Source organism: Mycobacterium triplex (assembly GCF_000689255.1).
Taxonomy (GTDB): Bacteria; Actinomycetota; Actinomycetes; order Mycobacteriales; family Mycobacteriaceae; genus Mycobacterium; species Mycobacterium triplex.
In genome coordinates this window covers 3,731,988-3,789,658 of the sequence record NZ_HG964446.1, presented here as the reverse complement: position 1 = coordinate 3,789,658, position 57,671 = coordinate 3,731,988, and the positions used below count along the sequence as shown (strand labels likewise).

The 57,671-nt window shown below is 66.4% G+C and carries 54 protein-coding genes and 1 pseudogene (2 of these 55 cut by a window edge); 31 read left to right on the top strand and 24 right to left on the bottom strand.

Translation table 11 applies throughout. The annotated features are described in order from the left end of the window. The 3 genes in view from BN973_RS17585 to BN973_RS17575 are tightly spaced (at most 4 nt apart) and all read right to left on the bottom strand, a layout consistent with a single transcriptional unit that may run on beyond the window. A protein-coding gene (locus tag BN973_RS17585) for an MlaD family protein (RefSeq protein WP_036469729.1) crosses the window boundary here: on the bottom strand, window positions 1-836 show its 5' portion. 733 nt of this gene lie to the left of the window's left edge; 836 of the gene's 1,569 nt are visible here — the first part of the coding sequence; it begins with the start codon at window positions 834-836; the stop codon falls past the left edge of the window. A gap of 4 nt (window positions 837-840) precedes the next feature. Then, window positions 841-1,704 (bottom strand): ABC transporter permease, encoded by an 864-nt coding sequence (locus BN973_RS17580; protein WP_036469728.1) that lies wholly within the window; start codon window positions 1,702-1,704, stop codon window positions 841-843. A gap of 1 nt (window position 1,705) precedes the next feature. Beyond that, window positions 1,706-2,545 carry an MlaE family ABC transporter permease gene (locus tag BN973_RS17575; RefSeq protein ID WP_036469727.1) on the bottom strand — a complete coding sequence of 280 codons (840 nt, stop codon included), beginning with the start codon at window positions 2,543-2,545 and terminating at the stop codon, window positions 1,706-1,708. Between the two features lie 302 nt (window positions 2,546-2,847). Between BN973_RS17575 and BN973_RS17570 the strand changes: the two genes are divergently transcribed. The 5 genes from BN973_RS17570 to BN973_RS17550 all read left to right on the top strand — a co-directional run bounded on the left by BN973_RS17570 (window position 2,848) and on the right by BN973_RS17550 (window position 6,673). Beyond that, complete coding sequence (locus BN973_RS17570) at window positions 2,848-3,450, top strand: TetR/AcrR family transcriptional regulator (RefSeq protein ID WP_036469726.1); 603 nt, start codon at window positions 2,848-2,850, stop codon at window positions 3,448-3,450. Between the two features lie 95 nt (window positions 3,451-3,545). After that, window positions 3,546-3,827 carry a phosphoribosyl-ATP diphosphatase gene (locus BN973_RS17565; protein WP_036469725.1) on the top strand — a complete coding sequence of 94 codons (282 nt, stop codon included), beginning with the start codon at window positions 3,546-3,548 and terminating at the stop codon, window positions 3,825-3,827. Between the two features lie 2 nt (window positions 3,828-3,829). Then, window positions 3,830-4,687 carry an ATP phosphoribosyltransferase gene (gene hisG, locus BN973_RS17560; RefSeq protein WP_036469724.1) on the top strand — a complete coding sequence of 286 codons (858 nt, stop codon included), beginning with the start codon at window positions 3,830-3,832 and terminating at the stop codon, window positions 4,685-4,687. Window positions 4,688-4,793: 106 nt separating this feature from the next. Further along, window positions 4,794-5,306, top strand: coding sequence for a membrane protein (locus BN973_RS17555; protein ID WP_036472625.1), 513 nt, complete (start codon window positions 4,794-4,796; stop codon window positions 5,304-5,306). Beyond that, window positions 5,303-6,673, top strand: coding sequence for an FAD-containing oxidoreductase (locus tag BN973_RS17550; protein ID WP_036469723.1), 1,371 nt, complete (start codon window positions 5,303-5,305; stop codon window positions 6,671-6,673). The genes BN973_RS17555 and BN973_RS17550 overlap by 4 nt, the downstream gene beginning before the upstream one ends. A 10-nt stretch (window positions 6,674-6,683) precedes the next feature. Here BN973_RS17550 and BN973_RS17545 read toward each other — a convergent pair whose 3' ends face one another. Beyond that, a complete protein-coding gene (locus BN973_RS17545; protein WP_036469721.1) occupies window positions 6,684-7,562 on the bottom strand; it encodes a RecB family exonuclease in 879 nt (292 codons plus the stop codon). Window positions 7,563-7,635: 73 nt separating this feature from the next. Here BN973_RS17545 and trmI point away from each other — a divergent pair, with 73 nt between their 5' ends. Further along, entirely contained in the window at window positions 7,636-8,478 is an 843-nt protein-coding gene (gene trmI / locus BN973_RS17540; RefSeq protein ID WP_036469718.1) for a tRNA (adenine(58)-N(1))-methyltransferase TrmI, read from the top strand. A 6-nt stretch (window positions 8,479-8,484) separates the two neighbouring features. Here trmI and BN973_RS17535 read toward each other — a convergent pair whose 3' ends face one another. Next, window positions 8,485-8,790, bottom strand: a complete 306-nt coding sequence (locus BN973_RS17535; RefSeq protein WP_036469715.1) for a DUF503 domain-containing protein — start codon at window positions 8,788-8,790, stop codon at window positions 8,485-8,487. Further along, complete coding sequence (gene lppK, locus BN973_RS17530; RefSeq protein ID WP_036469714.1) at window positions 8,790-9,395, bottom strand: lipoprotein LppK; 606 nt, start codon at window positions 9,393-9,395, stop codon at window positions 8,790-8,792. Before lppK ends, BN973_RS17535 begins: the two co-directional genes overlap by 1 nt. A 312-nt stretch (window positions 9,396-9,707) precedes the next feature. Between lppK and arc the strand changes: the two genes are divergently transcribed. After that, window positions 9,708-11,537, top strand: coding sequence for a proteasome ATPase (gene arc / locus BN973_RS17525; RefSeq protein ID WP_036469712.1), 1,830 nt, complete (start codon window positions 9,708-9,710; stop codon window positions 11,535-11,537). 99 nt (window positions 11,538-11,636) lie between these two features. Here arc and BN973_RS17520 read toward each other — a convergent pair whose 3' ends face one another. Next, window positions 11,637-12,224, bottom strand: a complete 588-nt coding sequence (locus tag BN973_RS17520; protein ID WP_139830107.1) for a hypothetical protein — start codon at window positions 12,222-12,224, stop codon at window positions 11,637-11,639. 22 nt (window positions 12,225-12,246) lie between these two features. Beyond that, complete coding sequence (locus tag BN973_RS17515) at window positions 12,247-13,413, bottom strand: hypothetical protein (RefSeq protein ID WP_036469708.1); 1,167 nt, start codon at window positions 13,411-13,413, stop codon at window positions 12,247-12,249. Between the two features lie 150 nt (window positions 13,414-13,563). On the opposite strand from BN973_RS17515, the gene dop reads away from it, so the two are divergent. The 11 genes from dop to BN973_RS17460 all read left to right on the top strand — a co-directional run bounded on the left by dop (window position 13,564) and on the right by BN973_RS17460 (window position 25,353). Further along, complete coding sequence (gene dop / locus BN973_RS17510; RefSeq protein ID WP_036469706.1) at window positions 13,564-15,072, top strand: pup deamidase/depupylase; 1,509 nt, start codon at window positions 13,564-13,566, stop codon at window positions 15,070-15,072. A gap of 102 nt (window positions 15,073-15,174) precedes the next feature. Continuing rightward, window positions 15,175-15,369: a ubiquitin-like protein Pup gene (locus BN973_RS17505; RefSeq protein WP_036469705.1), complete on the top strand. Its 195-nt coding sequence runs from the start codon at window positions 15,175-15,177 to the stop codon at window positions 15,367-15,369. After that, window positions 15,366-16,244: a proteasome subunit beta gene (prcB, locus tag BN973_RS17500; protein ID WP_036469703.1), complete on the top strand. Its 879-nt coding sequence runs from the start codon at window positions 15,366-15,368 to the stop codon at window positions 16,242-16,244. The genes BN973_RS17505 and prcB overlap by 4 nt, the downstream gene beginning before the upstream one ends. Next, on the top strand, window positions 16,241-16,996 hold the full coding sequence (gene prcA, locus BN973_RS17495; protein ID WP_036469700.1) for a proteasome subunit alpha: 756 nt from the start codon (window positions 16,241-16,243) through the stop codon (window positions 16,994-16,996). The genes prcB and prcA overlap by 4 nt, the downstream gene beginning before the upstream one ends. A gap of 65 nt (window positions 16,997-17,061) precedes the next feature. Beyond that, on the top strand, window positions 17,062-18,420 hold the full coding sequence (gene pafA, locus BN973_RS17490) for a Pup--protein ligase (protein WP_108924125.1): 1,359 nt from the start codon (window positions 17,062-17,064) through the stop codon (window positions 18,418-18,420). A gap of 52 nt (window positions 18,421-18,472) precedes the next feature. Continuing rightward, window positions 18,473-19,462, top strand: coding sequence for a helix-turn-helix transcriptional regulator (locus tag BN973_RS17485; protein WP_036469697.1), 990 nt, complete (start codon window positions 18,473-18,475; stop codon window positions 19,460-19,462). Further along, entirely contained in the window at window positions 19,459-20,430 is a 972-nt protein-coding gene (locus BN973_RS17480; protein WP_036469695.1) for a helix-turn-helix transcriptional regulator, read from the top strand. Before BN973_RS17485 ends, BN973_RS17480 begins: the two co-directional genes overlap by 4 nt. 73 nt (window positions 20,431-20,503) lie before the next feature. Further along, on the top strand, window positions 20,504-20,770 hold the full coding sequence (gene tatA, locus BN973_RS17475; RefSeq protein ID WP_036469693.1) for a Sec-independent protein translocase subunit TatA: 267 nt from the start codon (window positions 20,504-20,506) through the stop codon (window positions 20,768-20,770). Between the two features lie 43 nt (window positions 20,771-20,813). Next, window positions 20,814-21,770, top strand: coding sequence for a twin-arginine translocase subunit TatC (tatC, locus tag BN973_RS17470; RefSeq protein WP_407067552.1), 957 nt, complete (start codon window positions 20,814-20,816; stop codon window positions 21,768-21,770). Beyond that, on the top strand, window positions 21,771-24,551 hold the full coding sequence (locus BN973_RS17465; RefSeq protein ID WP_036469688.1) for a DEAD/DEAH box helicase: 2,781 nt from the start codon (window positions 21,771-21,773) through the stop codon (window positions 24,549-24,551). Window positions 24,552-24,606: 55 nt separating this feature from the next. Next, the gene (locus BN973_RS17460; RefSeq protein ID WP_036469686.1) at window positions 24,607-25,353 is read left to right on the top strand and encodes a DUF4333 domain-containing protein; all 747 of its coding nucleotides are present in this window, start codon (window positions 24,607-24,609) and stop codon (window positions 25,351-25,353) included. Between the two features lies 1 nt (window position 25,354). Here BN973_RS17460 and BN973_RS17455 read toward each other — a convergent pair whose 3' ends face one another. Next, window positions 25,355-26,311, bottom strand: a complete 957-nt coding sequence (locus tag BN973_RS17455) for a 5'-3' exonuclease (protein WP_036469684.1) — start codon at window positions 26,309-26,311, stop codon at window positions 25,355-25,357. A gap of 103 nt (window positions 26,312-26,414) precedes the next feature. Between BN973_RS17455 and BN973_RS17450 the strand changes: the two genes are divergently transcribed. Beyond that, window positions 26,415-27,542 carry a M24 family metallopeptidase gene (locus BN973_RS17450; RefSeq protein WP_036469681.1) on the top strand — a complete coding sequence of 376 codons (1,128 nt, stop codon included), beginning with the start codon at window positions 26,415-26,417 and terminating at the stop codon, window positions 27,540-27,542. On the opposite strand, the gene BN973_RS17445 is transcribed toward BN973_RS17450, so the two are convergent. The 6 genes from BN973_RS17445 to BN973_RS17410 all read right to left on the bottom strand — a co-directional run bounded on the left by BN973_RS17445 (window position 27,539) and on the right by BN973_RS17410 (window position 34,536). Next, window positions 27,539-27,844, bottom strand: a complete 306-nt coding sequence (locus BN973_RS17445; protein WP_036469678.1) for a DUF2563 family protein — start codon at window positions 27,842-27,844, stop codon at window positions 27,539-27,541. The two genes, BN973_RS17450 and BN973_RS17445, sit on opposite strands and share 4 nt — an antisense overlap. 14 nt (window positions 27,845-27,858) lie before the next feature. Then, entirely contained in the window at window positions 27,859-28,524 is a 666-nt protein-coding gene (locus tag BN973_RS31750) for a DUF5631 domain-containing protein (protein WP_084163437.1), read from the bottom strand. A 2,039-nt stretch (window positions 28,525-30,563) separates the two neighbouring features. Then, the gene (locus BN973_RS31095; protein WP_139830103.1) at window positions 30,564-30,809 is read right to left on the bottom strand and encodes a hypothetical protein; all 246 of its coding nucleotides are present in this window, start codon (window positions 30,807-30,809) and stop codon (window positions 30,564-30,566) included. A 427-nt stretch (window positions 30,810-31,236) separates the two neighbouring features. Continuing rightward, window positions 31,237-32,163 (bottom strand): hypothetical protein, encoded by a 927-nt coding sequence (locus BN973_RS17420; RefSeq protein WP_036469674.1) that lies wholly within the window; start codon window positions 32,161-32,163, stop codon window positions 31,237-31,239. A 470-nt stretch (window positions 32,164-32,633) separates the two neighbouring features. Beyond that, window positions 32,634-32,942, bottom strand: coding sequence for a hypothetical protein (locus BN973_RS17415; RefSeq protein ID WP_036469673.1), 309 nt, complete (start codon window positions 32,940-32,942; stop codon window positions 32,634-32,636). Window positions 32,943-32,961: 19 nt separating this feature from the next. Continuing rightward, on the bottom strand, window positions 32,962-34,536 hold the full coding sequence (locus BN973_RS17410) for a putative alpha/beta hydrolase (RefSeq protein WP_139830102.1): 1,575 nt from the start codon (window positions 34,534-34,536) through the stop codon (window positions 32,962-32,964). A 292-nt stretch (window positions 34,537-34,828) separates the two neighbouring features. Between BN973_RS17410 and BN973_RS31405 the strand changes: the two genes are divergently transcribed. The 3 genes from BN973_RS31405 to BN973_RS17390 all read left to right on the top strand — a co-directional run bounded on the left by BN973_RS31405 (window position 34,829) and on the right by BN973_RS17390 (window position 38,734). Next, window positions 34,829-35,092 (top strand): hypothetical protein, encoded by a 264-nt coding sequence (locus BN973_RS31405; RefSeq protein ID WP_036472620.1) that lies wholly within the window; start codon window positions 34,829-34,831, stop codon window positions 35,090-35,092. Window positions 35,093-35,468: 376 nt separating this feature from the next. Next, window positions 35,469-38,201: a TNT domain-containing protein gene (locus BN973_RS30605; protein ID WP_036469670.1), complete on the top strand. Its 2,733-nt coding sequence runs from the start codon at window positions 35,469-35,471 to the stop codon at window positions 38,199-38,201. Then, the gene (locus BN973_RS17390; RefSeq protein ID WP_084163436.1) at window positions 38,198-38,734 is read left to right on the top strand and encodes a TNT antitoxin family protein; all 537 of its coding nucleotides are present in this window, start codon (window positions 38,198-38,200) and stop codon (window positions 38,732-38,734) included. The genes BN973_RS30605 and BN973_RS17390 overlap by 4 nt, the downstream gene beginning before the upstream one ends. Window positions 38,735-38,757: 23 nt before the next feature. Here BN973_RS17390 and BN973_RS17385 read toward each other — a convergent pair whose 3' ends face one another. Beyond that, entirely contained in the window at window positions 38,758-39,171 is a 414-nt protein-coding gene (locus tag BN973_RS17385; RefSeq protein ID WP_036469669.1) for a F420-dependent biliverdin reductase, read from the bottom strand. Window positions 39,172-39,206: 35 nt separating this feature from the next. Between BN973_RS17385 and BN973_RS17380 the strand changes: the two genes are divergently transcribed. The 4 genes from BN973_RS17380 to BN973_RS17365 are packed head-to-tail and all read left to right on the top strand — an operon-like array spanning window position 39,207 to window position 42,590. Continuing rightward, window positions 39,207-39,956, top strand: a complete 750-nt coding sequence (locus BN973_RS17380) for an SDR family NAD(P)-dependent oxidoreductase (protein ID WP_036472615.1) — start codon at window positions 39,207-39,209, stop codon at window positions 39,954-39,956. Beyond that, complete coding sequence (locus tag BN973_RS17375) at window positions 39,953-41,113, top strand: bifunctional cobalt-precorrin-7 (C(5))-methyltransferase/cobalt-precorrin-6B (C(15))-methyltransferase (protein WP_036469668.1); 1,161 nt, start codon at window positions 39,953-39,955, stop codon at window positions 41,111-41,113. The genes BN973_RS17380 and BN973_RS17375 overlap by 4 nt, the downstream gene beginning before the upstream one ends. Beyond that, window positions 41,110-41,865: a precorrin-4 C(11)-methyltransferase gene (gene cobM / locus BN973_RS17370; RefSeq protein ID WP_036472612.1), complete on the top strand. Its 756-nt coding sequence runs from the start codon at window positions 41,110-41,112 to the stop codon at window positions 41,863-41,865. The genes BN973_RS17375 and cobM overlap by 4 nt, the downstream gene beginning before the upstream one ends. Then, a complete protein-coding gene (locus BN973_RS17365; protein ID WP_036469666.1) occupies window positions 41,865-42,590 on the top strand; it encodes a cobalt-precorrin-6A reductase in 726 nt (241 codons plus the stop codon). Before cobM ends, BN973_RS17365 begins: the two co-directional genes overlap by 1 nt. On the opposite strand, the gene sigC is transcribed toward BN973_RS17365, so the two are convergent. Next, window positions 42,587-43,141 carry an RNA polymerase sigma factor SigC gene (gene sigC / locus BN973_RS31745; protein WP_232232213.1) on the bottom strand — a complete coding sequence of 185 codons (555 nt, stop codon included), beginning with the start codon at window positions 43,139-43,141 and terminating at the stop codon, window positions 42,587-42,589. The genes BN973_RS17365 and sigC overlap by 4 nt on opposite strands. Before the next feature lie 150 nt (window positions 43,142-43,291). Continuing rightward, window positions 43,292-43,939, bottom strand: a pseudogene (locus BN973_RS31740) (DUF2275 domain-containing protein); the annotation flags it as partial. Window positions 43,940-44,053: 114 nt separating this feature from the next. Between BN973_RS31740 and BN973_RS17355 the strand changes: the two are divergent. Next, window positions 44,054-45,616, top strand: coding sequence for a PPE domain-containing protein (locus BN973_RS17355; protein WP_036469664.1), 1,563 nt, complete (start codon window positions 44,054-44,056; stop codon window positions 45,614-45,616). Here the strand turns inward: BN973_RS17355 and BN973_RS17350 are convergent, their stop codons facing one another. The 3 genes from BN973_RS17350 to cobG are packed head-to-tail and all read right to left on the bottom strand — an operon-like array spanning window position 45,617 to window position 48,828. Then, window positions 45,617-47,095: a precorrin-2 C(20)-methyltransferase gene (locus tag BN973_RS17350; protein WP_036469662.1), complete on the bottom strand. Its 1,479-nt coding sequence runs from the start codon at window positions 47,093-47,095 to the stop codon at window positions 45,617-45,619. It abuts the gene before it with no gap. Then, window positions 47,092-47,718 (bottom strand): precorrin-8X methylmutase, encoded by a 627-nt coding sequence (locus tag BN973_RS17345; protein WP_036469660.1) that lies wholly within the window; start codon window positions 47,716-47,718, stop codon window positions 47,092-47,094. Before BN973_RS17345 ends, BN973_RS17350 begins: the two co-directional genes overlap by 4 nt. 9 nt (window positions 47,719-47,727) lie before the next feature. Continuing rightward, window positions 47,728-48,828: a precorrin-3B synthase gene (cobG, locus tag BN973_RS17340; protein WP_036472609.1), complete on the bottom strand. Its 1,101-nt coding sequence runs from the start codon at window positions 48,826-48,828 to the stop codon at window positions 47,728-47,730. 123 nt (window positions 48,829-48,951) lie between these two features. On the opposite strand from cobG, the gene BN973_RS17335 reads away from it, so the two are divergent. The 4 genes from BN973_RS17335 (at window position 48,952) to cobN (ending at window position 55,227) form a co-directional block, all read left to right on the top strand. Further along, the gene (locus BN973_RS17335) at window positions 48,952-50,409 is read left to right on the top strand and encodes a flavin-containing monooxygenase (RefSeq protein WP_036469658.1); all 1,458 of its coding nucleotides are present in this window, start codon (window positions 48,952-48,954) and stop codon (window positions 50,407-50,409) included. Window positions 50,410-50,579: 170 nt separating this feature from the next. Then, a complete protein-coding gene (locus BN973_RS17330) occupies window positions 50,580-51,227 on the top strand; it encodes an alpha/beta hydrolase (protein WP_036469656.1) in 648 nt (215 codons plus the stop codon). A gap of 83 nt (window positions 51,228-51,310) precedes the next feature. After that, window positions 51,311-51,595 (top strand): hypothetical protein, encoded by a 285-nt coding sequence (locus BN973_RS30600; RefSeq protein ID WP_084163435.1) that lies wholly within the window; start codon window positions 51,311-51,313, stop codon window positions 51,593-51,595. Between the two features lie 32 nt (window positions 51,596-51,627). Continuing rightward, on the top strand, window positions 51,628-55,227 hold the full coding sequence (gene cobN / locus BN973_RS17325) for a cobaltochelatase subunit CobN (RefSeq protein ID WP_036469655.1): 3,600 nt from the start codon (window positions 51,628-51,630) through the stop codon (window positions 55,225-55,227). Here cobN and BN973_RS17320 read toward each other — a convergent pair. The 3 genes in view from BN973_RS17320 to BN973_RS17310 are tightly spaced (at most 14 nt apart) and all read right to left on the bottom strand, a layout consistent with a single transcriptional unit that may run on beyond the window. Continuing rightward, entirely contained in the window at window positions 55,224-56,027 is an 804-nt protein-coding gene (locus BN973_RS17320; protein WP_036469654.1) for an SDR family NAD(P)-dependent oxidoreductase, read from the bottom strand. The two genes, cobN and BN973_RS17320, sit on opposite strands and share 4 nt — an antisense overlap. Before the next feature lie 14 nt (window positions 56,028-56,041). Next, entirely contained in the window at window positions 56,042-56,701 is a 660-nt protein-coding gene (locus BN973_RS17315) for a TetR/AcrR family transcriptional regulator (RefSeq protein WP_036469653.1), read from the bottom strand. Continuing rightward, window positions 56,685-57,671: the 3' portion of a sulfotransferase family protein gene (locus BN973_RS17310; RefSeq protein WP_036469651.1), read on the bottom strand. 159 nt of this gene lie beyond the right edge of the window; 987 of the gene's 1,146 nt are visible here — the last part of the coding sequence; the start codon falls outside the window, past its right edge; its stop codon occupies window positions 56,685-56,687. The genes BN973_RS17315 and BN973_RS17310 overlap by 17 nt, the downstream gene beginning before the upstream one ends.

Genomic DNA, 57,671 nt, shown 5'->3' with positions numbered 1-57,671 from the left:
TCGAACGACTCATGCACCGTACCGACGGTGTCTTCGGCGCCGGAGAGCAGCGAGGTCAACTGCCCGCGCGTCTCGGCAAAGGTCCGCATCGGCTCGACCGCCTGGTGCAGGGCGTCGAGAAGATCGGGTGCCGTCTGGGCCAGTCCACCGGCCGCGTCGACCAGTGCGGACACCGTCGACGGCCCGGCGTCGGTGCCGACAATCGAATTGAGTTGGTCCAGAAGGCGATTCAGTTGCGCCCCGGCTTTGAGCAAGGGCACCCGGCGGTGGTCGGTGGCCGCACCCAGCGCGGCCAGGATCCCGACGGACCGGTCGTCGCGGCCGCGGCCGGCGGCGGCCAGCAGGTCGCGCAACTTGCTGATCGTGGTCTGAAACAGCACAGTCGGAAGCCCGGTGTCTTCGGGGATGTGCGCGCCCGGGCGGATCGCCCCGCCCGGGTGTTCCTGTTTGCGGGCACCCACCAGCTGCACCGAGGACACCGCGAAAACGTTGCTGGGCACCACGCGAGCGGTGACCGCGGCCGGAATCGACTTGGCGTACTCGGGTTTGAGATCGATGTGTACGTAGTTGGGTTTGCCGTTGGACGCGGGAACGACGTCGTCGACCATCCCGACGAGCACGCCGTGATACTTGACGTCGGACTTCTGGGGCAGCCCGTCGCCGACGTTCACCAGGTCGGCGACCACCCGAACGTAGTCGTTGAGCCGGCCGGTGGACTTGAGCAGCATCGCGACGGTCAGCAGGGCCGCGACCACCACCACCGCCACACCGGTGGCAAGCAACTGCCGATCCGTTGGCCCGCGGCCGTCCAGCTCAAAGGAATTCGCCTGACCCATCTGCCTAACCACCGAACCTCGCGCCGGCGTCTACCCCCCACAGCGCCATGGTGAGCAGCATGTTCACCATGATCACGACGGTGATGCTGGCCCGCATGCCATGCCCGGCGGCCACCCCGACACCCTCGGGCCCGCCGGTCGCGTAATAGCCGTAGTAGCACTGAATCGTCGACGCGATCCACACGAAGATGACGGCCTTGATCAACGAGTAGACGATGTCCTGGCCGGCCAGCATCAGCGTGAAGTAATGCAGGTAGGAGCCGGTCGAGCCGCCGCTGCTGATCCCCACCACGGCCTCGGTGGTCAGATAGCCGATCGCCAGGCACGCCACATACAGCGGGACGATGGCCGCCACCGAGGCGATGAGCCGGGTCGTCACCAGATACGGAATCGGGCGGATGGCGATCGACTCCAATGCGTCGATTTCCTCGGCGATCCGCATCGACCCCAGCTGAGCGGTGAAGCGGCAGCCGCCTTGCATGGCGAATGCCAGCGACGCCATCAGCGGCGCCAGCTCGCGAGTGTTGACCAACGAGGAGATGAAACCGGTGGCCGGCCCGAGGCCCAGCAGGTCGAGGAAGTTGTAACCCTCGATGCCGACCAGTGCGCCCACGGTCATCCCGAGCACAACCGCCACACCGGCGGTTCCGCCACCCACCACGATCGAGCCGTTGCCCCAGGTGATGTTGGACAGCAGTCGCAAAAATTCGCCGCGGTAGTGGCGCAGCGCGAGCGGCACCGCCACCAGCGCCCGGATGAAGAAGACCAGCAGGTGGCCAAGCCGAAGGATCGGTACGGTGCCCCTGCGATACAGCCGGGCCGCCGGGACGGTCAGCGCTGCCAACGGCCGATAGGCAGAAACCGCCATGTCACAGCCCCGTCCTGGGCACCAACATGATGTAAAGCTGGCTGATCGCGACGTTGACGATCATCAGCAGCAGGATCGCTTCGACGACGGCCGCGTTCACCGAATTCGCGACGCCGGTCGGGCCGCCGACGGTGGCCAGGCCCTTCTGGGCCGAGACGACGGCCACGATGGCGCCGAAGATGACCGCCTTCACCAACGCCAGGATCATGTCGTCGGTCGTCGCGAACGAGGCGAAGGTCGACACGAAGCTGCCGGGCGCCCCGTTCTGGAAGTACACGTTGAACATGTAGCTGGCGAAAAATCCGACGAAGCACACGACGCCGGTGAGCGCGACGCCGATCATGATCGCCGCGGCGAAACGCGGCACCACCAGCCGGCGGATCACCGAGACGCCCATCACCTCCATCGCGTCGGTTTCTTCGCGCATGGTTCGCGAACCCAGATCGGCGGTGATCGCCGACCCGACGGCCGAGGCCATCAGAACGGCGGCCACCAGCGACGCGCCCTGACGGATGACCGCGAGCCCACTGGCCGCGCCGGCCAGCGAGGTGGCGCCCACCTGCCCGGCCAGCAGGGCGAACTGAATGGACAGGGTGACGCTGATGGGCAGCGAAACCAGGATCGTCGGCAACACGGCGGTGCCGGCCATAAACGCGCCCTGGCGAACAAATTCCTGCCACTGAAATCGGCCGGTCACCAGGTCGAAAAAGAAATATTGAATGGTGCGCACACCAAGGACGAACTGTTCGCCGACGGTCGTCAGCGACGCAAGCGGATGACGTTTGACGTATCCGGCAGACCAGTTCTGGATGGCGAGGACGCCGTCTTCCCGGGTCGTCATCTCGGCGCACCCGGCAGTCTATCCAGCAAACCCAGGCTAGCGATCATCGCGCACCAGTCACTGCCTCCATTGGCGCTCCCCCGACCAATAAGTGCACGAGCGCAGAACGCGGGGAGCAAGGTGGCGCACAACGCATCTGCATAAAGGTACTGCCACCAGGCTCTGTGAACTGCGGTTCTCGGTGTGTGCTGAGTCACACTAGCCTTCTTGATAGGGACTTTCAATAGTGTAGAGTCACTCACCTGAGATCGTCACCGGATGGCACATACGCGTTGGAATGTCGGCTCGACGAAGGTAATGGCATGTCCTCAGCAAACACCGGATCGCTACGGGACCGGCGCCGTGCCGAGTTGCTCACGCAGATTCAGCACACCGCTTTCGAGCTGTTCGCCGAACGAGGATTCGATGCCGTCACGACCGAGGACATTGCCGCGGCCGCCGGAATCTCGATCAGTACTTATTTCCGGCACGCGCCGACCAAAGAGGGCCTGCTGGTCGATCCCGTCCGGGACGCGATCGGCGAAATCGTCGGTTCGTACGGCGCGCGACCGCCAGACGAGTCGGCGGTTGAGGCATTGATTCGGGTATTCGTCACGCGTGCCCGCGACGCCGATGAACTCGACAATTTGGATACCTGGCGTCACGCCATCGCCACCGCGCCCCATTTGTTGAGTAAAACGGCGCTGGTCAGCGAGGCCGATCACGACACATTCCTCGAGCAGGTCGCTTGCCGTCTGGGTGTCGATGCGACGGCCGACGTCCGCCCCGCGTTGCTGGTTCACACGAGTTTGGCCACAGTCAAATTCGTCCTCGACCGGTGGCTGACCTCCGACACCGTCGCGAGCCCACCGTTCAGTGTCCAATTGGAAGACGCGCTGCGCACCACGCTGTCCGGGTTCGATTAGCGGGTGCTGCGCACTGCGAAACAGCCTGTGGCGCTTGGGGATTGCCGGTAGCCGTCGTCACCGACAGAAACCGAGGTGACTTTGCTCGCTGCGTCGTGAAACAATCGCTGGCCGTGAAGACATTCGAGGATCTGTTCGCCGAACTCGGCGAGCGTGCCCGCACCCGACCGGCCGGCAGCGCCACGGTCGCCGCGCTCGACGGCGGGATTCATGGGCTGGGCAAGAAGATCCTGGAAGAGGCCGGCGAGGTATGGCTGGCCGCCGAGCACGAATCCGACGAGGCATTGGCCGAGGAGATCAGTCAGTTGCTGTACTGGGCGCAGGTGCTGATGATCGCGCGCGGACTGTCCCTCGACGACGTCTATCGGAAGCTGTGAGCATGTTGCGAGTTGCGGTTCCCAACAAGGGCACGCTGAGCGAGCCGGCCAGCGAGATCCTTTCGGAGGCGGGCTACCGGCGGCGCACCGATTCCAAAGATCTCACCGTCATCGATCGTGCCAACAACGTCGAGTTCTTCTTCTTGCGGCCCAAAGACATTGCCATCTACGTCGGTTCGGGGCAGCTCGATTTCGGCATCACCGGCCGAGACCTGGTGCTCGACTCGGATGCGCCGGTACGCGAATGTCTGGCGCTGGGTTTCGGGTCGTCCAGCTTCCGCTATGCGGGGCCGGCCGGGCTGGACTGGACGACGGCCGATCTGGTCGGCAAGCGGATCGCCACCGCCTACCCGAATCTGGTGCGAAAGGATCTGGCGGACAAAGGAATCGAGGCGACGGTCATCAGACTCGACGGCGCCGTGGAGATTTCGGTGCAACTCGGGGTGGCCGACGCGATCGCCGACGTGGTCGGATCCGGCCGCACGCTGAGCCTGCACGACCTGGTGGCCTTCGGTGAGCCACTGTGTGATTCGGAGGCGGTGCTGATCGAGCGCGCCGGCCCGGACGGCCAGGGCACCGCGGGTGCGGCACGCGATCAACTGGTTGCCCGAATTCAGGGAGTGGTGTTCGGGCAGCAGTATCTGATGCTCGACTACGACTGCCCACGCGCGGTACTGGACAAGGCCACGTCGATCACGCCGGGGCTGGAGTCGCCGACCATCGCCCCGCTGGCCGACCCGGACTGGGTCGCGATCCGCGCGCTGGTGCCGCGTCGGGGCGTCAACGAGATCATGGACGAGCTCGCGGCCATCGGCGCCAAGGCGATTCTGGCTTCCGATATCAGGTTCTGCCGATTCTGAACTCACCGGCTTGGCCCCGGCTGTGTTAGCGTCCGGCTAGGGGAGGGGCCCGCAAGGCCGTCCCCTCTTTATGGTTGCCGCGCTGTTCATTCCCAGGAGGCCCGCCGTGACGCATGTCCTTGTTCTCTTGCTGGCTTTGCTGATTGGGGTGGTCGCGGGGCTGCGCTCCCTGACGGCTCCCGCCGTCGTCGCATGGGGCGCATACCTCGGTTGGATCGACTTGCACGGCACGTGGGCGTCGTGGATGGGCAACATCATCACCGTTGTCATCTTCAGCGTTCTGGCCGTCGGCGAACTCGTCAACGACAAGCTGCCCAAGACGCCGGCGCGCACGGCGCCTCCGGTGTTTGCGGCCCGGCTCATCATGGGCGGGCTTGCGGGCGCGGTGCTCGGCGCGTGGCCGCACTGGACCTTTTCGGCGCTCGGCGCCGGTATCGTCGGCGCGGTGCTCGGAACCCTCGGCGGCTATCAGGCGCGCAAGCGGCTGGTGGCGCTCAGCGGCGGGCGGGACCTGCCGATCGCGCTGCTCGAGGATGCCGTCGCGGTCTTGGGCGGGTTCGCCATTGCGGCACTGACGGGTCACGTGCTGACCGAATATCTGCTGTCGGCCGTTAAGTGAGCGAACATTTCGACGCGATCATCGTCGGCGCCGGCCAGGCCGGACCCTCGCTTGCGGGACGGCTGACCGCCGTCGGGCAGCGCGTCGCGGTCGTCGAGCGCAAACTCCTCGGCGGCACCTGCGTCAACACCGGGTGCATCCCGACCAAGACGCTGGTCGCCAGCGCGCACGTTGCCCAGCTGGCCCGTCGCAGCGGCGAATACGGTGTCGCGACCGGGTGGATCAGCGTGGATATGGCGAAAGTCAAGGCGCGCAAGGACGCCATCGTGCTCGCCGAACGCAAGGGTGTCGAGGACTGGCTGGACGGCATGGACGGCTGCACCGTGATTCGCGGACATACCCGTTTCATCGATCCGCACACCCTGCGCGTCGACGACCGGGAACTGCACGCCGACCGGATCTTCCTCAACGTCGGTGGCCGCGCGATCGTGCCCGACATCCCGGGCCTCGACGAGGTCGACTACCTGACCCACGTGTCCATCCTCGAACTCGACACGCTACCAACACATCTCGTCACCATCGGCGGCAGCTACATCGCGCTGGAGTTCGCCCAGATGTTCCGCCGCTTCGGGGCGGCAGTCACGGTCGTGGAGCGGGGCCCCAGGTTGGCCTCACGCGAAGACGAGGATGTCTCGGCCGCCATCAAGGAAATACTGGAAGCCGAAGGCATCGAAATCATCCTCAATGCTAACGATGTGCGGATCCGTAAGACCGACAACGGATTCGAACTAACGCCCAGCGCGGGTGCCGACCCCGTCGCAGGCAGCCATCTACTGGTGGCGGCGGGACGGCGACCCAACACCGACGATCTGGGACTCGAGGCCGCCGGTGTGCAGACCGACGCTCGTGGCTTCATCGTCGTCGACGATGCGCTCAAGACCAGTGTCGACCATATCTGGGCGATGGGCGACTGCAACGGCAAGGGCGCCTTCACCCACACCTCCTACAACGACTACGAGATCGTGGCCGCCAACCTGCTCGACGACGACCCGCGCCGGGTCAGCGACCGGATCACCACCTACGCGCTCTACATCGATCCGCCGCTGGGCCGCGCCGGGATGACGGTCGGCGAGGTCCGCAAGTCGGGGCGCAAGGCGCTGATCGGCCGGCGGCCGATGACCAGGGTCGGCAGGGCCGTGGAAAAGGGTGAGACACAAGGCTTTATGCAAGTCGTTGTCGACGCCGAGACGCAGCAGATCCTCGGTGCCACCATCCTCGGCGTCGGCGGCGACGAGGCGATTCACGCGATCCTGGACGTCATGTCGGCCAAGGCGCCCTACACCACGCTGTCGCGCACGATGCACATCCATCCCACCGTCAGCGAACTCATTCCGACGATCCTGCAGGAGATGTCGCCGCTCGACTAGCCGGTGGCGATCATGCCGCCGGTTCGTCCGAACGCGAAATAGCTTGCGCCCGAACATTATCCGGCCAACCGGGATAGGGCGGCGGGGTGCCGCCGAAAACCGGGCAGTACTCGTGGTGTGGGCACCAGTCGCACAACCGTGACTTGCTGGGGCGGAAATCGCCCGTCTGCCCGGCGGATTGGATGGCGCGCCAGATCGCCATCAGGGTTTTCTCGAAGCGCAGCAGCTCGTCGAGCTCGGGCGAGTAGTCCAGCACCTGGCCGTCGGCGAGGTAGATGAGGCGCAGCCGGGTGGGTGGCACGCCGCGGGTACGCAGCAGCGCCACCGCGTAGAACTTCATCTGGAACATCGCCTTGAATTCGGCCAGTGCTCGCGCGGCCGGCGGCGCCATGCCGGTCTTATAGTCGACCACCCGCAGCTCGCCGGTGGCGGCGACGTCGATCCGGTCGATGTACCCGCGCAGCAGCGTGCCGTCGGCGAGTTCCACCTCCACCCGCTGCTCGCAGCACTGCGGGTCGAATCGGGTCGGGTCTTCCAGCCGGTAGTAGCCGGACAGCAGCGCGCGAGCTTCCTCGAGCACCTGGGCCCGCTGGTCGGTGTCCAGCTCGCCGAATCGGTCGGGTTCGGCGGCAATCACCTGCTCCCACGCGGGCTCCACCAGCGAGATCGCGGTCTCGGGGCTTCGCGATGCCGCGGGCAGGCTGTAGAGCTGCTCGAGCGCGGCGTGCACCACCGACCCGCGGATCTGCGCCGTCGAAGGCGGCTCGGGCAGCCGGTCGATCGCCCGGAACCGGTACAGCAACGGGCACTGCTTGAAGTCCGCCGCTCGCGACGGTGACAGCGCCGGTCTGGAAGCCGCCCGCGCCTGGTCTTGCGGCTGGTCGGTCATATTCGCAGCCTAGGACGCGGTACCGACAACCCCGCGCATCGCCGGCGGCGAGTCGGCTGGCACGCTGAACGGCGTGTCCAACACCGGTCCATTCGTCGTCGGCGAGCGCGTTCAGCTCACCGACGCCAAGGGCCGTCACTACACCGTGGAACTCGCCGAAGGTGCGGAGTTCCACACCCACCGCGGCGCGATCGGCCACGACGCGATCATCGGGCTGGAACAGGGCAGCGTCGTCAAATCCAGCAACGGCAACCCCTACCTGGTGCTGCGCCCGCTGCTGGTGGACTACATCATGTCGATGCCGCGCGGGCCCCAGGTCATCTATCCCAAGGACGCCGCGCAGATCGTGCACGAGGGCGACATCTTCCCGGGTGCCCGCGTGCTGGAGGCCGGCGCCGGCTCCGGCGCGCTGACCTGTTCGCTGCTGCGCGCGGTGGGGCCCGACGGGCGGGTGGTCTCCTACGAGGTGCGCGCGGATCACGCCGAACACGCCCGGCGCAACGTGGACGTGTTTTTCTCCGGCGCGCCCGCGAACTGGGAGCTGATCATCGGCGATGTCGCCGATTCCGCGCTGCCCGACGCGTCTTTCGACCGGGCCGTGCTGGACATGCTCTCGCCGTGGGAGGTGCTGGACGCCGTGGCGCGGCTCGTCGTCGCCGGCGGGGTGCTGATGATCTACGTGGCCACGGTCACCCAGCTGTCGAAGGTGGTCGAGGCGCTGCGGGCCCAGGAGTGCTGGACCGAACCGCGCGCCTGGGAGACCATGCAGCGCGGTTGGCATGTCGTCGGCCTGGCGGTGCGACCGCAGCACGCGATGCGCGGGCACACGGCGTTCCTGGTGGCGTCGCGACGGCTCGCGCCGGGCACGGTGGCCCCGATGCCGTTGGGTCGCAAGCGGGCGGGCAGGGACGGCTAGGCGCGGCTAGTCATCGTCGCTGCGCACCAGCGAGCGTCGCACCGACAGCAGCTCGAACTCCGGATGCGCGGCGACCAGACGTTCGGCCGCGTCCAGGACTTCCACCGCATGCGCACGGTCACCGGACACCACGGCCACCCCGATACCGGCTCGCCGATACAGCTCCTGCGAACCGGTCTCGGCGGCCGACACGCTGAACTTGCGGCGCAGTTCGGCGACGACGGGACGGATCACCGAGCGCTTCTCCTTGAGCGATCGCACCCCAAGCTCCGGGCCGAGCAGCACGTCGAACTCGAGCCAGGCGATCCACATCAGCCGGGCGGCGGTGGCGGAGCGGGAGGCGGTTGTACGGGTTCCGGTGGCGGGGGCAGCGGAAGCGTCGGGCTGGGTGGCGGCGGCGCCGGCGAGTTGCCCAGTGCCAACAGCGTTTCCGCTGTTCGCCGGGAAAGCTGCCAGCCGCCCTGGAACGGCGCGAACTCCATCGGGAAGGTGAACGAGCCGCCCGGCCCCTTGGCGGTGTTGACGCTGACCGTGCTCACCACGTTGGCCGGATTCTTGTCCGACCACGCGATGTTGTTCGCCACGAACGTGATCGGCAGATAGCCGTTGTCGCGCAGCGCGTTGATGAACTTGTCCAGCGTGGCCGCGCTCTCCGGCGTCGCGCCTTCGACGAGTGCCACCTTGTTGATGCCCGGCACATTCGGGTCGACAAGCCGGTTCAGCACCTCGACCAACGCCTCGGGCACGGGCAGCGGCGCGGTCGGGGGAGCCGCGACGATCAACGGACTGGACGTCGGCGCCGGCACCGCCGAACTAGGCGACGGCAGCACCTTGGGTTCGCTGTGCGAGCATGCCGCAAGCCCGAAGGCCGCCACGGCGGTGGCGGTGCTCAGTGCTACGGACAGGTGACGGTGCATCCGGAGATTTCGGCCGAACTATTCGGCCACGCCTGATTCTTGGAGCCCGGTGGTTGCTGCGGTGCGGCCAACTGGTGCAATGGAAGTCACAGTTGGAAACATTGCGTTGATGACCGCGACCACGGCATGGCCTGTGGTGAGGGGTTTTGCGGTCAAGGGGTGTCCTCTCGGTGGTCCCAAATCGACGCCGAGGTTACCAGCGGGAGTAAAGACGCGACTTTTGATGGCTTTTGAGTTCACGCATGAACGGCCAATCGCCGGTAGCGTTGTAAGGATCCACCGCATTTATTCGGGGCGGGAAAGGAGCGCAACATGGGTGACTCAGAGCGTTCTGAAGCATTCGGTATCGATCACGAAACCGGCATGTCCAGCAGCGATGCTGCCGAGCTGGAACAGTTACGCCGCGAGGCGGCGGCACTGCGCGAGCAGCTCGAGCAGGCCGCCGGATCGCAGGGCGCCACGCGCTCGGCGCGCGACGTTCACCAACTCGAAGCCCGCATCGACTCTCTGGCCGCCCGCAATTCCAAATTAATGGAAACTCTTAAAGAGGCCCGGCAGCAACTGCTGGCGCTGCGGGAAGAAGTCGACCGGCTCGGCCAACCGCCCAGCGGCTACGGCGTTTTGCTGTCGTCGCATGAGGACGAAACGGTCGACGTGTTTACCTCGGGCCGCAAGATGCGATTGACATGCTCGCCCAACATCGACGTGTCAGCGCTGCGCAAGGGTCAGACGGTCCGGCTCAACGAAGCCCTGACCGTCGTCGAGGCGGGGACGTACGAATCCGTCGGCGAAATCTCGACTTTGCGCGAGGTGCTCAACGACGGACACCGCGCACTGGTCGTGGGGCACGCCGACGAGGAACGGATCGTCTGGCTGGCCGAGCCGCTGGTGGCAGAGGACCTGCCGGACGGAGTTCCCGACGCTCTCAACGATGACACCAGGCCGCGCAAGTTGCGGCCTGGCGATTCTTTGCTGGTCGACACCAAAGCCGGCTACGCGTTCGAGCGCATCCCCAAGGCCGAGGTCGAGGACCTGGTGCTCGAAGAGGTGCCCGACGTCAGCTATCAGGACATCGGGGGCCTGACCCGCCAGATCGAGCAGATCCGCGACGCCGTCGAGCTGCCGTTCCTGCACAAGGAGCTGTACCGGGAGTACGCGTTGCGTCCGCCCAAGGGTGTGCTGCTCTACGGTCCGCCCGGTTGCGGCAAGACCTTGATCGCCAAGGCGGTCGCCAACTCGCTGGCCAAGAAGATGGCCGAGGTGCGCGGCGACGACGCCCGGGAGGCCAAGTCGTACTTCCTCAACATCAAGGGCCCCGAGCTGCTGAACAAGTTCGTCGGTGAGACCGAGCGTCACATCCGGCTGATCTTCCAGCGGGCCCGCGAGAAGGCGTCAGAGGGAACGCCGGTGATCGTGTTCTTCGACGAGATGGACTCGATCTTCCGCACCCGCGGTACCGGCGTGTCGTCGGACGTCGAGACCACGGTGGTCCCGCAGCTGCTGAGCGAGATCGACGGTGTCGAGGGTCTGGAGAACGTCATCGTGATCGGTGCCTCCAACCGCGAGGACATGATCGACCCCGCCATCCTGCGGCCCGGCCGTCTCGACGTGAAGATCAAGATCGAACGGCCCGATGCCGAAGCGGCACAAGACATCTTCTCGAAGTATCTGGTCGAGACGCTGCCGGTACACGCCGACGATCTCGCCGAGTTCGAAGGCGACCGGTCGGCCTGCATTCGCGCGATGATCGAGAAGGTCGTCGAGCGGATGTACGCCGAGATCGACGACAACCGGTTCCTGGAGGTCACCTACGCCAACGGTGACAAGGAAGTCATGTACTTCAAGGACTTCAACTCCGGGGCGATGATCCAGAACGTTGTCGACCGGGCGAAGAAGAACGCGATCAAATCGGTGCTGGAGACCGGTCAACCCGGTCTGCGAATCCAGCACCTACTCGACTCGATCGTCGACGAGTTCGCCGAGAACGAGGACCTGCCCAACACGACCAACCCCGACGACTGGGCGCGGATCTCGGGCAAGAAGGGCGAGCGGATCGTGTACATCCGCACCCTGGTCACCGGCAAGTCGTCGAGCGCATCGCGCGCCATCGACACCGAGTCGAACCTCGGCCAGTACCTGTAATGCCCGTAGGGGCCCCCGCCCGCGCCGACACATAAACCATGTACACGACGGGCCGTGCGGCGTCGCAAGGGTTTAAGTCTCGACGCGATGCGGTGCGGCTCAGTCGAATTCGAACGAGTAGCTGTTCGTCAGGTCGTCCTGCGTCACGCGGGCGGGACGCGTCGTCGTGTCCACCCGCAACGTTTCGGTGAGCACCCGCGGCGCATAGCTCCAGCCCTCGGGTAGCTTCAGCCGGTCGCCGAGGGCGGCCAGGTCGGCCCGCGACAGGTCGGGGTCGGCGACCTGGCTCCAGGTCTGCATGACCCAGCGGTTGCCGTCGGGATCGGTCAGCTCGTAGATCTCTTCGCCGGCATTGAAGACGAAGACGGTGTTGCGGGTGACTTCGTTGACGGTGTACGGCGCCGGGTTCATCGACGACAGCGCCACGGTGGCCTGCTTGATCATCTCGATCCCGCCGAATGTCATCCGCTCCTGCGGACCGTCGGCCTGCTTTTCGATCGCGTTCATCAGCCAATAGCGCGGGCCGTTGAGCAAGGCCGCCGCCGCGCCGTGTTCGGCGGCGATGGCCGCGGCGTCGAGCTTGGACCACAGCTCGGCCGGACAGTCGTTGAGCGGAAAGCTGTTGTAGACGGTGGCTTGCGGGCCGGCTTCGCCGACCTCGACGAGAAGTACTTCGCCGTAACGCATTCCGGACAGGTCGGGCACTTGCCTACTCGCTTTCTATCGTTGCGACGTTGCCGAGATAGCGATTTCGTGCGGCCAGGGCGGTGTGCAGGTCGTCGATCAGCGGGTCGAGGAACATCCCCCGGTACTCGTCGTCGTCGACGGCTCGGGCGCTGATGTACATGAACGTCAGCGCGCCCAGGAACAGGCACATGTGGATCAGCGAGTCGGGGGCCGGGAACGTGAAGCCCAAAATCGTCGAGGTGGTGGCGGTGTTGTGCGCCCATTCCTTGAGCAGCGGTGGTGTCAGGATGATCATGCCGAGGATGAAGTACATCGTGGCGCCGACGGCGGCCACCACCAGGATCTCGATCAGTTGCGAGGTCGCCAGCAGGAACACCACGTTGAGGCGTTCGGCGCGCTTCAACGGTGAGCCGGTCGAGGGATCATGCATCGCGGCGAACGGCGTGCCCGCGAGGTTGTCGCTGCCTTCCGGCAGCGAGGCCGTCGACTTCAGCAGCGGCCGCACCCGTTCCACCGTCTTGGAGACGACGAAGGTCCCCGCAATGCCGAGCAGAAAGAAGATGGCCACCGAGAGTCGCTCCCCGTCGATGTTCGCGGCCATCAGCCAGACGTAAGTGTTGAAGAACACCAACGCGGTCAGCAGCACGATCGGCAGGGCCCGCACCGCCAGCGTGCCGACCGTCGACAAATGCTCCAGCGTCATGCGCACCGCCCAGGCGAGCACCGACCCGACACCGGAGCCGGTCAACAGCAGCAGCACGGCCAGGATGACGGCGTCGCGGGTCAGTTGGACGGGGCCGGATTCGACGAGTCCGCAGCAGACCGCGAAGGCCAGCGCCGCGGTCGCGACGCTCGCGCGGGTGCGCCCGCTCGAGATCCGCGACACCAGCCAACCCGCCAGCGCGCCGAGTGGGAGCGCGGCGGCGAGCAACGCCAGGATCACCCATTGGTGGGTGGTCGGGTTTCCGTTGATGAAGACCTCGTTGCCGTCGCTGACGAAATAGACGCCGAGCAGGCAAGCTTCCACAGCCGCCCAGGCGGTCAACATCGGGGCGCACCGCGGCCAGAGCCGTCGCCATCGGCCCCGCGTCGTCAGCACCGACGGCAGGCCGCGCTCCAGGAACCACCTTTCGGCCGCGGCCGTCGCTGCCCGCTGGCTTTTCGGCGTGCGGCGCAGAGTTAGGTCCACACCGGCACACCCTAATGGCGTAGCAGCTTCGCCGCGGTGTGTTCATCAGGTGGTCGCGGCTGCCCGCTCGACGACTCGGGGCCCGCCTCGGTAGGCCCGCGCAACGCCCCGGCGCAGGGAGCACATCGTTGCCCGGCCTACGCTTAACGGATGCAACGAATTATCGGGACGGAGGTCGAGTACGGCATTTCGTCGCCGTCGGACCCAACTGCCAACCCGATCCTCACTTCGACTCAGGCGGTACTGGCCTACGCGGCCGCCGCCGGCATTCAGCGCGCCAAGCGCACCCGCTGGGACTACGAGGTGGAGTCGCCGCTGCGCGACGCCCGCGGTTTCGACCTGAGCCGCTCGGCCGGGCCGCCGCCGGTGGTCGACGCCGACGAGGTCGGCGCGGCCAACATGATCCTGACCAACGGGGCGCGGCTCTACGTCGACCACGCGCACCCGGAGTACTCCGCGCCCGAGTGCACCGACCCGATGGACGCGGTGATCTGGGACAAGGCCGGTGAGCGGGTGATGGAGGCCGCCGCCCGCCACGTGGCCAGCGTGCCCGGAGCCGCCAAGCTGCAGCTCTACAAGAACAACGTCGACGGCAAGGGCGCGTCGTACGGATCGCACGAGAACTACCTGATGAGCCGGCAGACGCCGTTTTCGTCGATCATCTCCGGCCTGACGCCGTTTCTGGTGTCTAGGCAGGTGGTCACCGGCTCCGGCCGCGTCGGCATCGGCCCCTCCGGTGACGAGCCGGGCTTCCAGCTGTCCCAGCGCTCGGACTACATCGAGGTCGAAGTCGGGCTGGAGACCACGCTGAAGCGCGGCATCATCAACACCCGGGACGAGCCGCACGCCGACGCCGACCGGTACCGCCGGCTGCACGTGATCATCGGCGACGCCAACCTCGCCGAGACGTCGACCTACCTGAAGCTGGGCACCACGGCGCTGGTGCTGGATCTGATCGAAGAAGGCCCGCAACACGGCATCGACCTCAGCGATCTGGCGCTGGCCCGGCCGGTGCACGCGGTGCACGCGATCAGCCGTGACCCGTCGCTGCGGGTGGCGGTGGCCATGGCGGACGGCCGGGAACTGACCGCGCTTGCGCTGCAACGGATCTACCTCGATCGGGTGGCCAAGCTGGTCGACGGTCGCGATCCGGACCCGCGGGCAGCGCACGTTGTCGAAACGTGGGCGCACGTGCTGGACCAGCTGGAGCGCGACCCGATGGAATGCGCGGAGCTGCTGGACTGGCCGGCCAAGCTGCGACTGCTCGACGGTTTCCGGCAGCGGGAGAACCTGAGCTGGTCGGCGCCGCGACTGCACCTCGTGGACCTGCAATATTCCGATGTCCGGCTGGACAAGGGCCTGTACAACCGGCTGGTCGCGCGCGGCTCGATGAAGCGTCTGGTCAGCGAACACGAGGTACTGGAGGCTGTCGACAACCCGCCGACGGACACCCGCGCGTACTTCCGCGGCGAATGCCTGCGCCGGTTCGGAGCCGACATCGCCGCGGCCAGTTGGGACTCGGTGATTTTCGATCTCGGTGGCGATTCGCTGGTGCGCATCCCGACGCTGGAGCCGCTACGCGGCAGCAAGGCGCACGTCGGAGCCCTGCTGGACTCCGTGGACAGTGCCGTCGAACTGGTGGAACAACTCACCAGCTAAGGCTTGTTAGCCAAAGAACGTCGGGTTTGACCGGTAGGGTAGAGATACCAGCGGGCGGCTTAAGCGGCCAGTAAGCCAGCCCAGACATAGCAGGAGGCGGCGATGGCGCAGGAGCAGACCAAACGTGGCGGTGGCGGTGGCGACGAAGATGACGTCGTTGGCACCACGGCCACGGGCCAAGAGCGTCGCGAGAAACTGACCGAGGAAACCGACGATCTGCTCGACGAGATTGACGACGTCCTGGAGGAAAACGCCGAGGACTTCGTCCGTGCGTACGTCCAAAAGGGCGGACAGTGACCTGGCCGTTTCCCGATCGCCTGTCCACTAACTCGGCTCTACCCGGACTTTCTGCTGTAAATACGTCCTCTTTCGCCGACCTGTTGCGCCGTCAGGCGCCGGAATTACTCCCGGCGGGGCTGGGTGGCGGCGGTGGGCGATCCGGTGGTGACGCCGGGCTGCCGCACGGCACCACGATCGTCGCCCTGAAATACCCCGGCGGTGTCCTGATCGCCGGTGACCGGCGTTCGACGCAGGGCAACATGATCGCCGGCCGCGACGTCAAGAAGGTCTACATCACCGACGACTACACCGCGACCGGCATCGCCGGCACCGCCGCGGTCGCCGTCGAATTCGCCCGCCTCTACGCCGTGGAACTCGAGCACTACGAGAAGCTGGAAGGCGTACCGCTGACGTTCGCCGGCAAGGTGAACCGGCTCGCGATCATGGTGCGCGGCAACCTCGCCGCCGCGATGCAGGGCCTGGTGGCCCTGCCGCTGCTGGCGGGCTACGACATCCACGCGGCCGACCCGGAAAGCGCCGGGCGCATCGTCTCGTTCGACGCCGCGGGCGGTTGGAACATCGAGGAGGAGGGCTACCAGTCGGTGGGGTCGGGTTCGATCTTCGCCAAGTCCTCGATCAAAAAGCTCTATGCCGGGGTCACCGACGTCGATTCCGCGCTGCGGGTGGCGGTGGAGGCGCTGTACGACGCCGCCGACGACGACTCCGCCACCGGTGGACCGGATCTGGTGCGCGGCATCTTCCCGACCGCGGTCACCATCGGCGCCGAAGGTGCGGCCGAGGTCCCCGAGAGCCGCATCGCCGAATTGGCCCGCGAGGTGATCGAAAGCCGTTCGCGCACCGACACTTTCGGCCCGGACGGCGGTGAGAAGTGAGCTTCCCGTATTTCATCTCGCCTGAACAGGCGATGCGTGAGCGCAGCGAGCTCGCGCGCAAGGGCATCGCCCGGGGCCGCAGCGTGGTGGCGCTCGCCTACGCCGGTGGCGTGTTGTTCGTCGCCGAGAACCCGTCGCGGTCCCTGCAGAAGATCAGCGAACTCTACGACCGCGTGGGCTTCGCGGCCGCGGGCAAGTTCAACGAGTTCGACAATCTGCGTCGCGGCGGCATCCAGTTCGCCGACACCCGCGGCTACGCTTACGACCGTCGCGACGTCACCGGCCGGCAGCTGGCCAACGTATACGCCCAGACCCTCGGCACCATCTTCACCGAGCAGGCCAAACCGTACGAGGTGGAGCTGTGTGTGGCCGAGGTGGCGCACTACGGCGAGACCAAACCGCCTGAGCTGTACCGGATCACCTACGACGGGTCCATAGCCGACGAGCCGCACTTCGTCGTGATGGGTGGTACCACCGAGCCGATCACGACCGCGCTCAAGGAGTCCTACGCCGAAAACGCAGATCTGCGCGACGCTTTGGGCATCGCCGTCGATGCGCTGCGGGCCGGCAGTGCCAACGGCGCCGACGAGCCCAGCCTCGACATGGCCAACCTCGAGGTCGCCATCCTGGACGCCAACCGGCCGCGGCGCGCGTTCCGGCGCATCGGTGGGCCCACCGTGGAAAACCTGCTACAGCATTCGAAGGGCTCGAAATCCAACGGCGATTCCCCGGATTCTGACGACGAGTCTTAACCGGTTTCGCGCCGGTGGGCGCGGCTGCTGACCGTCGCGCTCAGACAACCAGTACCCTCGATGTTGTGCAGCGACGAATCATGGGCATCGAGACCGAGTTCGGTGTCACCTGCACGTTCCACGGCCATCGCCGCCTGTCCCCGGACGAGGTAGCCCGCTACCTTTTCCGCCGGGTGGTGTCATGGGGCCGCAGCTCCAACGTGTTCTTGCGCAACGGCGCCCGGCTGTATCTCGATGTGGGCAGCCACCCCGAGTACGCCACCGCCGAATGCGACAGCCTGGTGCAGCTGGTCACCCACGACCGGGCCGGGGAATGGGTGCTGGAAGACCTCCTGGTCGACGCCGAGCAGCGGCTCGCCGACGAAGGCATCGGCGGCGATATCTACCTGTTCAAGAACAACACCGATTCTGCGGGCAACTCCTACGGCTGCCACGAGAATTACCTGATCGTGCGGGCCGGTGAATTCTCCCGGATCTCCGATGTGCTGCTGCCCTTCCTGGTCACCCGCCAGCTGATCTGCGGGGCCGGCAAGGTGCTGCAGACCCCCAAGGCCGCGACGTTCTGCCTGTCGCAGCGCGCCGAGCACATCTGGGAGGGCGTGTCGTCGGCCACCACCCGCAGCCGCCCGATCATCAACACCCGCGACGAACCGCACGCCGACGCCGAGAAGTACCGGCGGCTGCACGTCATCGTCGGCGACTCCAACATGTGCGAGACCACCACGATGCTCAAGGTGGGCACCGCCGCGCTGGTGCTGGAGATGATCGAGTCCGGTGTCCCGTTCCGCGACTTCTCGCTGGACAACCCGATCCGCGCCATCCGCGAGGTCAGCCACGACGTCACCGGCCGCCGGCCGGTGCGCCTGGCCGGCGGGCGGCAGGCCAGCGCGCTGGACATCCAGCGCGAGTACTACAGCCGCGCCGTCGAGCACCTGCAGACCCGCGAGCCCAACGCACAGATCGAGCAGGTCGTCGACCTGTGGGGCCGGCAGCTGGACGCCGTCGAAAGCCAGGATTTCGCGAAGGTCGACACCGAGATCGACTGGGTGATCAAGCGCAAGCTGTTCCAGCGCTACCAGGACCGCTACAACATGGAGCTGTCCGATCCGAAGATCGCCCAGCTGGACCTGGCCTATCACGACATCAAGCGTGGTCGCGGCGTCTTCGACCTGCTGCAGCGCAAGGGCCTGGCGGCGCGCGTCACCACCGACGAGGACATCGCCGAGGCGGTGGACAATCCGCCGCAGACCACCCGGGCGCGGCTGCGCGGCGAATTCATCAGCGCCGCTCAGGCGGCCGGTCGCGATTTCACCGTCGACTGGGTGCACCTCAAGCTCAACGACCAGGCGCAGCGCACCGTGCTGTGCAAGGACCCGTTCCGGGCGGTCGACGAGCGGGTGAAGCGGCTCATCGCCAGCATGTAGGCCTTGGCGAGTCGGTGCGCGCGCCGGGTGCGGGCCATCTAACCTGGAGCAAATGGCGACCTCGAAAGTCGAACGGCTGGTCAATCTCGTGATCGCCTTGCTGTCCACTCGCGGTTACATCACCGCGGAGAAGATCCGGACCAGCGTGGCCGGCTATTCCGAAAGCCCAAGCCTCGAAGCGTTTTCCAGGATGTTCGAGCGTGACAAGAACGAGCTGCGCGATCTCGGCATCCCGCTCGAGGTCGGCCGGGTCTCGTCGCTGGACCCCAGCGAGGGATACCGCATCAACCGCGACGCCTATTCGCTGCCGCCGGTCGAGCTGACCGCCGACGAGGCGGCCGCGGTCGCCGTCGCCACCCAGCTCTGGGAATCACCCGAACTGATCACGGCAACCCAGGGCGCGCTGCTCAAGCTGCGCGCTGCCGGGGTCGATGTCGACCCCGAGGCCCCGGTAGCCATCGCCTCCCCGGAGGGCGTGCCGGGCCTGCGCGGGTCCGAGGATGTGCTCGGAATTCTGTTGTCCGCCATCGATTCTCGACGGGCCGTGCGGTTTCCGCACCGGCCGTCACGCACCGAGCCGTACACGATGCGCACCGTCGAGCCGTGGGGCGTGGTCACCGAGAAGGGTCGCTGGTATCTGGTCGGCCACGACCGCGACCGCAACGCCACCCGCACTTTCCGGCTGTCCCGCATCGGCGACGACGTCGAGCCGATCGGCCCGGCCGGGGCGGTCACCGTCCCCAACGACGTCGACCTGCGCAAGATCGTCGCGCAGATCGTCGCCGAGACACCGACCGGCGCGCAGGCCCTGGTGTGGGTCGCCGACGGGCGGGCCACCGCATTGCGTCGCGCCGGCCGATCCACCGGTGCCCGGCAGCTGGGCGGCCGCGACGGCGAGGTGATCGAGCTCGAGATCAGCTCCACCGACCGGCTGGCCCGCGAAATCGCCGGATACGGGGTCGACGCCGTCGTACTCGAGCCGCAATCGCTGCGCGACGACGTGCTCGCCCGGCTGCGCGCCCAAGCCGAGGCCCCAGCGTGACAGCGGTATCCACCCGCCTGGTCCGGCTGCTCAACATGGTGCCGTATTTCCAGGCCAACCCGCGGATCACCCGGGCCGAGGCCGCCGCCGAGCTGGGGGTTTCGGTCAAGCAGCTGGAAGAAGACCTCAACCAGCTGTGGATGTGCGGACTTCCCGGCTACTTCCCGGGGGATCTGATCGACTTCGAGTTCTCCGGCGACACCATCGAGGTGACGTTCTCGGCGGGCATCGATCGCCCGCTGAAGTTGACCTCGCCGGAGGCCACCGGCCTGCTGGTAGCGCTGCGGGCGCTGGCCGACATCCCGGGTGTGGTCGACCCGGAGGCCGCACGCAGCGCGATCGCCAAGATCGCCGCGGCGGCCGGTGCCGTCGGGCAGGACGCGACGAGTTCGGTCACCGCGATCGACGACCCGGCCCCCATCGAGAACCGGGCCGCGGCCACCGTTCGCACGGCCGTGCAGTACAAACACGCGCTGGCCATCGACTACTACTCGGCCTCGCACGACACCCTGACCAGCCGGATCGTCGACCCCATCCGGGTGTTGCTGATCGGCGGACACAGCTATCTGGAGGCGTGGTCGCGCGAAGCCGAGGGCGTGCGGCTGTTCCGGTTCGACCGGATCGTCGAGGCCACCGAACTCGGCGAGCCGGCCGCGCCGCCGCAGCCGGCACTGCAGGCCCCCCCGGACACGTCGCTGTTCGATGGCGATCCGTCGCTGCCGTCGGCCAGGCTGCGGGTGTCGCCGTCGGCGTCGTGGGTGTTCGAGTACTACCCGATGCGCGACGTGCGCGAGTTGCCGGACGGATCGTGCGAGGCGGTCATGACCTACGCCTCCGAGGATTGGATGACCCGCCTGGTGCTGGGCTTCGGCGCGGACGTGCGGGTCGTCGAACCGCACTCCCTTGCGCGGCGGGTACGCGATGCCGCGGTGGCGGCCCTGGAGTCTTACCAGGCAGTGACGTCCTGATCCCCGCGGCGCGGGCACACCGGCTGTCGGCCGCGCTGCGGTAGCATCGGGTGGACGTCTGGAGGTAAACAAAGTGGGCAGTCTAAGTCCGTGGCACTGGGCGATCCTCGCGGTCGTCGTGATTCTGCTGTTCGGTGCCAAGAAGCTCCCGGATGCAGCGCGCTCGTTGGGCAAATCGATGCGCATCTTCAAGTCCGAGCTGCGCGAAATGCAGACGGAGAACAAAACCGACGCGCCTTCCATCGAAACCCCTGCGGTGGCCCCTGCGCCCGTGCAGTCGCAGCGGGTCGACCCGTCGCCGGCTTCCGAGCAGGGCCACACCGAAGCGCGCCCCGCTTAGCCGGGCTTCGGCCGCGGTGCCCGAGCGCCACTGACCGAGCGTCGTGAAAGCATTCAAGACTTCAGCGCGCACTGCTGCGCTCCTGAAGCATCTCAACCCGCGCAATAGACGCAGTCGCACCAATCCCGACGCGACGATGTCGCTCGTCGACCATCTGACCGAACTGCGCACCCGGCTGCTGATCTCGCTGGCCGCGATCCTGGTCACCACGATTCTCGGCTTCGTGTGGTACGGACATCCGCTCTTCGGGCTGGAGAGCCTGGGCGAGTGGCTGCGCCATCCCTACTGCTCGCTGCCGCAGTCGGCGCGCGCGGACATCAGCGCCGACGGGCAGTGCCGGTTGCTGGCGACCGCGCCGTTCGACCAATTCATGCTGCGGCTCAAGGTCGGGATGACGGCCGGGATCGTGCTGGCCTGCCCGGTGTGGTTCTACGAGCTGTGGGCGTTCATCACGCCCGGGCTGTACCAGAAGGAACGCCGCTTCGCGATCGGGTTCGTGATCCCCGCCGCGCTGCTGTTCATCGGCGGTGCGGTGCTGGCCTACTTCGTCCTGTCGCAGGCACTGGGCTTCCTGCTGACCGTCGGTAGCGACGTGCAGGTGACGGCGCTGTCCGGCGACCGCTATTTCGGCTTCCTGATCAACCTGTTGCTGGTGTTCGGATTCAGCTTCGAATTCCCGCTGCTGATCGTCATGCTCAACATGGTTGGTGTGCTGCCCTACCAGAAACTGAAGGCGTGGCGGCGCGGGCTGATCTTCGCGATGTTCGTGTTCGCGGCGATCTTCACGCCCGGCTCGGACCCGTTTTCGATGACCGCCCTGGGCGTCGCGTTGTCGGTGCTGCAGGAGTTGGCCATTCAGATCGCCCGTGTTCATGACAAGCGAAAAGCCAAGCGCGAAGCCCTAACCGCGATCCCTGACGACGAAGCGTCGGTCATCGAGCCGCCCTCTCCGGCACCCGAGCCGTCACTGCTCGCCGGGCAACACGACGACGTCACGTAAATGCCCGCGGCACCTGACGGCGGCGTCCCCGAACTGACCGAGCTGCCTCGGTTCACCGCGGAGTTGCCGTTCGCCCTCGACGATTTCCAGACGCGGGCCTGCGCGGCGCTCGAACGCGGTCATGGCGTATTGGTCTGTGCGCCAACGGGTGCGGGCAAGACCGTGGTCGGCGAATTCGCCGTGCACCTGGCACTGGCCGCCGGCGGCAAGTGCTTCTACACCACCCCGCTCAAGGCGTTGAGCAACCAGAAGCACACCGACCTGACCGCGCGCTATGGCCGCGAGAAGATCGGGCTGCTGACCGGCGACATGTCCGTCAACGCCGATGCGCCCGTGGTGGTCATGACCACCGAGGTACTGCGCAACATGCTCTACGCGGATTCGGCTGCGCTGCAAGGACTTTCCCATGTGGTGATGGACGAGGTGCATTTCCTTGCCGACCGGATGCGCGGTCCGGTGTGGGAAGAGGTGATCCTGCATCTGCCCGACGAGGTGCGGTTGGTCAGCCTGTCGGCGACGGTGAGCAACGCCGAGGAGTTCGGCGGCTGGATCCAGACCGTGCGCGGTGACACCACGGTCGTGGTCGACGAGCACCGGCCGGTGCCGCTGTGGCAGCACGTTCTGGTCGGCAAGCGCCTGCTGGACCTGTTCGACTACGAGCACGACAAGCCGGCCGCCGATCGTCAGCCGCGGGTGAATCCCGAACTGCTGCGCCACATTGCGCACCGCCGCGAGGCGGACCGGATGGGCGACTGGCGTGGTCCTCGGCGCCAACCGGGCCGGGGCAGGCCGGAGCGGCCCCGGTTTTACCGCCCGCCCTCGCGGCCCGACGTGATCGCGACGTTGGACTCCGAAGGATTGTTGCCGGCCATCACGTTCGTGTTCTCCCGCGCCGGCTGCGACGCCGCGGTCCAGCAGTGCCTGCGCTCGCCGCTGCGGCTCACCAGCGAGGAGGAACGCGCCCAGATCGCCGAGGTGATCGAGCACCGCTGCGGAGACCTCGCCGACGCCGACCTCGCGGTGCTCGGCTACTACGAGTGGCGCGAGGGGTTGCTGCGCGGTCTGGCGGCCCACCACGCCGGGATGTTGCCGGCCTTCCGGCACACGGTCGAGGAGCTGTTCACCGCCGGGCTGGTCAGGGCGGTGTTCGCCACCGAAACCCTGGCGCTGGGCATCAACATGCCCGCTCGCACGGTGGTGCTCGAGCGGCTGGTGAAGTTCAACGGCGAGGCGCACGTGCCGCTGACGCCGGGGGAGTACACGCAGTTGACCGGGCGGGCCGGGCGGCGCGGCATCGACGTCGAGGGGCATGCGGTGGTGCTCTGGCATCCGGCCGAGGAGACCTCCGAACCGTCGGCGGTGGCCGGGCTGGCGTCCACCCGGACGTTCCCGTTGCGCAGTTCGTTTGCGCCGTCGTACAACATGACGATCAACCTGGTGCAGCACATGGGCCCGGAGCAGGCGCATCAGCTGCTGGAGCAGTCGTTCGCCCAGTATCAGGCCGACCGCTCCGTCGTCGGGCTGGTGAAGGGCATCGACCGCGGCAAGCGGATGCAGGACGAGATCGCCACCGAACTCGGTGGGGCCGACGCGCCGATCCTGGAATACGCCCGGATGCGCGCGCGGATCACGGAGATGGAACGCGCGCAGTCCCGTGCGTCGCGGCTGCACCGGCGCCAAGCCGCGAACGAGGCGCTGGCCGGACTGCGCCGCGGCGACATCATCACCATCGCCAACGGCCGGCACAGCGGACTGGCGGTGGTGCTGGAATCGGCGCGCGACGGCGACGATCCGCGGCCCCTGGTGCTCACCGAACACCGTTGGGCGGGCCGGATTTCGTCGGCCGACTACTCGGGCGCGGCGGCGCCGCTGGGCTCGATGTCGTTGCCCAAGCGGGTCGAGCATCGGCAGCCCAGGGTCCGGCGCGATCTGGCTTCGGCGCTGCGCTCGGCCGCCGCTCCGCTGGATGTGCCGTCGCGCCGTCGCGCCGCGGATCCCGACGGCGGCTTCCACGACCCGGAGCTGGCGTCGTTGCGGGAGGAGCTGCGGCGCCACCCGGCGCACAACAGCCCCGGCGTCGAGGCGAAGGTACGCGAGGCCGAGCGATACCTGCGCATCGAGCGCGACAACGCCCAGCTGGAGAAGAAGATCGCCGCCGCCACCAACTCGCTGGCTCGCACGTTCGACCGGATCGTCGGGCTGCTCACCGAGCGCGAGTTCATCCAGGGCTCCGCGGGTGATCCGCGCGTCACCGACGACGGCCGGTTGTTGGCCCGCATCTACAGCGAGAGCGACCTGCTGGTCGCCGAATGCCTGCGCACCGGGGCGTGGGCGGAGCTGAAGCCCCCCGAGTTGGCCGCCGTCGTCTCGTCGGTGCTCTACGAGACCCGCGGCGGCGACGGGCCCAGCGCGCCGTTTGCGGCCGAGGCTCCCACGCCGCGATTGCGGCAGGCTTTGCTGCAGACGGCGAAGCTTTCGTTCGCGCTGCGCGCCGACGAGCAAACACACCGCATCGCGCCGAGCCGCGAACCCGACGATGGTTTTGTCACCGTCATCTACCGCTGGGCCCGCACCGGCGACCTGACCGCCTCGCTGGCCGCGGCCGACGCAACCAGTACCGGTTCGCCATTGCTGGCAGGGGATTTCGTACGGTGGTGCCGCCAGGTGCTCGACCTGCTGGACCAGGTTCGCAATGCCGCCCCGGATGCGCAGGTGCGGGCGACCGCGAAGCGGGCTATCAACGATGTTCGGCGCGGCGTCGTCGCAGTTGATGCCGGGTAGGCTGGCTCCGAGCTACCGTTACAGGGCCAAGACACAAGGCGATTGAGGAGAAACGATGAGCGGACCGCAGGGATCGGACCCTGGCCAGCAGTGGCAACCGCCCGGCGAGGGTGGCGATCGCTCCCAGGAACCGACTCAGATCGGCCAGGTGGGCTCACCCTGGCAGCAGCAACCGTCGGCGCAGGAGGGGACCTGGCAGGCGCCGGCATACACCCCGCCCGCCGAGTATCCGCAGTACCAGCAGCCGACTGAGCACGCCTACCAGCCCTATCCCCAGCAACAGCAGCCGGGATACGGCCAGTATGGCCAGCCGGGGCAATACGGCCAGCCCGGGCAGTACGCGCAGCCGGGCCAGTACGGTCAGCAGCCCGGGCAGTATGGCCAGCCGGGCCAGTACGGTCAGCCGGGGCAATACGGCCAGCCCGGCCAGTACCCGCAGCAGTACCCGGGTCAGCCGCAGAAGAAGCGCTCGATGGCGCTGATCGGTGGCGTGGCCGGTGCGGTCGCCTTTCTGCTGATCGCGATCGTGCTGGTGCTCGGTTTCTGGGAGCCCGGCTTTTTCGTCACCACCAAGCTGGACATCAACAAGGCGCAAAGCGGCGTGCAGCAGGTCCTGACCGATGAGACGAACGGATACGGCGCCAAGAACGTCAAAGACGTCAAGTGCAACAACGGCGCCGACCCCACCGTGACAAAGGGTGCCACCTTCGACTGCAGCGTCAGCATCGACGGTGCTCAGAAGAAGGTGACCGTGACCTTCCAGGACGACAAGGGCACCTACGAGGTCGGCCGGCCGCAGTAACTCACTGCGGCAACGAGTCGAGCGCTTTCTGCAGACGCGCAATCGAGGACCCCACACCATATTCCGTCGCCAGCGCGGCGGTGCGCTGCGGGTCCGCGGCGACCAGGGGTAGCTCGTCGGTGCGTGTCGACAGCGTGATCGGCGCGTCGGTGGCCACCCGCACCACCCGACCGGCGGCTTCGATGTAGTCGGTCGCGCCCAGCAGTTTGGCGCGCAAGCCCTTGGCGATCTTGGATTTCGGGTCGTGGGCGGCGGCCAGGATCTGATCCAGCGAGCCGTGTTGAGCCAGCAGGGTGGCGGCCGTCTTCTCACCGACGCCCGGCACACCGGGCAGGCCGTCGGACGGATCGCCGCGCAGCAGCGCGAGTTCCGCGTAGGCCGGCCCGGCCCGCTCGACGGGCACTGAATAGTTTTCAGCGACCTCTTTTGGCCCGAACAGGGTGGCTTTGGCCAGGCCGCGACCCAGGTAGAGCACCCGCACCGGGACCGGATCGTCGGCCACCACCTGCAACAGGTCGCGATCCCCGCTGACCACGACGACCGGGTCGTGGCGTTCCCGGGCGGCCAACGTGCCCAGCACATCGTCGGCCTCGAAACCCTCCGAACCGGCCGTCGGAATCCCGAATGCGTCCAGCAGCGCCATGATGATGTCGACCTGCGGCGACAGGTCGTCGGGCACTTCCTCGATGTCGGGTGTGCCTTCGGGTTCGGGCTCGGCCACCCGATGCGCCTTGTACGACGGGATCAGGTCGACCCGGAACTGCGGTCGCCAATCCAGGTCCAGGCAGACGGCCAGCCTTTTCGGCCGCTGCTGGGCGATGACCACGGCCATCGAGTCGATGAAGCCGCGGACGGCGTTGACCGGCCGGCCGTCGGGGGCGGTGATCGACGACGGCACCCCGAAATACGAGCGGAACCACATGCTGGCGCCGTCGAGGAGGCACAGAGGTGCGGGCATGCGGCTTATCTTTTCATGGTGTCGAACGTCGACTTGTTGTCGCCCATCCGGCAAAAACACCACATCAACTCGACGTTCGGCACGTGCGGTTAGCCTGGCTGCCATGGACTCTCACCGATTCGGCGCCGAGGTCTATGCCCGTCGCCTGGCAGCCGCCGCCGCCGCGACCGCCGAGGCCGGGCTCGATGGCCTGGTGATCACCCCGGGATACGACCTGCGCTACCTCAGCGGCTCGCGCGCGCAGACGTTCGAGCGGCTGACCGCGCTGGTGGTGCCGGCCTTCGGCGATCCAACGGTCGTGGTGCCGCGGCTGGAGCTGGCCTCGCTGAAGGGTTCGGCGATCGCGGAACTGGGTTTGGCGGTGCGCGATTGGGTCGACGGCGACGATCCGTATCGGCTGGTTCTCGCGGCGTTGGGTGGTGGTCTCTTGGCGACAGCTGTCACCGATTCGATGCCGGCGCTGCATCTGTTGCCGCTAGCCGGGGCTTTTGGCGTGACGCCGGTGTTGGCCACCGACATCTTGCGCACGCTGCGGATGGTCAAGGAGCAGTGCGAGATCGACGCGCTGCGCAAGGCCGGCTCGGCCATCGACCGCGTGCATGCCCGGGTGCCCGAGTTCTTGATCCCGGGCCGCACCGAGGCCGACGTCGCCGCGGATATCGCCGAAGCCATTGTCGCCGAGGGGCATTCGGAGGTGTCGTTCATCATCGTCGGCTCCGGCCCGCATGGTGCCGACCCGCACCACAGTTTTTCCGATCGCGAACTGCGGGCTGGCGACATCGTCGTCGTCGACATCGGGGGAGCCTACGAACCCGGATACCATTCCGACTCGACGCGCACCTACAGCTTGGGGGAGCCTTCTGCCGATGTGGCACAACAGTATTCGGTGCTGCAGCGAGCCCAAGAGGCGGCTCTTGAGGCGGTTCGTCCGGGGGTGACCGCCGAGCAGGTCGACGCCGCAGCGCGCGAGGTGTTGGCCTCAGCCGGGCTTGCCGAGTTTTTCGTGCATCGCACCGGCCACGGCATCGGGCTCTCGGTGCACGAGGAGCCCTACATCGTCAGCGGCAACAATCTGCCTTTGACTGCGGGGATGGCCTTTTCGATCGAGCCGGGCATCTACTTTCCGGGGAGTTGGGGCGCCCGTATCGAAGACATCGTCGTGGTGACCGAGGATGGCGCATTGCCGGTCAACAACCGGCCGCACGAACTGGTCGTGGTACCGGTGGGCTAGCTGGGTCGCACGGCCCGCAGGTCCGCGGAGTTGTGCGCCTCCATGCCGGTGAATTCTGCGGCGGCCTGGTGTGCCTTGCCGCCGATCGATGTCAGCGTTTCCCCATGGGTTTGAAGGTTTTTCACGTGCTTGCCGTGGGCGAGGGTTATCGCTGTGTGAAACGCGTCGGCGGCGTCAAAGTCACCGAACATTCCCGACATCAATGGTCCGCGGGACAGGCGTTCGGCCGCGTCCTGGGCATGACCACCCGCGCGGTGCGACTGGCTTCCGCCTGAGTGCAGTAATCCCGTGTCGACGAACACCGCCGCCCCTTTCGTCAGTGCTGAATCGTGTTGCTGCAGGCCTGGAACCAGGCGAGGTGATAGTTGGCGGCCGACTTGTCGCCTGCCACAAGCGCTTCGATTGCCGCCAGTAGCTGCCAGCTGCCGACGTCGTGGGGGTCGACGTTGTCGGGGTAGCTGTCCAGAACGCGGGTGCTGACCTCTTTGAGATGGGTTTGCAACAGTTCGACCTCTTTGTCGAGCACCCCGGTACCGCCGGTGGCGGCCTTTGCTAGCGTGTGAGCCAGCCTGGGTAGGCCGTCGCGCCACTGAGTCGCCTGGTTGAGTTCCCAACCGAGCTCGTCGATTTCGGGCACACGCCGCGGACGTGGCGATGTGGGGACCGGCTCGTCTTCCTCGGGAACGTGGTGAATCGGGGTATAGCCGGCAGCGAGAGTTACTTCGCCGAGCAGGGTTTCGATGTTGCCGCGGCGGCGTTCGGGGGACAGCAGGGTGACCGCGGCCGGCAGCTCGATACCGGGCGGAATCCAGCCGCTCGCGAGATCGGTTGTGAGCACGGTAGTTTCATCGGGACGGTCGCCGGCGGCCCAGGCCAATCGGGGTTGCTGACGGGCGACGGCGGACACGAGTCTTTGCAACCGTGCCCGCGCCGTCGCATTGGCCGATGCGGCTCCGGCGGCCGCGCCGGTCGCGGTGGCCATGACGGCCTCGGTACCCAGGCTTGACGGCGACGACGGCGGCGGCGGGGCAGGCGTTTGACGAACCACAGTGGGGCCAGCGGCGCCGGCTTGTCCAGCTGAGGGATGGACCGGCGCGGAGCTTGCGATCGCTGACGGTGGCGCGCTCGACGGCACGACGGGAGGGGAGGCCGCTGGGATGGTCGGCCGTATGTCGGACGCGTAAGCCGGCAGCGGGCCCGCGGGCGTGGGCGCGGCCGGGACAGCCGGTGCCTGTGGTCCCGCGACGACCTGTGGTGCCGGGGTCGGATCGGGGGCTGCCGCATGCGCGACCGGCGGCGCCTCATATGCCGGTGTGTTGACCGGGACGCTGCCCATTCCGGAGACTGGCGTCGTCGGCGGGGATTGTGGCTCCGGGGGTTGAGGTGGCGGCATCGCACCGGCCGTCGCCGAAATCGGTGTCCCTGCTTGCATTCCCTTGTCGAAGCTGTGCATCAAGTCGGCCGGGGTGACCGGTTGGACGGGGCTCGTAGGGGCGGCTGACGCGCCGGCGAGGGGTGTTGCGCCAGCTCCATGGAGGCTCGGGCTGGGTGGGCTCATCATTGGCGCGCTGGGCATCGAGCCGCCGGTCCGGATCGGAGCGGATGGAGTCGGCATAGGGCCCGCGGCCGGTGTGGGCCCTCCTGGTGGGGCTTGCGGACCTGAAAGTTTCGCGTTGCTAGCGAGCTTCATCGGTGATGGAGTTGCAGCGGGCGAAGATTCCATCGGGGGGCTGCCAGTCTGGAAACTCGCGTTATGCGCCAGAGGCATCGGCGGCTCAGGAGCAGTAGGGGTCTGTTCTGGTGGAAGTTTGGCGCCGTTGACCAAACCCATGGGCGAATCGTGTTGGTTCATCGCCTTGAGCACATGGTCTTGGAGAATCTCATCGTCGACGGGAGGCTTAAATATCTGGCCGACGTCCAAGCCCTGAGCTTGCGCGAATTGGCGCGCCGAAAGACCAGTTCCTTCTGAATCGAGAACTGTCTGCATGGCGTCCAGTACATTTCCGGCGTATTTCGCTGCGGTGATGCTGGCTAGCGCTCGATACTGGTGTATTGCGGCAATGATCTGCGGGACCTTCGCTTGCACGGGTTCCTTGGAGTCCTGGATCTCTTTGATCCGTTGATTGCCCTCCGCGGCCAAATTGGTCAGGTCATGTCGCAGGCTAACGATGCTGTCGTAGGCGGTGCCGTATGCCCCCTGCTTAGTACCATTTTTTTCGGCCACCAGCCGTGCTTGTTGTTCACCCCGCCGGAAGGCGTCGCGGAGATCGTCAGCGGTAAATCCGCGTTGGTCTGCGAGTGGCCCGGTTTGGGCGACGCGCAGGACATTTCCATACTTTGAAAATTCAGTCTTAATGTTTTCACGATTCAGCTTGCCTTGAGAAAGCGCCATTAAGTCTTGGTCATCTACCCACTGATCACCAACAATATAGATCGACCATTCTCCGGGCGGAAGCATTATTGAACCGCCAGCAGCGTTTGTCGGCTCTCAGCTGCGATCACTAGTTGGGTCGTCAGGCCAGTTCGTTCGCCTCGCGCAACAGTCGCTGTGATCGCTTTGTCGACTTCTTCGCAGACCAAACATGCCGTCATTTTAGTCTCAACGGCTATTTTGCCACAGCATGTCGGTTGCGTAGGCAATGGTCGGAACGAGCTGTTCATAGCCGCATCACCCGTCGCCCGGAGGGCATCGATCAGCAACGCGCGCAAGCGCCGTCGACGTCGCCGAGCGGGTGCACCACCCGCTCGTAACCAGGTGGCTGGTCCGGTTGGCGCGTGGGGTGGAGGTGCCAAGTCCAACACGGTTTGATCGTATCGCTTATCCGTGGCGGCGCTAGTCACTCGTGCGTTGAAGCTGGCAAGAGCGATTCGGATTAGTGCACGAGCTGGATTGGGTCTCAAGTAAAAATGCCCTCAAATCAACTTTAGCGATTTTGTTTAGCATCATTGACTTTTAGCTCGGATATTAAGAAATTGCAGAATTACGCAACGATCAGCAGCGTGGTCAGTCGGGTGGCATTATCATTTGCACAGACCTTCGATTGTTGTGTGCGCATCAGTTCCGGCGCGTATTAGTGGGTTCGTCTCTGAATCAGGCGCCTCAGCAAGGTAGTCAATTGCGAGCTGTTGATAGATGTTGGCTAGCTTCTGAATCGCGGCAGCGAGATCGGGTGGTGTCGCTGGCTGCTCGGCGAGCTTGGTGGATAGGTAGCGGCTACCTGCGTCGAAGACCTGCCGTGAGCTCGTTGCTACCGCGAGCAGTCCCATCGGGTCACTACCTCCGCTTCGCGCGCCAGCCAAGTCTCCGGCTTTACGCACTTGCTGGTACGCCGCGCAGATAGCAGTCTTCGCGTCCGCAATCTGCTGGCTCGAATATGTCGGCGGGGGAGTCTGTTTCGCGGGCAGCGGTCGAAACCAGCCGGCGATCGCAACGGCCAGCGTCACCAAGAGGGCGACTAGCAAGAATGCGAACATTGGCCACTGTCGCGTCCGTGGGACCGTCGACGACGCTGGCCAAGGTTGCGGTGAGGGCGGTATAGGCGGAGGCGGAGTGAGGTGCGACACGGGCTGATCCTATCGCTCGTCCACGATTACGGAGGTAATGTGCGTTTTGGTGGAAAAGCGGCGGTTTGCAATCGTTATCCGACTGTATTGCAAGGGATCTGGCGGTGGCTTTAACCCGGACAACAATCGTCTAGCGGCTTGAGTTGGGGTCATCTTCGTCACGCTTCTGGTCGGGCAGGATGATGCGTCGACTCGCAACCGGTTTGCCCTCAACACGTTTGACGACCTCGGGAGCCGGCGGCGGTGTGGTGATACGGCCCTGGACCGGCGCGCCGTTCTTAACTGTCGGCGCCACAATACGTTTCGTATCGGGCTTCTCGTCTTTACCCCCAGTGCCAGCGTGCATCGCACCCGGCGGCATCATCGGCATCGCGCCCATCCCGCCCCGCGGGGGGCCAGTCGGCGCCGCCGCACTTGGTGGCGGGACCGAGGTGGCACGCGACGACGCGGGCTCGGTACCGGCCGAAGGAGCGGGGAGCGGGTTGAGACCCCCAGTCGGCGTCGTGGTGCCGAGCCCGCCGCCACCCAAACCGCCACCGCCTCCGCCGGCGCCGCTCGCCGAGCCCGTTAGCTCACCGGGAATAGCCTCGCCAACTGCAGCCGCTTCTCCGCCGTGTTGCATCGCACCCATACCGGCTTGCATCATTTGCTGACCGATCTGAGCGGCCTGCTGCGGAAGTTGGCTCAACGGTTGGAGTAAACCTTGCATGGCGCCCGATATGCCGCCTGCAACGCCGGAGATCATCTGCGGAATCTGCTGAGCCATCTCGGCGGGGCTGCCGGCTCCACCCAACTTGCCGGCGGACTCTGCTTCGTTCGCAGGGAATTTGGCCATGGCGTCACCGACTTTTGCGTCGCGTTCGGCATATCCGGTTTGAGCGTCGCCGATGTCGCCGGGATCACCGCCATTGGCCGCAAGGCCCAGAGCTCTCAACAGCTGACTCAAAGGCACCGTTCCCGTAGCCAGCTGATCGGGTGTGATCCCCGGGGGCGGCGGACCCCCACTCAACTTGGCCAAGTGCTCGAGGATAATTCGAATCTCATCGTCACCGCTCATGACGCCCTCCCGCGCGACGGCGAGTGGAACGATCCCGAGATACGCTCCGCTCGCGAAACAGCGTCGGCCAACATCACTAGGTTCCCCCTTTTGCCCTGGTGGCGAGGCTAACCCTGCCGCCGACGCTGGTCAATTCACCGTCGGAATCACCACTTCACGATTAGCGAAAATTCGCAGATGGCGGAGGACTCGATCCAATTATTAGCGATAGAGTTACTGTCAAAATTACGAACGATCCGACAAAAGTGACTACCCCGGCAAATGCCGCCAACGCCCCAACAGAGAAGGCTTTTGTGCGACGGAACCTGATCGTGATCCCCCACAGAATCAAGGGCAGGATCGGTGCGAAAATCCACAACCAACCGAACGTGAGAAGCGTCGACATCACACCGGTAAACAGTCCGGCCAGGAGCTGAATCGGATGCTTCTGAGCACACGCAAACGAATCGATGCGCTCCGAGTCCCCCACGTCAGTGCGTCCTCTGTGAGGGCAGAACTACAGTCAGCGTGACGAACAATAGGATTGAACCTCCGATCAGCGGGGCCAAAATAATCCCCATCGCTGTGCTGCGCCAGCGCGATGTCCTGACCCGCAAGTACATGGTGATTCCCACGCCGAGGACACCAGTCGACACGGCGAGAAGAAATGTGTAGAGATCGCGTGTCGTGGTATCTCCGTGAGTCACAAGAAACAGCACACTTAACATGACCGCCCAGAGGAAGCCGCCGGAGATCGCTCCGAGAAATACGGCTCGAATCCAGTCGATGGGCTCTTTCATCTGACTCAGTCAATTCTCTCTATTTGACCGGCAACGGCGGCAGCATTACAACCGGGTCGTGCACCCCAATGTCTGGTGGACGGTCGACAGGTCCGAGGGAGTACATGCCGGGCGGGCTCGTGACAAGGGGCGGGCCAAGTGGCGCTACGGGAGTCGGGTGGCCGGGATGCGGTAGCGCGGGAAGTCGGGGGGCGGGGTATTGATCATTGAACCTCAGCTCAAGGGCTGGGTCGCCGAACGGTTTGTGCCACCAAAGCCCAGCCAGGGGTCCGCCGGCCCGATGCTCGAAAAGCGGCCACGACTGGACGAGGGGCAAGACGTTTCCGTCCGGCCGATGACTGTAGATTTCGGTCGCGGGAAAGTTTGTGACGTTGCCCCCAACGCGGGGACCTGCGGGTGTTGGTTCGATCGCGATGGTGCCGTTCACATCGAATGAGGTCGCCTTCGCGAGATCTGGCCCACCCGGGGAGAAGGGGTCGGCGGCGCTGTACTTGATCAGCACGGCGCCGTTGCTTTGTTGGACAGCAGAGATGCTGGGTGATCCGGTCCGAACCTGACCGGTCTTTTCGTCGATTGACGGGTTTTGCCGCGCAACGATGATGCCGTTCTCGTAGTCAACAAATATCGACACCCGAGACTCCTCGGGACCGGCCGTTGGGGAGAAACCTCGGTTATCCCCGAGATTGTCATGGTACGGGGGCCAGTCGACCTGCGGGTCCCATACAGCGCGGCCCGGAATGAACATGTTCGTCTGCACCACGCCCTGTCCTGGGACCGAGTTGATGCGTCCCACGACGATGTTGGCCAGCGCACCACCGTTCTTGGGTTCGTAACAGTTCGGATCTAGCGCTGCTGCGGTTTCCCAGTCGGCCGACGAGGTCGGCGGTCGACCGAAAACTTTTGTGAACGCATCAATTTGGTTCTGTCGCCGTTTGGCCTGGGCGCCGGCATTCGATGGAGTTCCTGGCGCATCCATCGCCTCAATCGAGGTCGCGTCGTAGCCCTCGGTGCGGAGCGTGTTCAGCGCACTTTGCAGGCCGCCGGAATACGCGCCGCGGGTTGATTTCAGTTGGCTAAGCGCGGACCTAGTGTCGGCGACCGCGAGATCTGCAAGGTCTGTGATGTGTTGGGCAACGATGGCTATTTCTGCGCCGGCGAGTTGTCCGCTCTTCTCCTGAGCGAGCGCTGCCCCGAGTTGGCTGTCAATAACTTCTAATTGGATCTCCAAATTGGAGATGAACACCGCGCCGGTACGTTGGGCTTCGGCCAAAGAGGCGGCAATGCGCTCCAACTCAGCTCCGATTTTTGGGAGCTGTAAAGACTGTGAGCCAAGCGCTTTGACCACCTTTTGCACCTCGGCGGAGTCATTGATCGGGTGATCACCGTTCTGACGATCCCACGACGCCTCAAAGCGACGACGTGCTTCCTCGAATGCATTGCTGGACTCTGAGGTGCATCTACCGGCAGCGTGAAAGGCCCCTGCCAAGGCCGAAATCTGCGCCGGGCGACCGACTTGCAAGCTTTGGTCGATTGCCCAGGGGTCACCGCCGGCTTCGGCGATCAGCTCTGGGACGCTTATCCAAGTGAGTTGCACCGCAGTCCCAACAGCTCCGTGCGTGCTGCCCAGCGCACGTGTCCGGTATCCGCGAACATCGCCACCCCCTGACTACTCGGTTGGTGAGGCTAACCACGGCAATCGATATCGGTCAATTCACCGTCATCAAGCTCGGCAAGCGGTAAGCCAGACAACTGAATTGCCACCGCTCCTCGGCAGCGCTTACCGTAGACGGCAAGATCCGACCTGGCCGACGAGAACAACCCTCGACACACACTGGCGGCTGGATGCGGACCGTTGGGGGCCAACGAAAAGTTAGGGGGCGCTGGTGGTGAACTTTCAGGACACGTTTTTCTCAAAGGACGGCCTGTATTCCATTGGCGTTGAATCGACTTCGGGTTGGTACTACGCCTCGATACCCGTGGGCGACGGCGTCCTCGACTACGAGGAATATTACGAGCTTACGCAGCATCAATATGGTGAGTTCCTGCGCGACAGCTCAGCCGCAATCGCGTTGGTAAGGGCTTGTCGTAGGAGGGAACACGATGGCCTTCTGTTGCAAAGGCCTGGCGGCAATCGCGGGACGTCGGTATGAAAAAGATTGGTGGAAAGATCTTTTCCACACCCGAAGAACTTGGCCGCACTCCACCGAGCGAAGCCGTGTTGGCGCGAGCCCCACAAGCCTTTGACGAATTCCGAAAGCAAAGAGATGCTGTCCCGCCTGAGGATCAGGTGACGGAGTTGTCCCCCAAGTTCTGGGACGACACTTCGGGTACCGAGTTCGAGCGCCGCGATCCCAACTAAAGCACGAGAACTCGACGTCGACAATCGAACAGATCTGCCGTCGATACAGGCGGAAATCCCCTCCTCAACTAGCAAGTAGAAATAGCGCGGTCCCTGTCAGTCGATGAGTCGTGGCGTGATCCGCGGGTGAATAGCGCCGACGGCGGGCCCGCGCAAGAATCTCGCGCGTGGCCCCGATCGCTGTCGACCCAGACGCGCTGTCCGCTGCGGGCAGCGCCGTGGTTGCAGCGGGCGACGGCCTCGAAGCGGCTATGAGGGTATTGACGGCTGGTTTCGGCGCCAACACGGGCCTGGATGTCGCCGGTGAGGTGTTCGGGCTGTCGTATCAAGCGATATCGGAGTCGCTGTTGAAAGCCGCGGCGGCAGCGATCAATGCGTGTCGCCGCAACGGCGCCCTGATACAAGTCGACGCGTCGAACTGGTCGAAGGCCGAGGCTGCCTCGCGACTGGGTGGCGGTGCCGACGTGTTGCAGCCACCAACACAGCCGGTTCAGATCGGCGCCCCCGGACCGCCGGGAACATTAGGCCCTGGAGAGCCCCCTCCGCTGCTATGGGCGGTGGTGCAATCCTTCGTCGACGACGTGTGGCCCAACGGCGATGTGGCGGCGCTTCATGCTGCGGCCGGGTGCTGGCGCACGTTCAGCTCGGCCGTCAGCGGAATGCAAGGTGCCCTGAATGGGTCGAGGACGCTGGTCGGTACGCAGCAGATCCCCGAGGGGGAAAAAATCGATCACGTCTTGTCGCACATCGGCGACGCGATGGCCAAGTTGGGGGAGGGGTGCAGGGCGATTGCCCACACCCTCGACGATTTCGCCGACCACGTTGCTAAAGCCCAAAACGATATCCGAAATCTGTTGCACCGCTTGGAGTCGCTGACTGACATCTGGCACGACGTGGTCTCGGTACTCGATGGCGATGCGTTCGAAGAAATCATGAGGATCGCACGTGACGTCAACGCCGTGTTGCACGACTTGGGCCGGGAAGCACGGGCTTTCGAGCAGGGCATCAGGGTGCTGATGCAGGTCGCCGACGGCTTGGTCGTCGACATGGAGAAGTTCATGCGCGGTCAGTTCACGCACTTTCTAGGCGACGCAGTCGGAAACCAGGCTGCCACCGTTTTCGACACTTTTGTCAACGCGAATGAGGGAGTGGCCAAAGGAGCCGCGCAAGCGGCCCTCGGCCTGGCAGATTTGGGCCCGCCGTGGTTGCTCCTCGATCCCAAAGGAGCCGAGGCTACTTGGAAGGGCATGGCAGAAAGCCAGTTCAAAGCGAGCTTGCTGAACGAGATTCTGCATCCACGAGAGGGCGGGTTAGCGAATCTGCAGATGTTGAAATCGCTTCTGCACCTTCAAGATTGGAGCACCGCTCGACCGGGATTGGGATTCGGAGAGAACCTTTTCGACGCCGCGACGTTCGTGTTCCCCGGACTCGGAGAAGCTGGCGCGGGGGCGAAAGCAGGTTCTGCGGCCGCACGTGGCGCCGAAGAGGGCGCAGAAGGCGCTGGCGCAGCGGGGCGTGCCGGAGAGCTGGGGGAGTTTGGGTTGACGACCGGTGCGCTGGGCGACCTCGGCAAAGTCGGCACCGACCTGACGAAAGATCTCGACAACCTCAAACTCGATCTGCCCACGACGGAATTTCCGCCCGGCGGTCGTCCGGTTGGCCCCCCACGAGTGGAGGTTCCGAGCGGGCCGCCGCCACGGCCTGTGGAATCCGCGCCGCCCGGTACGGCCGTACCCCACTCACCGACCACCCCAGGCGATCCACCAGCACCGGGAAGCCCCAGCGCACCCGTTGCTCCGCACGATCCTTCGCCGCCTCCGATGTCAGCAGAAGGCCCGCGTGAGCCGGCGCCGGTGCCAACGGGCGGCCTACGTGAGCCCGTGCCCCCGCCGACCGCGGTTGGCGAGCATTTGCCGTCGCGCAATCCACAGCTAGCTGAACCTAATTCGCTTCCCGTACCGCCGGTGGCCGAACGTGCTCCGCTTGAAACAGCACCACCTGCCGCGCATTCAGCACAACAGGTCCCTGCACATGCGTCTGCGGCGCCCCATGGATCGACTCCACATCCCACGCCCTCGAGTGCGCCCTCCGGTGAACTGCCCACGCCAAGCGGAGGGGGATCGCATGGACCAAGCGACGCCGGGGGTCCTCCTGGTGGCAGTGACCCACCAGCTACCCCACACGACGGAAAGCCTGGCGGACCGCCATCTGACGGTGATGGGCCGCGCGCACCTGGTCGTGTGAGCCCGCACGACGCAGAACCTGTTGATCCCGTGCATTCGAATGAGCCCTCGGGTGATGGATGGGAGCGGTTGCCTGACCAAGCGACTGATCCGCTGTATGGCGAGCCCTTGCAAGCCCATTGGGACTTCGTCGGTGATCCGACCGAGCCGGCTGACATCAAGCCGTCGGTCGCGGACCTGATCAAGGATCCGGATGCGATTTTCGGACGCGATGCGCATGGGGAGGCATATACTGCCCAGCAATATGCTGAACGTTTTAATAAGCTCGGCCCAACGGGCGAAGAATGGATAAATTTCCCTGATAACGGTGGCGCGGTGCCGGGCACCAAAGTTGCATTTACTGATATAGAACAATTCGCCAAGTACTACGGTAGAGAATTGGATCGTATTGGTAACGACGCGGGCAAGTATTTGGCAGTGATGGACGACGGGCGACCAGCTTCGTGGGAGGAACGCGCACTCCATGTCAACAGTCTTACCGATCCGTACAGCTCGTACCTGCTCGAGAGCCTTCCCGACGGCTGGAAGATCGAAGTTTCTGAAGTCGCTCCCGGGCTTGGTCAACCTGGCGGGTCCATCCAGGTTCGCATATTCGACAGTGCAGGGAGAGCGATGACCATCGAAGAACTACTCGAGATCGGCGACGTGTTGAAATGATAAAGCGCGTAGAAATATCAAAGGAGCTAGAAGACTGGGGGAAGCTCGCGGGCTACACGCTGACCCCGGGGGCTAAGACGGATGATGGTCGGGCAATATTTGCGGCATCTTTAGGCGAGATTCGGCTCTTGATCGGCCAAAGTAAAAACGGGTTGTTTATCATTACAGATTCTGACCGCATGGGCCCTGAGCAGTTTATTCTAGCTGCTCCGCTGATGGCCACTATCGAACGATACTTCTTCGGACGGTTCGGTTTGAGTATTAGGAGTCAACGAGACTTGCCGCGCGTGAAAGTACCAATCGCTGCAGAGGAGCTCCTGCCTGGTTTCAGAATTGAGACGCGAGAATTTGACCACGGTGACCATCGGGCGTTGATCGCCGCGGATGGCGCGCTCGTCGCCGTTGGCAGCACGGATCAAATAACTGGTACAGCGGACCTCGTAAAGCTGTCGCTATACCTGACGGCAACAATTGAAGAGATCCAGGCATCGGCCCTTGATATAGACGGCAAGCCTCTCTTTGAACTCCGATAGTTCTAGGAGCTGCTATTGCCTAGCTACTCGCCGCCGCGGTCGAGCAGATCTGACGAGCCGAGCACCCGTTCCACCTGAACTTCGATGACCACGCGCCGCGGATTGGGCCGGGGAGTGCGATAGCGCTGCGCGTAGCGCAACTCGGCATCGCGCACGGCGTCGGCGTCGCTGTTCACTTTGGAACTGCCCTCGAGCGAAATCCAGCGCGCGCCATCGACCTGGCTGAGCACGGCGACGCCGGCACGGTCGGCGTTGATGGCCTTCTGCGTGCCCCCGCTGGTGATCACCCGCGCAATGTGGGTGGTGGGATCGAAGGTGAATCCGACGGCCACCACATGCGGCGAGTTGTCCGCCCGGAGCGTGGTCAGCATCGCCAGATGGCGTTCGGACAGAAACGCCAAAGCGTCGTTGGTGAGCCGTGTCGTGGTGTTCGCCATCACCGCTCACGCTAGCGCAGGTGATAATCGCAGCCGTGGACGACACGGGCGCAGGTCCAGTTCTCATTCTGGGTGGCCGCAGCGAGATCGGCATCGAACTCGCGCGACTGCTGGCCCCAGGCGCCACGGTGGTGCTGGCCGCGCGCAGGGCCGACCAGCTCGATGCGCAGGTCGCCGCGCTCCAGCAAGCCGGCGCCAAGGCCGTACACACCCGAGAGTTCGATGCCGACGACCTGGCGTCACACGGCCCGCTGGTCGCTGAAGTCATCGCCGAACATGGACCCATCGGCACCGCGGTGCTGGCCTTCGGGATCCTCGGCGACCAGGCCCGCGCGGAGGCCGACGCCGCGCACGCGGTGGCCGTCGTGCACACCGACTACGTCGCCCAGGTCAGCATGCTCACCCATCTGGCTAACGCCATGCGCAAAAGCAACAGTGGCCAACTGGTGGTGTTCTCCTCGATCGCCGGCGCGCGGGTGCGTCGTGCCAACTACGTCTACGGGTCGGCGAAGGCCGGCCTGGATGGCTTCGCCAGCGGCCTGGCCGACGCGCTGCACGGCAGCGGGGTGCACTTGCTCATCTCGCGCCCCGGCTTCGTGATCGGGCGTATGACGGAGGGCATGACGCCGGCGCCGCTGTCCAGCACTCCGCAGCAGGTGGCCGCCGCCACCGCGCGTGCGCTGGCCAAGGGACGGCGCACGGTGTGGATCCCGTGGGCGCTGGGTCCCGCGGCGGCCGTCATGCGGATGCTGCCGCAAATCATCTGGCGCAGGATGCCGCGATGATCGTCGTGGTCGGCATCGGCGCCGACGGCATGGCCGGGCTCGGCGAAAAATCCCGCGACGAATTACGAACGGCCACAGTTGTTTACGGCGCCGAAAGACAACTGAAACTGCTCGACGACACGGTGACCGCCGAACGCAGACAGTGGCCGTCGCCGATGCTGCCCGCCGTGCAAGCACTGCCGCTCGACGGCCCAGACATCCACATCGTCGCCAGCGGCGACCCGCTCATGCACGGCATCGGCAACACCCTGATCCGCCGCTACGGCGCGGAAAAAGTGAAAGTCCTGCCGCATATCTCGGCGGTGACATTGGCCTGCGCCCGAATGGGCTGGAACGTCCACGAGACCGAGGTGATCAGCCTGGTCACCGCGCCGCCACACACCGCGGTGCGGCGCGGCGGCCAAGCGATCGTGTTGTCGCAAAACGGGACCACGCCGAATGCCTTGAGCGAACTGCTCACCGCGCACGGTCGCGGCGATTCCGAGTTCAGCGTGCTCGAACAACTCGGCGGCCCGGGCGAACGCCGCCGCGACGGCACCGCCCGCCAGTGGGGCAACAAGGACGTCGACGACCTCAACGTGATCGCCGTCCGCTACCTGCCCGACGAGCGCATCACGCCTCTGCCCGACGACGCGTTCGTCCACGACGGGCAGATCACCAAACACGGCATCCGCGCGGTCACCTTGGCGGCCTTGAGGCCGCGGCCCGGCGAGCGGCTGTGGGACGTCGGCGCGGGCTCGGGCAGCATCGCCGTCGAATGGTGTCGCAGTTGGCCGGGCTGCACCGCGGTGGCGTTCGAGCAAGACGAAAAGCGGCGCACCAACATCGAATTCAATGCCGCGGCGTTCGGCGTCACCGTCGACGTGCGCGGCGCAGCGCCCGATGCGTTCGACGGCGCCCAACCGCCGGACGCCATCTTCATCGGCGGCGGCCTGACCCATCCAGGCCTGCTCGATGCCTGCCTCGAGCGACTCCCGAAAGGAGGCCGTCTGGTCGCCAACACCGTCACCACCGAATCCGAAGCCGTTGTGCTGCAAGCACATTCGAAACTAAAAGGCGAGCTGCGACGATTTCAGCTCTACCAGGGCGAGGCGCTCGGCGCCTTCACCGGCTGGCGTCCGCAATACCCGGTCACCCAGTGGACGGTGACGAAGTGACGGTGTACTTCATCGGTGCCGGCCCCGGCGCCGCCGACCTGATCACCGTACGCGGCCAACGGCTGCTGCAGCGATGCGAAACATGTCTGTACGCGGGTTCGATCATGCCCGACGACCTGCTCGCCCTGTGCCCGCCCGGCGCGAAAGTCGTTGACACCGGGCCGTTGACGCTCGAGCAGATCGTCGCCGAGCTCGTCGCCGCGAACGACAAAGGCCACGACGTCGCCCGGCTGCACTCCGGTGATCCGTCGTTGTACAGCGCGCTGGCCGAACAATGCCGGCGGCTCGACGCGCTGGGCGTCGGCTACGAAATCGTGCCCGGCGTACCGGCTTTCGCTGCGGCAGCCGCCGCGTTGCGCAGAGAGCTCACCGTTCCGGGCGTGGCGCAGACGGTCACCTTGACCCGCGTAGCTACCCTCTCGACAGCCATGCCGCCCGGCGAAGACCTGGCAACCCTCGCCAAATCGGGCGGTACATTAGTGCTGCACCTGGCCGCCGCCCAGATCGACGCGATCGTCCCGCAGCTACTCGCCAGCGGCCACGGTCCGGAAACACCGTCAGCGGTAGTGGCTTTCGCGAGCTGGCCGCAGCAAACCGTGTTGCGCGGCACACTGCAAACCATCGCCGACCAGATGCGCGAGGCCAACATCACCAAGACCGCCGTCATCATCGTCGGCGATGTGCTTGCCGCCGAGGGCTTCACCGACAGCTACCTGTACTCGACCGCGCGCCGCGCAAGAGGCCGACACTGATGCGGGTGCTCTTGCTCGGCGGCACCGCCGAGGGGCGGGCGCTCGCCAAGGCATTAAGCCCCCACGTCGACGTGATCAGCTCACTGGCGGGCCGGGTGCCGGATCCGGCGCTGCCCGCCGGCTCGGTGCGCATCGGCGGGTTCGGCGGCGTCGACGGCTTAAAAAGCTGGCTACACGACGAACACATCGGCGCCGTCGTCGATGCGACCCATCCGTTCGCGGCAACCATGACCGCGCACGCCGCGCAGGCATGTGGCGAACTAGAGATCCCGCATCTGGTATTGGCCCGCCCGGCCTGGGATCCCGACGGGGCGCACGTCGTAAAGTCAGACATCGAAGCCGCGCAAGTCGTCGAAAACCACCGCTATCGACGGGTTTTCCTCACCACCGGCCGCTCGGGAACCAAAGCCTTCGCGGGCAGCGACGCGTGGTTTCTGATTCGCGCGGTCACCGAACCCGACGCCCGAACATTGCCCCGCCATCACGAGTTGCTGTTGTCCCGTGGGCCGTATCGCTACGACGACGAAATTGCGATCATGCGCGATCACCGCATCGACGCCCTGGTGACCAAGAACAGCGGGGGTGACATGACCCGAGCGAAGCTGGATGCCGCTGCGGCACTGGATATTCCGGTGGTAATGGTGCAGCGGCCGCCGTTGCCTGCAGGTGTGACCAAGGTCGACACCGTCGAGCAAGCCGCGGATTGGGTTGCGCGCCAAACCTAACCGGTGAGGTCGTCGCGTTCCGCGTCGGCCAGCAGGGCGTCGCGGGCACGGGCCACGCGGGACCGGATGGTGCCCACCGGGCAGCCGCACACGGCGGCGGCGTCGGCGTAGGGCAGACCGAGCAGTTGGGTCAGTAGCAGGGCTTCGCGTTGTTCGGGGGTGAGGTTGGCGATCATCGTCGTCACCTCGACCAACTCTTCGAATCCGCGGGCGTGGCGGTCGCTGTTGCGGACCTGCTCGGGGTTGGCGCCCGGCGCGGTGCGCGGCCGCGACTGGACGTGGCGAATGTGATCGGCGACCACGCGGCGCGCGATGGACAGCAGCCACGTGCGGGCGCTGGAGCGGCCGGAGAAGCGCTCGATCGCTCCGATCGCCCGCAGGAAAGTCTCCTGAGTCAGATCGTCGGCGGTGCCCGCGTCGGACAGGTACGTGACGAACCGCCAGACGTCTTGCTGAGTGGCCTTGATGAATGCCTCGAGGGCCCGCTCATTCCCGCGCGCGGCTGCCAAGGCAAGTTCGGTTACGGCCTCGTCGTCGCTTGACGCGGTCATGGCCAACCACCTTCGTTGCGCGGGTTCGGACAGTCTACGACGGGCCGTCGTAGAGCCTGCGGCGAGGTCCGATCCAGAGCGGTTGATCGGTCGCAGATGGCCGCGTCGCCGTCCGGCGAAGCTGGCCGGCACCTCGCCGTCGAAAGCGTCGAAGTCGGACTCCGCGAAGCCGCGCCCGCCGGTACGCTCACGCGCCACCAACACCGCGAATACCAGGCCGAGCAACAGCGGTACGTGGCTGGCGACGCGAGTCGCGGTCACCTGCCCGTCCAGAATGTCGGCGGCCACATAACCCATCAGCCCAAGCGAATACGCACCGGCGATCGCCGCGACGCCGGTCGCCATCATCGGCCAGATACCGGCCGCGACCATTGCCGCACCCAATGCGAGCAACCACGCGGTTGACTCGTGCAGCAGATGTTCGCCGGACATTGCCCCGTGCATGTGATGCGACACCATGCCGAAATTGACTCCGCCGATTTGAGCGGCCGCGATCGCCACCTGGAAGGCACCGACGGCGATCAGTCCCCACCGGGCGTAGCGCGCTCGAACCGCGCGCATCCAGCCGTGACGCGCGGTGGGGTCCTCGTCGATGCTCGCCATGATCCGGGCGACCAGGTCGGGTGCGTCGCCGGGCTCGATCGAGGCCAGCCGCCGAGTCTGGGTGGCCGCGCCGATCAGCCAGGTGCGGCACCCGCGGCACGTCTCCAGGTGGGCATCGACCTGCTGCGCGAGCACTTCCGTTCGCTCGCCGTCCAATCGGGCGGAAAGCGCCTCACGCGCAACGTCACACCGCATCCCTGCATCGTTGCGCATGCGCGCGCCCGGCGCAAAGACGAAACCCGGTGGAACTAAAACCCGCGGCGCGACGACCACTAAGAACAGCCCACATCTCCCGGAAGGCCCGCGTCGATGACCGCCCCGATCTGGCTCGCATTTCCACCAGAGGTGCACTCCACCCTGCTGAGCAGCGGGCCCGGACCCGGCGCGCTGCTGGCGGCCGCGGGGGCGTGGTCGGCGTTGAGCACCGAATACACCGAGGCCGCCGACGAACTCACCGGGCTGCTGGGCGCCGTGCAGGCCGGCGAGTGGCAGGGCCCGAGCGCGGAGCAGTACGTCGCCGCCCACGCGCCGTATCTGACCTGGCTGCTGGCCAGCGCCGCGGACAGCACGACCGCGGCCGCATTGCACGAGACGGCCGCGGCCGCCTACACGGCCGCGCTGGCGGCGATGCCCACGATGGGCGAGCTCGCGGCGAATCACGCCATCCACGGCGCCCTGGTCGCGACGAACTTCTTCGGCATCAACACGATCCCGATCGCCGTGAACGAGGCCGACTACGCCCGCATGTGGGTGCAGGCCGCCACGACGATGAGCACCTATGAGGCGGTCAGCGAATCCGCGCTCGCCGCGGTTCCGCCGTCCACGCCGGCCCCGCAGATCATGACGGCGGCCGCGGACACGTCGTCGACCACCCAGCAACAAACCACCACCGCGGCGCCACAGTATCCGTCCTGGATGGATCAGCTCACCCAATGGCTGCAGCAGTACACCCGTAACTTCGCGTGGCCGGTGTCCAAGGACCTGAACCCCGGTGGGTGGCCCTTCCCGCCGGTGCCCTGGGTCAACAGCCTCGCCTCGTTCTTCGGGCAACTCGGTCTTTCGCCGGCCCTGTCGAGCGCGCTCGGCTGGGCCATCTTCCACACCCTGATGATCTTCTGGCCGTTCATCCAGGTCGCGGTGCAACTGGCCGTCGTCGCCGTCCCGGCCATGATGGCGGTTGCGGCCGCGGCTGGTGCCGGTGCGGCCGCGGGGGCGACGGCGATCGCGGTCAGCACCGCGGTTCCCCTGGCGATCCAGCCAGTGCCGGCGATGGCGCCCACACCGATGCCCACCGCGCCGGCCCCCGCAAGTTTCGGCAATGTGCCGACGTCTTCGAGCGCCAGCGCGCCCGCACCCGCTCCGGCAACGGCGACCGCTATGCCCGCGCACGGAGCCCCCCCGGCCGGTGGTCCTCCGGGCGTGGGCTTCGGCCCGACGAGCACGACCGGGCTGGGCGCCGGCATGTCCGACGCGCTGTGGGCGGTCGGACTGTCGGGATTGTCCGGCAGCGCCAGCGCACGCAATCGTTCCCGCCGCAAGTCCGAGGAGCCCGCACCCGACGACGCCGACGCGCCGGCCGGCGCCGCGGCGGCCTCCGCCAAGGAGCGGTTGAAGGCCCGTCGGCGTCGGGCCCAAGACGTCAAGGACAAGGCCTACCGCTACGAATTCATGAACCTCGAGGACACGCCCACCGGGCCGGACGACGAGCCCGTCACCTCGGCCGGGGAGTCCGGCGCCGGGCCGCTCGGATTTGCCGGGGCCGCAGCCAAATCCGGGGCGGGCCAGGCCGCGGGGCTGACCACGCTGGCCGGTGACGGGCTCAATGACGGGCCGTCGTTGCCGATGCTGCCGAACACCTGGGGCAAGGACTGACTAAATCGGATAACGCCGCGGTGTGAACACTCTGTCGCCGGAATCGCCTGGGTACCACTGGGTTTGAGACGATCCGACGATCAGCAGGCACCGCATGTCGACGTCGGCGGGATCCAGGTCGGCCAACCGCACCACCCGGACGTCTTCGTCGGGCCCGGATACGTTGCGGCCGATGACAACTGGCGTTCCCGGTTCGCGATGGGTCAGCAAGACGTCGCGCATGGCTCCGACCTGCCAGGTCCGGCTCTTGGACGCGGGGTTGTAGATGGCCAGCACCAAATCGGCTGCGGCCGCGGCGGCCAGGCGCGTCTCGATCACGTCCCACGGCTTGAGCCGGTCCGACAACGAGATCACCGCGTAGTCGTGACCCAGCGGCGCGCCGACCCGGCTGGCGACCGCCTGAGCCGCGGTCATCGCCGGGATCACCCGAATCTCTACTCCCGGCCACTGTTTGGCCTCTTCGAGGACGGCGGTGGCCATCGCGAACACTCCGGGATCACCCGACGACACCACCGCCACGGCGCGTCCCTGTTCGGCCAGTGCGCACGCCAATCGTGCCCGTGCGGGTTCGTCGGTGTTGTCGCTGGGATGGCGCCGCTGACCGTCGCGCACCGGGACACGATCGAGGTAGTTGCCGTAGCCGATCAGGTCGGTCGCGGCGGCCAGCTCACGTCGGCTCTGCGGTGTCATCCAGTCGTGGTCGCCGGGGCCGAGCCCCACCACCGCGACGGCCCCGACCGGCGCGCGTTCCTCGAACCGCCGACCGCCCGGCAGTATGGCCAGTGAGAAGTACGGGACGCTGGCCTCGTCGACATCCGCGGCCGGCGCGATGCGTTGCGTATCCGTGCTGGCCCGCTCCACGTAGAACGCTTCGTCCAGCCGCCCGGAAGCCGAAAGTGCTTCCCGCACAGCATGATATGAGCGGCCGAGCTTGAGCACCACGGCGGCGTCCGCGTCGGCGAGCCGGCGCGTCAGCTCGCCGACCGGCAGGGTGCCCGGCAGCACCGACAGCACCTCGTCACCGGCCACCAGCGGCGTGCTCACCGCGGCGGACGCCGCGCTCACCGACGTCACGCCCGGCACGATGACGGCGTCGAACCGCTGCGTCAGCCGGGTGTGCAGATGCATGTAGGAGCTGTAGAACAGTGGATCGCCCTCGGCCAGCAGCGCCACATTGCGTCCCGCGTCGAGGTGCCCGGCGATGCGTTCGGTGGCCTCCGCATAGAAGTCCTCGAGCGCGCCGGCGTAACCGCCGGGATGGTCGCTCACCTCGGTGGTCACCGGATAGACCAGATGCTCCTCGAGCTGGCCGGGCCGCAGATACGGTTCGGCGATGCCGCGGGCGATGCTGCGGCCGTGCCGGGCGCTGTGATAGGCCACCACGTCGGCCTCGCCGATCACCCGAGCGGCCTTGACGGTCACCAGCTCCGGGTCACCGGGCCCCAGCCCGACCCCCCACAACGTGCCCCGCGCGGTCATTCTGCGTCGCTCGCGATCGCGTTGACGGCAGCGGCGGCCATCGCGCTGCCGCCGCGGCGTCCCCGCACCACCAGGTACGACATCCCGCGCGGGCGTTCGATCAGCTCGACCTTGGACTGTGCCGAGCCGACGAAGCCGACCGGACCGCCCAGCACCGCGACCGGTGCCGCGGCCCCCTCGTCGACGAGTTCGAGCAGCCGAAACAGCGCGGTCGGCGCATTGCCGATGGCCAGCACCGCACCGTCGAGCCGATCGGCCCACAGCTCGACGCCGGCCGCCGAGCGGGTGGTGTGCCGCTGCGCGGCCAGCTCGGGTGCGCGTGGATCGGTCACCAACGACACCACCTCATTGCCGGCGGGCAGCCGTGCCTTGGTGATTCCGGCGGCCACCATCGACGAATCGCACAGCACGGGCGCGCCGTTTTGCAGCGCGGCGCTGGTCCGCGCGACGACGTCCCGGGTGAAGGCGACGTGCTCGGCGACGTCGACCTGCCCGCAGGTGTGGATCAACCGGACGACGACCTGCGCGACGTCGTCGGGGAATCGTGCCAAGTCGGCTTCGGCGCGGATGGTCGCGAACGACTGGCGATAGATCTCCGCCGCATCGCGGATGTAGTCGAGCACCTGCTCACCCTACGGCCGGAGCAGCCGGTATCCGTCGCCGGTGGCGACCAGCACCTGTCCCGTCGGCGGGCTGCCGCACGCGCGTTCGCAGCCGACGAGGTGACGATGCACCGCGGAATCCGTCCCGACCAGGTGTACCGCGTCGGCCCGCACGTCGGCGGCCGAGCGTGCGCAGCCGGGGCTTCCCGTGCACGCGCTGACGTCCAGCCATCCGGAGTTCTGGTCGAACACCAGGCCCAGCGGGGCCAGCACCCGCAGCGCGGCGTCGGCGACACCCTCGTCGAGGTCGCACACCAGCACCGAGCGCCATGGCGTGATCACCATGGGTGCCTCGATCACGGCGAGGTACTCCGCGGTTTGCGCGGGCAGGACACCGAGCGGCACCGCGGCGCCCAACGCGACCCGGCCGTCATCCTGGGCTATCCAGCCCACCGGTGGCCTGGCGACCGGCGCAACGGGGGCGGCGCTGACGTCGGCGCCGGGAAGCAGGTCCTCGATGTCATCCAACTCGTTGATACGCCAAGCATTTTCGCGTATCTCGGTGAACCGCACCGCGACTGCGAGCAGTGTCGCGACCACATCGTCGGCGTTCATCCGCAGGCCGGTGTCGCGCCCCATCAGCAACAGTGCGTAACCGTCCTCGCGGACGTGCACCCCGACGTCGGCGCCCAGCCCGGCCACGTCGGCACGGCCGTCGTCAATGCTGAACCAGAATCTGCCGCCCAGGTCGACCAGTTTGGGCTCGGCGCAAATCGCCGAATCCAGCGCGCCCACCCAGGCCCGCACGTCCGCGCGTCCGCCGGCGCGTCCGGACAGCGGGGAGGCGACGATGTTGCGCACGCGTTCGTGCGTCGCGGACGGCAGCAGCCCGGCATCGGCGATGCCCTCGGCGACCGCCGTCACGTCGGTGATGGCGCGCAACTGCACATTGCCGCGCACCGTCAGCTCCAAGGTTCCCGAGCCGAAGCCGCTGGACATCGCGGCCAGCGCCGCCAGTTGCGCGGCGGTGATCATCCCGCCGGGCAGTCGCACGCGCACGAGTGCGCCGTCGGCGGCCTGATGCACCTGCAACGCACCAGGGCAAGCGTCGGCGTCGCGGGATCGGGGCACGTATTCCACGTTAAGGCAGACCGCTGCGGTGAAAACACCAATTGTCTGGCCGTTGGTCCGCCCCACCGCCGCGGGCCGCGGCGCTACCGTCGGCCTCATACCGGGGGAAGTTGGTGGTTTGTCATGACGCAGCAGCGTCAAATCAAAGTCGCAATAATCGGCGCCGGGGTATCGGGCCTCTGCATGGCGGCCAAATTGCAGGACGCCGGCATTGAGTCCTACGCCGTTTTCGAAAAGGCCGACGAGGTCGGAGGCACCTGGCGCGACAACACGTATCCGGGTCTTACCTGCGATGTGCCGTCGCGGTACTACTCCTACACGTTTGCACCCAACGCGAAGTGGACAAGTCTGCTGTCCCCGGGCCCGGAACTGCAGGCCTACTTTCGGCGGGTGGCCGACGAACGGGGTATACGGCGACACATCCGTTTCGGCTGCGACGTCACCAAAGCCGAATACCATGCTGGGACATGGCATCTCACCACGACATTCGGTGAGGAGACGTTCGACGTTGTGGTCGTCGCGACCGGCGTGCTGCGGATACCGAACTATCCGGACATCCCCGGGCGGGAGACCTTCGCCGGGGCGGCATTCCACTCGTCGCGGTGGGATCACTCGGTCTCGCTGCCGGACAAGCGAATCGGTCTGATCGGAAACGGCTCGAGTGGGGTGCAGATCATTGCGGAGCTCGGCGGCAAGGTGCGCTGGCTGACGCTGTTTCAGCGGACCGCGCAATGGGTGTACCCGATGCCCAACCCGCGGTACTCGGCGGTGACCAGGCACGTGATCTCGCAGTTGCCGGGATTCAACTCGCTGAGCCACTGGTTTTGGGGCGCCTTCTTCCAAAAGGTCTTCGGCGGCGCGCTGATCCATTCGGGATTGCGCCGCGCTCTGGTTCAGGCCACCTGTCGTTGGAACCTGCGGCTGTCGGTGCGCGACCCGGAATTGCGGGCCAAACTCACCCCGGATTACCAGCCGGGCTGCAAACGGCTGGCGATGTCGTCGCGGTTCTACCGGTCGGTGCAGCACCCGACCGTCGACGTCGTCACCGATCGGATCGAGCGCATCGAGCCCCGCGGCATCGTGACCGTCGACGGCACCCTGCACGAACTCGATGTGCTGGTCTACGCCACCGGGTTTGACGCCCGGGCCTACCTGCGGCCGATGAAGGTGGTCGGGGAGGGCGGCATCACCCTCGACGAGGCGTGGGCCGACGGTCCGATCGCATATCGGTCGGTCGCGGTACCGCGGTTTCCCAATCTCTTCATGCTGATGGGCCCGCATTCGCCGATCGGCCAGCAGTCCTTCATGTCCATCGCCGAGGACCAGGCCGATTACACGATCTGGTGGATCCGTCGGATTCGCAGTGGTGTGGTACGCGCCGCGGCGCCGACGGAAGCGGCAACCAAGGAATATAACGAGCGCGTGAAAGCGGCTCTGCCGCAAACGATCTGGGCGTCAGGCTGCAACAATTGGTACCTGGGTAAGGATGGTCTGCCGGAGACGTTCCCCTGGGCGCCGGAGACCCACCGCGCACTCTTGCGCCGACCCGAGCCAGCGGACTTCGACGTCCGCACGGCCTAGTTTTAGAACGGCGGCGGCTGATTTCGTTCGGCGACATGAGCGGCGTTGAGTGAATGCTCGGCGTTGATCTTGTTCTCGGGTTCGCCGCCGCTTGGGCATCGTCACACCGCGGTGGTCGAACCGGTCGTCAGCCCTTGGCGCAACGGGCAATTCACGGGCACACTGACCCGGTGCGGACGATGGAATATGCCCCGGGACGCTTGGCCGATGTGTTCGGCGATCCCACCCGACCGGCCATCCTGTTTTGGCACGGCATGCAGGCCAATGCCCGCGCCGTCGTCCGGCCGCTGGCCCACTTGTTGGCCGGCCACGGTGCCACCGTCGTGGTGACGGATTGGGATTCCCATGCCCGCGACGGGGGCCGCGCGGACTTGTTGCGATCGGTCGAATTCATGCGGCAGCGCAGCACCGGATTCGTACTCGTCGGGTGGTCGATGGGCGGCCTGGCCGCCGCGGGTCTGACCCTGACGCGTCGGGATGTCCCGTTGACCCATACCGTTTGTCTGGCAGGCGCTTTCATGGCCCCGGACCCGATCACGGGCCACGTCCCGGGCGACGGGCCGATTCTCGACCGCGGCGGTCCGCCGTTCACCTTGTTGCATGGCCGGGACGACGATGTGGTTCCGGTGACGGCCAGCCGCGACTTCGCCGCCCGCTTCGAAGAGGTCGGGTGGCCGGTGGATCTCGTCGAGCTGGTGGCCGATCACGGGTCGATTGCCGGCGCGGCGTACGACCCGGCCGCCGATCGCTACCACGCGGCCGAGCTGCCCGAGCTCGCCGGTGAGGTCGCCGCACGCATCGCGGCGGTACTCGGCTGAAAAGGCCGCACCGAACCCGCGCGTTCCGGCGCGCTTTGTGGCAATGTTTGCCGAGGGGGCATTCGTGCACACGGAGAGCTGTGATGTTCGGGATAGCGAATCGCCTAGCACTCATCGTCCCAACAGCCGGCGCGCTGGCCGTCGTCGCGACCTCGGTGTCTGCGGCGATAGGCAGAGCCGCCGAATGCGGCGAAGGGACGCTGTACGACGCGTCCTCCAACTCGTGCGTGGTCGCCGCGCAGGCGCCGCCGCAAGCCGTGCCACCACCGCCGCCGCCTCCACCGCCGGCCTGGTCGGGCCCCCAGCCGCGCGTCTGGGTCAGCATCTGTGCGCCCATCCGATTTATCAGCATCTGCACCGGGGTCTAAAGCTCGCGGCGCCCCTACGGTACGAATGAGGGGTGGCCGAGCCGACGATCCTGCTGCTGTCGACGTCCGACACCGACCTGATCAGCGCTCGCGCCAGCGGGAAAAACTATCGGTGGGCCAACCCGGCGCGGCTGTCCGATCCCTCAACCGACACAGAGCTGCCCGACCTGCTGGCCGGCGCACAGATCGTGGTGGTCCGGATCCTCGGCGGCTATCGGGCCTGGCAAGACGGCATCGACACGGTGATCGCGAGCGGTATTCCGACGATCCTGGTCAGCGGCGAGCAGGCCGCCGACGCCGAGTTGACCGGGCTGTCCACGTTGGCCGCGGGCATCGCGGTGCAGGCGCACATCTATCTGGCCCACGGCGGGGTGGAGAACCTGCGCCAGCTGCACGCGTTCCTGTCCGACACCGTGCTGATGACCGGCGTCGGCTTCACCGAACCGGTGGTGACCCCGACCTGGGGTGAACTGGAACGCCCGCAAGCCCGGCACACCGACGGCCCCACCATCGCGGTGCTGTACTACCGCGCGCAACATCTGGCCGGCAACACCGCCTACATCGAATCGCTGTGCGCGGCCATCGAAGACGCCGGCGGCCGGCCGCTGCCCGTCTACTGCGCGTCGCTGCGCACCGCCGAACCCGAACTGCTGCAGAGGCTCAGCGACGCCGACGCCATGGTGGTCACGGTGCTCGCCGCCGGCGGGATGAAGCCCGCGACCGTGTCCGCCGGCGGGGACGACGACAGCTGGAACGTCGAACACCTTGCCGCCCTGGATATTCCGATCTTGCAGGGTCTGTGCCTGACGAGCTCGCGGGATCAGTGGAACCACAACGACGACGGCCTGTCCCCGCTGGATGTCGCGACCCAGGTGGCGGTGCCCGAGTTCGACGGGCGCATCATCACCGTCCCGTTCTCGTTCAAGGAGATCGACGACGACGGCCTGATCTCGTATGAGGCCGACCCGGAACGCTGCGCGCGGGTCGCCGGCCTGGCCATCCGGCACGCGCGGCTGCGGCACGTCGCCCCCGCCGACAAGCGGGTGGCCCTGGTGTTCTCGGCGTATCCCACCAAGCACGCCCGCATCGGCAACGCGGTCGGGCTGGACACCCCGGCCAGCGCGGTGGCCCTGCTGCGCGCGATGCGCGACGCCGGCTACCGGGTCGGCGACCTGCCCGGGATCGACGCCAACGACGGTGACGCCCTGATCCACGCGCTGATCGAACGCGGCGGGCAAGACCCCGACTGGCTCACCCAGGAGCAACTCGCCGGCAACCCGGTCAGGGTGTCCGCCAAGGACTACCGCGCCTGGTTCGCCACGTTGCCCGAAGAATTCCGCGAGGCCGTGCAGACCCATTGGGGCCCGGCGCCCGGCGAGCTGTTCGTCGACCGCACCAACGACCCTGACGGCGAGATCGTGATCGCCGCAATGCAATCCGACAACCTGGTGCTACTGGTGCAGCCGCCCCGCGGGTTCGGCGAGAACCCCGTCGCCATCTACCACGATCCGGACCTGCCACCCAGCCACCACTATCTGGCCGCCTACCACTGGCTGGGCCGGGACCGTCCAAAAGGATTCGGTTCGCACGCCGTGGTGCACCTGGGCAAGCACGGCAACCTGGAGTGGCTTCCGGGCAAGACGCTGGGCATGTCGGCGGCCTGCGGATCCGACGCCGCGCTGGGCAACCTGCCGCTGATCTACCCGTTTTTGGTCAACGATCCCGGCGAGGGCACCCAGGCCAAGCGGCGGGCACACGCGGTGCTCGTCGACCATCTGATCCCACCGATGGCCCGCGCCGAAAGTTACGGCGACATCGCGCGTTTGGAGCAACTGCTCGACGAGCACGCCAACGTCGCCGCCCTGGATCCCGGCAAGCTGCCCGCCATCCGCCAACAGATCTGGACGCTGATCCGCGCCGCCAAGATGGACCATGATCTGGGCCTGACCGAACGGCCCGAAGAAGACTCCTTCGACGACATGCTGCTGCACGTCGACGGCTGGCTGTGTGAGATCAAGGATGTGCAGATCCGCGACGGCCTGCACATCCTCGGCCAAAAGCCCACGGGCGAAGCCGAACTCGACCTCGTACTCGCGATCCTGCGGGCCCGCCAGCTGTTCGGCGGCGAGCAGGCGATCCCCGGCCTGCGACAAGCCCTCGGCCTCGCCGAGGACGGCACCGACGAGCGGACCATTGTCGATCAAACCGAGGCCGCCGCCCGCGAATTGGTCGCCTCGCTGCAAGCGACCGGCTGGGATCCCAAAACCGTTGACACGATCACCGACAACGCCGACGTGGCCAATGTTTTAAGGTTCGCGGCCACCGAGGTGGTACCCCGGCTGGCCGGCACCTCCTCGGAGATCGACCAGGTGCTGCGGGCGCTGGACGGCCGGTTCATTCCGGCCGGCCCGTCGGGGTCCCCGCTGCGCGGCCTGGTCAACGTGCTGCCCACCGGCCGCAACTTCTACTCCGTCGACCCCAAGGCGATACCATCCCGCCTGGCCTGGGAAGCCGGCGTCGCACTTGCCGATTCGCTGCTGGCCCGGTACCGCGACGACCATGGGGAGTGGCCGCAGTCGGTGGGGCTGTCGGTCTGGGGCACCTCGGCGATGCGCACCGCCGGCGACGACATCGCCGAAGTTCTTGCGCTGCTGGGTGTTCGGCCGGTATGGGACGACGCCTCACGGCGCGTGGTGGGCCTGACGCCGATCTCGCCGGCCGAGCTGGGCCGGCCGCGTATCGACGTCACGGTGCGGATCTCCGGGTTCTTTCGCGACGCGTTCCCGCACGTTGTGACGATGCTGGACGACGCGGTCCGGCTGGTCGCCGACCTCGACGAGCCCGCCGACGACAACTACGTCCGCGCCCACGCGCAAGCCGACCTGGCTCAGCATGGCGACCAACGGCGAGCCACCACAAGGATTTTCGGATCCAAGCCGGGCACCTATGGCGCCGGGCTGCTGCAGCTGATCGACAGCCGGAACTGGCGCGACGACGCCGACCTCGCGCAGGTGTACACCGCCTGGGGCGGCTTCGCCTACGGCCGCGATCTCGACGGCCGCGAGGCGGTCGAGGACATGAACCGCCAGTACCGGCGAATTGCGGTGGCCGCCAAAAACACCGACACCCGCGAGCATGACATCGCCGATTCCGACGACTACTTCCAGTACCACGGCGGCATGGTCGCCACGGTGCGAGCGCTGACCGGCAAGGCGCCGGCCGCCTACATCGGCGACAACACCCGGCCCGACGCGATCCGCACCCGCACGCTGTCCGAGGAGACCACCCGGGTGTTTCGGGCCCGGGTGGTCAACCCCCGCTGGATGGCCGCGATGCGCCGGCACGGCTACAAGGGGGCATTCGAAATGGCCGCCACCGTCGACTATCTGTTCGGCTACGACGCGACCGCCGGGGTGATGGCGGACTGGATGTATGAACAGCTGACCGAGCGCTATGTGCTGGATCCGGAGAACCGCAAATTCATGACGGAATCCAATCCGTGGGCGTTGCACGGCATGGCCGAACGGCTGCTGGAAGCGGCCGGGCGGGGCATGTGGGCCGAGCCGCAAAAGGAAACCCTGGACGGGTTGCGCCAAGCCTTGCTGGAAACCGAGGGCGATCTCGAGGGCTAGATGAAGTCGGATCCGCCGTCCACGTTCACGGTGGCTCCGGTGACATAGCCGTTTCGCCGCGACGCCAAGTAGGCGGTGATGGATGCGACCTCTTCGGGAAGCCCGGCGCGACCCAGGTCGCAGGGTTGGTGAAAGTTGTCGTCGATCCACGTCATGACGTCGTGCGGATCGCTGGCATCGAGGCCGTCGGCGGCCAGGATGTCCTTGAGGTTTTCGGTGAAGCTGGCCGTCACGATGGTCCCGGGGCACACGCAGTTGACCAAAATGCCGTCGCTGGCAAGGCTTTTGGAAAGGTTCTTGGTAACGCTGGCCAGCGCTGCCTTCGACGCGGTATAGGCCACGATGCGTGGGTTCTGTCGTTGAATCGAGTGCGCGGACAGCGTCACGATGCGCGCCCAGTCCGCCGCACGCAGCAGCGGCAACGAGGCGCGGATCGACCGCACCGCCGACATCGTCCCCAGGGAGAACGCGGCGTCCCACGCGGCGTCGTCCATCTGCTCGAAGTAGCCGTCACCCGGGCCGATCGTATGGACCAGGCTATTGAGTCGGCCCCAGCGCTCGGAGACCGCCGCGAAGCCATCGGCGATGGATTCCGGATCAGTCATATCCACGCTGATGCCCACCGCGTCGGGAGCGCCGGCCTCCGCAAGCGACGCCACCGCCGCATCGAGCGCGTCCTGGCCGCGTGCCATCACCGCCACGCTGGCCCCTTCGGCCGCAAGGGTTTCGGCGATGGCCAGTCCCATCCCTTTGCTGCCGCCGGTGACCACGGCCGTCGATCCGGCAAAGCCCAGGTCCATGGATACTCCTTCGGTCAGATCTGCTTGATTGCCTCGGGCGCCACGCCCAATGCGCGCAGGCAGAACCGGAGCGCGTCGTCGCGGACCGCGGCGCGATCGCAATCGCCGCTTCGCCACTGCCGGTTGATGCTTGCCCACACCACACCCTGGATGAACTCCGCGTCGTTGACCGGGTCGATGTGGTGGAACACCCCGCCCTGCAGCCCTCGCTGCAGCGTACGGCTGAGCGGCTTGAGCATCTCGGCGTATGCGGGCTGAACCAAGCCGGGGGAGGCGGCCGTCTGCGATTGGGCTTCCAGCGACAACCGCCGCAGATCGGATTTGATGTTCTCGTCGAACGCCAAATCGAGCCGCCCGTCGATCCACGCGGCCACCGCCTCTATTTCGTTGGCGGCAAACGACATTCGACGTTGCAGCCGTCGCCTCTCCGCGCGCGCGGTCTCCAGGAACACCGCGGCGACCAGTTCGTCCTTGGAGTCGAAATGCCGATAGAAGGCGCGGGTGCTCAACTTGGCGCGGTCCAGCACGGCGGCGATGCTCAAGCCGGGAACTCCGTGCTCGCGCAGGGTCGTCGACGCGGCCGCGAGAATCTCGCGGCGCACCGCCGGATCGGGCTCCAGCTTGTCGCGGCGCCTAGTCCGGGGCGCGGGTGTGTCGTCAGGCCGTTGCGTCATAGGCGGCGAGATAGTCCGCGAAGCGTTCGCGGACCCCTTCCGATGTCAGGCCGTACTCGGCGAGGTCGTAGTCGTGGGCACCGCGAGAGCCGGGTTTGTGCCCTTCGGCCCACTGCCGGACCGCGTCCGAGGCGGCATCGGTAAAGCTCAACCCCAGGCGTTCGTAGCTGTCTTGCAGCGTGCGCACCGGATCGGTCTGCAAATCGGCGAACGAAACGTCGGCGAAGCGTTCGTCACCCATCCGGGTGCGGAAATCCATTGCCCGCCGGACGGCTTCGACCCAGCTGTCGAGTTGCTCGGCGCCCAGCTCCCGGGGATCGTCGCGGTCGCTACTCCAGCTGCGGACGTACTGGATCAAGCTGCACACCGAACCCATCACCTTGGCCGGATCGCGGTGACTCCACAGGAATTTGGCGTTCGGGTAGGCCTCGACCAGGGCGTCGAGGGCGAACATGTGCACCGGCGTCTTGAGGTGCCACAGTGTCGGCGGGCAGTGCCATTGCAACAACCGCAGCACCCGACGGTGAAAGGTGTACGTCTCGCGCATGTCGCAGTCCATCAGCCACGCCAGGTAACCGGGGGCGCGCACCGCGCCGTCAAAGTGGAAGGTACGAAAGCTCATACCCATCAGATCCTGGCATTCGGTCGCCGCCGTCGCTTCGGAGTTGTGCATTGTTTTCATCAACGGGAACATGTCGTCGAGCATCTTCAGACCCGCCTCGGCCGCCGCGATCCGTGGATCGGTGTGCTGGGTGGCGGCCTCCGGCGGCGGTGTGGGCGCCTGAGATTCCCACGTCCGCAACGACCGGAATTGCGGATCGGCGGCGACCAGCTGGCTCAACGCCGTGGTGCCGGTGCGCGGTAGGCCGATCACGAAGACGGGCCCGCCGATCACCTCGTCGTCGATCTCGGGGTGCTGCCGGTAGGTCTCCTCGACCTTGAGGCGCTGAATCAACGCGTTGCTGATGGT

Bases quoted from the DNA above. Each gene is read 5' to 3' on its own strand.
- BN973_RS17580 (WP_036469728.1), bottom strand. From the start codon at position 1,704: ATGGCGGTTTCTGCCTATCGGCCGTTGGCAGCGCTGACCGTCCCGGCG.
- BN973_RS17575 (WP_036469727.1), bottom strand. From the start codon at position 2,545: ATGACGACCCGGGAAGACGGCGTCCTCGCCATCCAGAACTGGTCTGCC.
- BN973_RS17570 (WP_036469726.1), top strand. From the start codon at position 2,848: ATGTCCTCAGCAAACACCGGATCGCTACGGGACCGGCGCCGTGCCGAG.
- hisG (WP_036469724.1), top strand. From the start codon at position 3,830: ATGTTGCGAGTTGCGGTTCCCAACAAGGGCACGCTGAGCGAGCCGGCC.
- BN973_RS17545 (WP_036469721.1), bottom strand. From the start codon at position 7,562: ATGACCGACCAGCCGCAAGACCAGGCGCGGGCGGCTTCCAGACCGGCG.
- BN973_RS17535 (WP_036469715.1), bottom strand. From the start codon at position 8,790: ATGTGGATCGCCTGGCTCGAGTTCGACGTGCTGCTCGGCCCGGAGCTT.
- lppK (WP_036469714.1), bottom strand. From the start codon at position 9,395: ATGCACCGTCACCTGTCCGTAGCACTGAGCACCGCCACCGCCGTGGCG.
- arc (WP_036469712.1), top strand. From the start codon at position 9,708: ATGGGTGACTCAGAGCGTTCTGAAGCATTCGGTATCGATCACGAAACC.
- BN973_RS17520 (WP_139830107.1), bottom strand. From the start codon at position 12,224: ATGCGTTACGGCGAAGTACTTCTCGTCGAGGTCGGCGAAGCCGGCCCG.
- dop (WP_036469706.1), top strand. From the start codon at position 13,564: ATGCAACGAATTATCGGGACGGAGGTCGAGTACGGCATTTCGTCGCCG.
- BN973_RS17505 (WP_036469705.1), top strand. From the start codon at position 15,175: ATGGCGCAGGAGCAGACCAAACGTGGCGGTGGCGGTGGCGACGAAGAT.
- BN973_RS17485 (WP_036469697.1), top strand. From the start codon at position 18,473: ATGGCGACCTCGAAAGTCGAACGGCTGGTCAATCTCGTGATCGCCTTG.
- BN973_RS17465 (WP_036469688.1), top strand. From the start codon at position 21,771: ATGCCCGCGGCACCTGACGGCGGCGTCCCCGAACTGACCGAGCTGCCT.
- BN973_RS17460 (WP_036469686.1), top strand. From the start codon at position 24,607: ATGAGCGGACCGCAGGGATCGGACCCTGGCCAGCAGTGGCAACCGCCC.
- BN973_RS17455 (WP_036469684.1), bottom strand. From the start codon at position 26,311: ATGCCCGCACCTCTGTGCCTCCTCGACGGCGCCAGCATGTGGTTCCGC.
- BN973_RS17450 (WP_036469681.1), top strand. From the start codon at position 26,415: ATGGACTCTCACCGATTCGGCGCCGAGGTCTATGCCCGTCGCCTGGCA.
- BN973_RS31750 (WP_084163437.1), bottom strand. From the start codon at position 28,524: ATGGCCACCGCGACCGGCGCGGCCGCCGGAGCCGCATCGGCCAATGCG.
- BN973_RS31095 (WP_139830103.1), bottom strand. From the start codon at position 30,809: ATGGGACTGCTCGCGGTAGCAACGAGCTCACGGCAGGTCTTCGACGCA.
- BN973_RS17420 (WP_036469674.1), bottom strand. From the start codon at position 32,163: ATGAGCGGTGACGATGAGATTCGAATTATCCTCGAGCACTTGGCCAAG.
- BN973_RS17415 (WP_036469673.1), bottom strand. From the start codon at position 32,942: ATGAAAGAGCCCATCGACTGGATTCGAGCCGTATTTCTCGGAGCGATC.
- BN973_RS17390 (WP_084163436.1), top strand. From the start codon at position 38,198: ATGATAAAGCGCGTAGAAATATCAAAGGAGCTAGAAGACTGGGGGAAG.
- BN973_RS17385 (WP_036469669.1), bottom strand. From the start codon at position 39,171: ATGGCGAACACCACGACACGGCTCACCAACGACGCTTTGGCGTTTCTG.
- BN973_RS17375 (WP_036469668.1), top strand. From the start codon at position 39,953: ATGATCGTCGTGGTCGGCATCGGCGCCGACGGCATGGCCGGGCTCGGC.
- BN973_RS17365 (WP_036469666.1), top strand. From the start codon at position 41,865: ATGCGGGTGCTCTTGCTCGGCGGCACCGCCGAGGGGCGGGCGCTCGCC.
- sigC (WP_232232213.1), bottom strand. From the start codon at position 43,141: ATGACCGCGTCAAGCGACGACGAGGCCGTAACCGAACTTGCCTTGGCA.
- BN973_RS17355 (WP_036469664.1), top strand. From the start codon at position 44,054: ATGACCGCCCCGATCTGGCTCGCATTTCCACCAGAGGTGCACTCCACC.
- BN973_RS17350 (WP_036469662.1), bottom strand. From the start codon at position 47,095: ATGACCGCGCGGGGCACGTTGTGGGGGGTCGGGCTGGGGCCCGGTGAC.
- BN973_RS17335 (WP_036469658.1), top strand. From the start codon at position 48,952: ATGACGCAGCAGCGTCAAATCAAAGTCGCAATAATCGGCGCCGGGGTA.
- BN973_RS30600 (WP_084163435.1), top strand. From the start codon at position 51,311: ATGTTCGGGATAGCGAATCGCCTAGCACTCATCGTCCCAACAGCCGGC.
- BN973_RS17320 (WP_036469654.1), bottom strand. From the start codon at position 56,027: ATGGACCTGGGCTTTGCCGGATCGACGGCCGTGGTCACCGGCGGCAGC.
- BN973_RS17315 (WP_036469653.1), bottom strand. From the start codon at position 56,701: ATGACGCAACGGCCTGACGACACACCCGCGCCCCGGACTAGGCGCCGC.